The sequence below is a fragment of the Humidesulfovibrio sp. genome (genome assembly GCF_031082295.1).
Taxonomy (GTDB): Bacteria; Desulfobacterota; Desulfovibrionia; order Desulfovibrionales; family Desulfovibrionaceae; genus Humidesulfovibrio.
The window spans coordinates 1-57,671 of record NZ_JAVHLD010000014.1 but is presented as its reverse complement, the minus strand read 5'-3'; the positions used below and the strand labels follow the sequence as shown (position 1 = coordinate 57,671).

The window sequence follows — 57,671 nt, the reverse complement described above, 5'->3', positions numbered from 1 at the left end:
CAAGCTTCGCAGCACCAACGACTGGGGCCGCGGCGTGGTGACCTACGACATCGACAAGACTTCAGGCCTGACCCTGAACATGATGCACGGGCACTTCCTGAACCAGGGCATGTACAATTTCATGCATGAGTTCACGGCGTTCGAAATGGCCAAGAAACAGGCCGACCTGAGCTACGCCAAGAAATTCACGGGAGGCGAAGTTCTGGCCTACGCCTCCGCCGCCTACCAGTATTCCACCTACGACGGCAGCAGCAGCAGCGCCCCGTACAACAACATGGCCAAGACGGGCGAATCATCGGCCTACCAGCGCGACTACCAGGGCGGCCTCAAGGCCACCATGGACGTGGGCCTGGGCAACACCTTGAGCGCTGGCCTGGACCTCAAGCGCACCAGCTACGACCGCCGCTACGACAACTACGGCATGGCGGGCAGCAACTACGGCTCAGCCGGAGGCGACGCCCAGGTCTGGGGCGCGTTCCTGCAGGACGAGCTGAACCTGTTTGACGGCCGCCTCCTGATCACCCCGGGCGTGCGCTACGAGAACACCAGCCTGTTCAACGGTTACGCCGAGCAGCTGCCCACGGTGACCCGGCGCGAGATGGCCCGCTCGCTGCTGCGCTCCTTCACCGGACGCGTGGGGGCGCGGCTGAACGTCGTGGATTGGCTGTCCTTCCGCTCGGCCTTCGGCGAGGCCTTCCGCGCGCCCACCTTGAACGAGCTCTACGGCGCCAGCCGCATTGGCACCAGCACCTACTACGGCAACACCGACCTCAAGCCCGAACGTTTGCGCTCCATTGAAGGCGGCGTGGACATCACCCCGCTGGACGACCTGCGCATCTCGCTCACGGTCTACCGGAACCACGCGGTGGACTACATCGACAACGTGCTGGTGGCGGCGGGCACTTACAACAAGAAGAACATCGGCACCGTGGACACCGGCGGCTTCGAGGGCGAGATATCCTATACCTTCCTGGAGCACTGGCGCAGTTTCCTGAATCACCAGCAGTGCGACCCCAAGCTCATGACCGGAACCTACGTGGGCCAGCGCATCACCGGCACGCCCACCATGACAACCTCCATCGGGCTGGCCTTCAGCGACCCCAAGCTGTTCAACGCCTCCGTGGTGAACCGCCGCGTGGGACGCATCTACAACAACTCGGCCAACAGCCAAGTCTACGGCAACTACGACGTGGTGGATGCCAAGCTGTCCAAAGCCTTTGCGCTTGAAGCCTCAAAGCTGGAACTCTCGCTTGAGGTGTCCAACCTGTTCGACGTGCGCGTGCGCGAGACCTCCGGCACCCAGGCCCCCGGCAGCCTCTACACCGCTGGCGTTGCCTGGATATTCTAACAGCCCGAGAGGGGGAGGCCCGGACCATGAAAATCACCGCCATTGTCTGGAACAGCCACGCAGAGGGGCTGGCCAGAGCCGCCGAGAGCCTGCCCTGGCTCACCCTGCGCCTGTACCCGGCCAAGAGCCTGGAGGACAGCCCGGAGCGCCAGGCCCAGGCCATGGCCGACCTGCGCAGCTCGGATGCGGCCTTCCTGTACCGGGCCACGGAGCCGTTCTGGGACGAGATGGAGGCGGGACTGAAGGAAGTGGGCAAGAGCGTGCCCACGGTCTGCCTGAGCTACGACCCCTCGCTCTGGGGCCTCTCCACCGCCCGGCCGGAGCTGGTGCAGGACGCGCACCGGTACATGACCTTCGGCGGCTTGCATAATGTGGCGAACATGCTCAAGGCCTTGGCACGGGAGTTCGGCGGACCGGAGCACGCCACCCTGGACGCCCCCCCTCCGGCCCCGGTGCCGTGGGAAGGCCTGTGGCACCCGGCCATGCCCACCTCCGGCGGCACGCGCAGGCACTTCTCCAGCCTGCCGGAATACCTGGCCTGGTACTCCACCCACTGTGCCGGACGGCCCATGGCCGACGGTCCCTGGGTGGGGCTGGTGGTGGGCCGCCACTACTGGGTGGGCGAGACGCTTGAGGTGGAGGAACTGCTCATCAGCGACCTGGAGGAACTGGGCCTGCGCGCCATTCCCATCTTCACCAACACCATCAAGGACGACGGCCTGGGCAACAAGGGCGCGCTGGCCTGGCTGCGCGAGGTGTTCCTGGCTCCGGACGCGCCCAGACTGTCCGCCGTGGTCAAGCTGGTGAGCTTTTTCCTGGGCCACACGCGTAGCGGCGCTGGCAATCAGGAAGACGCCGCAGCTAGTGGCGTGGCAGCGCTCAAGGAGCTTGGCGTGCCGGTGTTCCAGCCCGTGTTTTCGTCGAGCAAATCCGTGGAGCAGTGGCGGGACGACCCCCAGGGCCTGGGCAGCGAGGTAGCCTGGAGCGTGGCCATGCCGGAATTCGAGGGCGTCATCGAGCCCATCTACCTGGGCGGCGGCAGCAGGTACGAGAGCGCCTCCACCGGGGCCAGCCTGGAGCGCCGCGTGCCTGTGGCCGAGCGCAGTCAGCGTTTGGCCCGGCGCGTGGCGGCGTACATCCGCCTGGCCGAGAAACCCGTTGCCGAACGCAAGGTCGCCTTCATCCTGCACAACGACCCCTGCGCCTCGGTGGAGGCCACCGTGGGCGGCGCGGCTAAGCTGGACAGCCTGGAGAGCGTGGCGCGGATTCTCGCCGCCATGAAAGCGCAAGGCTACAGCGTGGAGCCGCCGGAAAGCGGGGCCGAACTCATCGAGACCATCATGGAGCGCAAGGCCATCAGCGAATTCCGCTGGACCACGGTGGACGAGATCGTGAAGAAGGGCGGGGCGCTGGCCCGGCTCTCGCTGGGCACGTACCTTGGCTGGTGGCGGCACTACCCGGAGAAGGTGCGTGCGCGCATAGCCGAGGCCTGGGGCGAGCCTCCGGGGGCCGAGGTGGACGGCGTGCCCCCGGCCATGCTGCACGAGGGCAAGATCGTCATTACCGGCGTCACCTACGGCAACGCGGCCATCTGCGTGCAGCCCAAGCGCGGATGCGCCGGGCCGCGCTGCGACGGCCGAGTGTGCAAGATTCTCCACGACCCGGACATCCCGCCACCGCACCAGTACCTGGCCACCTACCGCTGGCTGCAGGACGAGGCCGAAGGGTTCGGGGCCGATGTGCTCATCCATGTGGGCACCCACGGCAACCTGGAGTTCCTGCCTGGCAAGAGCGTGGGCCTGTCCGCCTCCTGCCTGCCGGACCTGGCCCTCTTCGAGGTGCCGCACCTGTACATCTACAACGCCGACAACCCGCCCGAGGGCACCATCGCCAAGCGCCGCAGCTACGCGGCCCTGGTGGACCACATGACCACGGCGCTGACGCACACCGAGCTGTACGAGGAACTGGACGAGCTGGGCAGGCACTTGGCCGAATGGGAACAGGCCAAGGACTCCGACAAGACCCGCGCGCACATGCTGGAGCACCTGGTGCGCGACGTGGCCGAGAAGGCCAACCTGCTCGGCTCCATCAAGGGAGAAGGGGGCAAGGGCGCGGCGGACATGGACTTCCCCCGGCTGGCCACGGCCCTGCACGAGTCCCTGGACCTCATCCGCGGAACCCAGCACGACGACGGCATGCACGTGTTCGGCAGCGCGCCGGAGGGCGAGCGCCTGAACGCCTTCCTCTGGTCCATCCTGCGCTACGACGCGGACGACCCGCGCTCCCTGCGCCGCACCCTCTGCGGCCTCATGGGGCTGGACCTGGACACCCTGCTGGCCGAGCCGGGGGCCGTGGACCAGCGCCTGAAAGTCAGCAACTCTGAGTTGTTGGCGGACGTGGAGCGCCTGGGCCGGGAAGCCTGCGGCACGGCGTTGGCCAATTCAGACGCGGAGGGCTTCGCACAGGCCGTTCTGGTTCTGGCGGGCGAACGCCTGGTGGATGGCTCCGCCACCACCAACCTGCCCGGCATCCATCGCCGCATCCGGGACGTGAAACGCCGCGTGGACGATTCAAAGGAGATCGACGCGCTGCTCGGCGGCTGTGCGGGGCGCTACATCGAGCCGGGGCCGTCGGGCATCATCACCCGGGGGCGCGAGGACATCCTGCCCACGGGCCGAAACTTCTACTCCCTGGACCCCAGGCGGTTGCCCACACGGGCCGCGCACATGGTGGGCATGCGTCTGGCGGACGCCATCATCGCCAAGCACCAGGCCGAGGAGAGCCGCGTGCCCGAGAACGTGGCCATGTTCTGGATGTGCAACGACATGATGTGGGCCGACGGCGAGGGCATGGGCCAGATATTCCACCTCATCGGCGTGCGGCCCCTTTGGAAGGCGGGCGGCCACGTGAAGGGCTTCGAGGTCATCCCCATCGCAGAACTGGGCCGCGCCCGCGTGGACGTGACCATTCGGGTCTCGGGCCTGCTGCGCGACAGCTTCCCGGAGCAGATGGCGCTGGTGGACGAGGCCATCCATCACGTGGCCTCCCTGGATGAGGCCGACGAGGACAACTTTGTGCGCAAGCACGCCCGCTCCACCTTGGAGAAGTTCGGCGAGAGCGGCGACGCGGCCTGGCGCAAATCGACCCTGCGCCTGTTCTCCTCCAAGCCCGGCACCTACCAGGCCGGGGTCAACCTGGCCGTGTACGCCTCGGCCTGGCAGACGGAAGCCGACCTGGCGGACATCTTCGTCTACTGGAACTCCTACGCCTACGGCAAAGACGTGTTCGGCGAACAGCGGCCCCGGCAGCTTGAGGCGGCGCTTTCCACCGTGGACGTGAGCTACAACAAGGTGGTGAGCGACGAGCACGACCTGTTCAACTGCTGCGGCTACTACGGCACCCACGGCGGCATGACGGCGGCGGCCCGCCAGTTCGGCGGCGGCGAGGTGAAGGGCTACTACGGCGACACCCGCGAGCCGGGCCGGGTCCAGGTGCGCGACCTGGCCGACGAAATACGCCGCGTGGTGCGCACCCGCCTGCTGAACCCAGCCTGGGTCGAAGGCATGAAGCGCCACGGCTACAAGGGCGCGGGCGACATCAGCAAACGCGTGGGCCGCGTGTATGGCTGGGAGGCCACCACCCGCGAGGTGGACGACTGGATCTTCGACGACATCGCCAAGACCTTTGTCATGGACGAGGAGAACCGCGAGTTCTTCCGCCAGCACAATCCCTGGGCGCTGGAGGAAATCGGCCGCAGGCTGCTGGAGGCGCAGTCGCGCGGCCTCTGGCAGGCCGACCCCGAAGTGCTGGACGCCCTCAAGGAGTCCTACCTGGAGATGGAAGGCTGGCTGGAGGAGAACATGGGCGAAGTCACGGGCGACTTCCAGGGCGGCAGCGTGGACATCATGCGGCCCGAGGATGTGGAGCAGTGGCAGGAAATGATGCGGGCCATGAAGGCCAAGCCCGCCTAACATACCGGAGCGAGAGACCTTGAAGAACCATACCTTCGCCTACCCCTTCTCGGCCATCGTGGGCCAGGACCTCATGAAAGAGGCCCTGCTGCTCAACGTGGTGAACCCGAAGCTCGGCGGCGTGCTCATCCGCGGCGAAAAGGGCACGGCCAAGTCCACGGCGGTGCGCGCCCTGGCCAGCTTGCTGCCGGAAATCGATGTGGCCGAGGGCTGCCCCTTTGCCTGCAAACCGGATGGAACCGATTTGTGTGCAGCCTGTATGGCCAAGGCCCAGGCCGGGACGCTCATTCCCACGCGCCGCCGCACCCGCGTGGTGGACCTGCCCGTGGGCGCGACGGAAGACCGCGTGCTCGGCACCCTGGACCTTGAGGCCGCCATCAAGAAGGGCGAGAAGCACTTCGAGCCGGGCATCCTGGCCGAGGCGCACCGGGGCATCCTGTACGTGGACGAGGTGAACCTGCTGGACGACCACATCGTGGACGTACTGCTGGACGCTGCGGCCATGGGGGTCAACACCGTGGAGCGCGAGGGGGTGAGCTTTAGCCACCCGGCGCGCTTCGTGCTCGTGGGCACCATGAACCCGGAGGAAGGCGAGCTGCGGCCCCAATTGCTCGACCGCTTCGGCCTGTGCGTGCAGGTGGAGGGCATCCTGGACATCGACAGCCGCGTGGAGGTGGTCAAGCGCCGCGCAGCCTATGAGGAAAACCCGGCTGGCTTCGCCGAAGCCTGGGCGGACAAGGAGTTGGTCGTGGCCCAGCGTGTGGAGCGCGCCCGTGCCCTTCTGCCCCGCGTGGGCTTCTCGGACGAGCTCTTGCGCCTGGTGGCCCAGATAGCCGTGGACATGGGCGTGGACGGCCACAGGGCGGACCTGGTGATGATGAAGACCGCCAAGACCCTGGCCGCGCTGGACGGACGCGACATAGCCACCCGCGAGGACGTGGGCCGCGCCGCCGAGTTGGCCCTGCCACACCGCATGCGCAAGAAACCCTTTCAAGACATCGGCCTGGACAAGGAGGCACTGGCGGGCAGCATGGAGAAGGGCCTTGCCCGCTGACCCGCTCGCCCGTGGTGTCTTCTATCCGTTCACTGCCCTGGTGGGGCAGGAGCGGCTCAAGCGCGCTTTGACCGCCTGCGCCGTGTGCCCGCAAATCGGCGGCGTGTTGGCGCGCGGGCAGAAAGGCACGGCCAAGTCCACGGCTGTGCGCGCCCTAGCCGCACTCCTACCGCACATCGAGGTGATGCGCGGCTGCCCGTTTTCCTGCGCGCCCGAAGGCCCGCACTGCCCGGCCTGTGCGACGCGCATCGCAGAGGGCGAGACGCCCGCCACGAACTGGCGGCCCGCCCGGCTGGTGGATCTGCCCCTTGGAGCCACCGAGGACCGCGTGTCCGGTTCCCTGGACCTGGAAACGGCCATCCGCTTCGGCCGCAAGCAGCTTGAACCGGGTCTCTTGGCCCGCGCCCACCAAGGCGTGCTCTACGTGGACGAGGTGAACCTGCTCTCGGACCACTTGGTGGACATTTTGCTCGACGCCGCCAGCATGGGAGAGAACGTGGTGGAGCGCGAGGGCATCAGCTTCCGGCACCCGGCCCAGGTCATCCTGGTCGGGACCATGAACCCGGAGGAGGGCGAACTCAGGCCCCAGCTTCTGGACCGCTTCGGCCTGTGCGTGGAGGTGGCAGCCCCGCTGGACCTGGACGAGCGCATGGAAGTGCTGCGCCGCCGCGAGGCTTTCGACGCCGATCCAGCCAGCTTCGCTGCGCAATGGGCTGAAGAGGAACGCCGAATGGCGCGCGCCATCGTGGAGGCCCGTCGCGCACTGCCGCAGGTGCGCATCCCGGCTACGCTTCTGCGGCAAGCCACGGAGCGCTGCCTGGAGGCCTGCGTGGCCGGGCACCGGGCGGACATCGCCCTGCGCCTGACAGCCCGCACCCTTGCCGCCCTTGCCGGACGCGAGGACGTGCGCGCCGCCGACCTGGACGAGGCCGCCGGCCTGGTGCTGCTGCACCGCCGGCGCATGCCGCCGCCCCCCGCTCCGCCAGAGCAGGAGAAGGAGCAGAAGCAGGAGGACCACGAACACCAGCACGAGCATGAGCCAGAGCAGCAACAGGAGCAGCAGCCCGAGCCGAAACAAGCGGAACAGCAGCCAGAGGACGCCCGCACCAACGAGGACGAAGGCGAGATGGAGGAGTCGCCGCCGAAAGACGAGACAAAAGACGAGCCGGGAGACGGCGAATCCGAGGCCAAGGGCAGCCCCGCAGCCCTGGAGACCATCTTCCCCGTGGGTGCGGCGTTTCGCGTCAAACCCATCGTGTACAAGAAGGACCGCGTGGTGCGCACCGGCTCTGGCCGACGCACGCGCTCGCGCACCAGCCAGAAGTCCGGGCGCTACGTCAAGGCGCGCCACAACCCGGCGCCCACGGACCTGGCCCTGGACGCCACCCTGCGCGCTGCCGCCCCGCACCAGTTCCGGCGTAGGCAAGAACTCTCCTCGCCGCAGGACATCGCCGTGCTCGTACGCGCTTCGGACCTGCGCCAGCGCGTGCGCGAGAAGCGCATGGGGCACTTCATCGTCTTCGTGGTGGACGCCAGCGGCAGCATGGGCGCGGGCAAACGCATGGTGGAAACCAAGGGCGCCGTGCTCTCCCTCCTGCTCGACGCCTATCAGAAGCGCGACAAGGTGGGGCTGGTGGCCTTCCGGGGCCAGGGCGCATCCGTGCTGCTGCCTCCCACCTCAAGCGTGGACCTGGCCTACAAGCTGCTGGAGGAGCTACCCACGGGCGGCAAGACCCCGCTGGTGCACGGCCTGTCCCTGGCCCACGAACTGCTGGAACGCCAGCTTCGCCGCGACCCGGCCAGCTTCCCAGTGTTGGTGCTTATTTCCGACGGCAAGGCCAACGTGAGCCTGGCGGGAGGAAAGCCGCTGGCCGAGGCGAAGCTGGCGGCCCGAACCATCGCCGAAGACCCGCGCATTCGAACGCTCGTGGTGGACGTGGAAAAGGCCGGGCTCATCCGCTTCGGCCTAGCCGAGGGTCTGGCTGCCGAAATGGGCGCGCAGTACTTCCGCATCGAGGACTTGAAGGCCCGCGACCTGGTGGACGTGCTGCGGCGCGAGGTGCTGAATCCAGGCGGATGAACTCTTGCGTAAGGATCACATTGCCGGTAGAGAATGACACAAATCCAATGGAGGCTTTCCATGCGCATTCTCAACCGTCTTCTCCTCGTCGTGGCCCTCGTGCTCCTGGCGTGCCCGGCCTTTGCCGGGGCCAAAGACCCCCTGTTCATCAATCTCACCAGCGACGACTCGCACCGGGCGCTCATGGCCATCAGCTTCGGCCAGGGGCAAATGGAGCGGGGCCACCCCCTCACTGTGTACCTGAACGACAAGGCCGTGCTGGTGGCGAGCAAGAAGAACGCCGCGCAGTTCGCAGAGGAGCAGAAGCTCCTGTCCGGCATCGCCGCCAAGGGCGGCACCGTGCTGGTCTGCCCCATGTGCAGCAAGAAGTTCGGCGTGGCCGAGGCGGACTTCATCACCGGGGCCAAGCTCACCAGCCCGGACATCACCGGGCCGGCGCTCTTCAAGGACAACACAAAGACCCTGTCCTGGTAACAGGAACGACATGACAGCTTGGGCGGCCCCGTCACAGGGAGACGCCCTTTCCTTTGACGCGTTGGGCCTAGTGCTCGTGCTCGTGCAACTCGTGGTCGTGGCCCGTGTGCTCGTGGTCATGCGGGCCGTGCTCATGGGCATGGTCATGCCCGTGGCCAGCGCTGTCCCCGTGCTCGTGCGGGTGCTTGTGCTCATGCTTGTGCCCGTGGGCATGGGCGTGCTCGTGCGGGTGGGAATGCTCGCCCTGGCCCGGATGCGTGTGCGGATGCTCGTGGCTGTGGGTGTGCTCGTGCGCGTGGTCGTGGGAATGCTCGTGGTCGCCCTTCATGGCCGCCTCCTTGTAGTGTCGAGGTTTACCGCTACTGGCTTCCATATAATGCCGAGCGTGGCCCTGGTACATCCCGCACGCAAATTTTCTTCGTGTGCGCGGCATCGTCGGATTCCGCCAAGCGTCACATGCTGTGCACCGCCCGCCTAGTTTCGTACGACCAGCTTCCCGTTCCTCCCGAAGACCCTTCGCAACGAGACCACCAACCTCTCCGGCACAGGCAGGCACTCCTTGGCCGCCAGCTCAGCATTGGCGCAGCCCTCTGGCTGGAAGGCCTGGAACGCCCAAGAGGGGGGCCCTGCGGCGGCAATCTCTTCGGCCAACTCCAGGATCTCGGCCTCGGACAACAGCGACGGATGCCAGGTGGTGCGCAGCTCGAAGACCACGCCGGATTCCCGGAGCATCCCGAGGCTCTCCCAGGCGGCGTGCCCCGCGGCCGCAACGCCGGTGATGCGCTCGTAGGCAGCGCGCGGCGCCTTCAGGTCCAGCCCTACCCAGTTGCACAGGGGCAGCACGCGCGCCAGGGCCTGCGGGTCCATGCCGCTGGTGTGCAGGCCTATCTCGAAGCCCAGGCCGCGCACGTGCCGCATGGCGCCATTCAGCCCTGGCTGAAGCAAGGGCTCCCCGCCGGAGAACACCACGGCCTCCAGGAGCCCTTGCCGCGTTTCGAGCCAGGCCAGAACCTCGGCCCAGGGCCTCTCCCCGGCACCAAAGGGGCGCAGGGCCGCGTTGTGGCAATACGGGCAGTTCCAGGCGCAGCCCTGGCAAAACACCGTGGCCGCCAGCATTCCCGGCCAGTCCGTGGTGCTCAAGGGTGTGAGGCCGCCCACCACGATGGCGGCGGCCCCATCCTCATGCGCGAAGGGTCTCACGCGGTGAGCTCGCCCGAGCTGCGCATGGGCTCGCGGAAGCACAGGCGCTCGTCATACTCGCCCTTCTTGCCGATGTTGAAGGCCGAGCGCGGGCGGTAGTAGCCCATGACCCGGGTCCAGATCTCGCAGTCCTGCTGGCGGCCTTCGCCTGCGCAGGTGGGGCACTGCTTGTGCTCGCCCTCCAGGTAGCCGTGGGATGGGCACACGGAGAAGGTGGGCGTGATGGTGATGTACGGCAGGGCGAAACGCGTCAGCGCCCGGCGCACCAGCTCGCGGCAGGCGCGGGCGTCGGACACGCGTTCGCCCATGTACAGGTGCAGCACCGTGCCGCCGGTGTACTTGCGCTGGAGTTCCTCCTGCCGGGAGAGGGCCTCGAAGGGGTCGTCGGTGAAGCCCACGGGCAGCTGGCTGGAATTGGTGTAGTAGGGCTGCTCGTCGGTGCCGGCCTGGAGGATGTCCGGGAAGCGCTTGCGGTCCTCCTTGGCGAAGCGGTACGTGGTGCCCTCTGCCGGGGTGGCCTCCAGGTTGTACAGGTGCCCGGTCTCTTCCTGGAACCCGGTCATGCGCGCGCGCACATGGTCCAGAAAGCGCACAGCCAGGGCATACCCGGCCTCTGTGGTCACGTCCTCGGTCCCGCCTGTGAAGTTGCGGAGCATCTCATTGATGCCGTTGACGCCGATGGTGGAGAAGTGGTTGCGCAGGCTGCCCAGATAACGCTTGGTGTAGGGGAACAGCCCGCCGTCCATGCGCGCCTGGATTTCCTTGCGCTTGATCTCCAGGCTGGTGCGCGAGACTTCCAGCAGGGCGTCCAGCCGGGCCAAGAGGTCGCGCTCGTCGCCCTTGGCCAGGTAGCCCAGGCGGGCGCAGTTGATGGTGACCACGCCCAGCGACCCGGTCTGCTCCGCGCTGCCGAAAAGCCCGTTGCCGCGCTTGAGCAGTTCGCGCAGGTCCAGCTGCAAGCGGCAGCACATGGAGCGCGCCATGTTCGGGGTGAGGTCGGAGTTCAGGAAGTTCTGGAAGTACGGCAGACCGTACTTGGCGGTCATCTCGAAGAGCAGGTCCACGTTGGGGCCGTCCCAGGGAAAGTCCTTGGTGATGTTGTACGTGGGGATGGGGAAGGTGAACACCCGGCCCTTGGCGTCGCCTGCGGTCATGACCTCGATGTAGGCCCGGTTGATCATGTCCATTTCAGCCTGCAGCTCGCCGTAGGTGAAGGCCATTTCCTCCCCGCCGATGACCGGATGCTGGCCGCGCAGGTCCTCCGGGCAGGTCCAGTCGAAGGTCAGATTGGTGAAGGGAGTCTGGGTGCCCCAGCGCGAGGGCACGTTCAGGTTGTAGATGAGCTCCTGGATGCACTGGCGCACCTCGTCGTAGCCGAGGCTGTCCTTGCGCAGGAAGGGGGCCATGTAGGTGTCGAACGAGCTGAAGGCCTGCGCGCCCGCCCACTCGTTCTGCAGCGTGCCCAGGAAGTTCACGATCTGGCCCACGGCGCTGGAGAGATGCCTGGGCGGCTTGGCCTCCACCTTGCCGGGCACGCCGTTCAGGCCCTCGGTGAGCAGCATGCGCAGGGACCAGCCCGCGCAGTAACCGGAAAGCATGTCCAGGTCGTGGACGTGCAGATCGCCCTCGCGGTGCGCCCGGCCCACCTCGGGCGGGTACACGTGGTTCAGCCAGTAGTTGGCCGTCACCTTGCCGGAGACGTTCAGGATGAGCCCGCCGAGGGAATAGCCCTGGTTGGCGTTGGCATTCACGCGCCAGTCTTGGCGGTCCAGATACTCGTTGACGCTGGCCGCCACGTCCACCACGGTTTTTCTGTCCTGGCGCAGCTTGGCGCGCTGCTCGCGGTACACGCTGTAGGCGCGCATGGTCTGAAAGTGGTTGGCCGAGATGAGGGCCTGCTCCACCGCATCCTGGATGTTCTCGATGTCCGGCAGGCGCCCGCCGAAGCGGTGGGACAGCACCTTGACCACCTGCGCAGTGATGAGCCGCGCCTCATCGCCGTCGAACTCTCCCGTGGCGGCCCCTGCGCGCTGGATGGCCGAGCGGATCTTGCCCGCGTCGAAGGCGATGGTTTCTCCGCTTCTTTTGCGAACCTGGGCGGGCGGCGCAATGGGCCGCAACGGAGTAAGGACGGCGGCTGGGACGCTGGGGATGGAATCTGCGGGAACGGGTTCGGCGAGGTGCTGGGCGGTCTGGGGCATTGGCGGTCTCCGGCTGCATTGGGTTTCGATGACGCGGGGGCCGAAACCAGCAGCCGAAGGGAACACGCCCGTCAGAACTGCCGCATCGCCCTCCCACGAGGCGCACGCGTCACACCGTCCGCGCATGGTGCGCAGACGGGAGCAGGCAGGTCTTCGGACTTGCGGGCATTGCGGCATTCGCCGTCTTCCTCGCCCCCGGACTTCCCGGCTGACGCCAGTGTCTCGTTGTGGGGGCTCGTTCCCGTTCACCGCTGCGGGGCAGTTCTGGGCTTGCACCAGATTCCCTTTTCACCCGGTCGAAACCGGGCACCAGCTCACGTAGAGCTATGAGGCTGACGGCTCACAAAGTCAAATCCTTGCGCCAAGGGTAGCCCATTGATATTATTCGGCCATATATGCCGCGAGCTAGAGCCGTCCCCCGTCAACCTGCCGTAATTGCGGAAGAACACACTGCTGCTCGCAGCAGGAAAATTTCCTAGAAATTTTCTTGAGTCCACCGCGTACGGCACCGTCCTTGACAGCAACCGCCCAACCGGGCAAGCAAATTTGACTGTGCCCAAAAGAGGTGCAGTGTTGTTGCTTTCAGGTCGTCCATCGCTGGACGTGAAAAGGGAAGTTCGGTGCAAGACCGACGCTGACCCGCAACCGTGAGAGGGGACGAACCCCGCAAATGCCACTGGCTCTGTGAAGGGCTGGGAAGGTGCGGCAAGTAGGACGATCCTCAAGCCGGGAGACCTGCCTGATAGCTTGTGCTACGGCTTCGAGGTATAAGCCGGGGTAGGTATGCTTTCGCCTGTCGCGTTTGCTTGCGCCCATTTCCCTCCTCGAAGCCTCCACTTCAATTCTTGAAGCAGGAGGTTTTTTTGTGCGTATTTTCCTTTGCGTTCTGCTCCTATTGACCATCTTCCCCCTTGCGGCCCTGGCCAAGGATGACTCCGGTGGCCAAGCCAACTCCACTTCTCCCGGCTACGTCATGGACGAGGTGGTGGTCTCGGCCAGCCGCGCCCAGGAGCCAATCCGGCAGGTGCCGCGCAACGTCACGGTCATCACCCGTGAGGAAATCGAGCGCTCCGGCGGCAACAGCATCACGGATCTGCTCGCCCGCCAGGTGGGCGTGAGCCAGCAGAACTACTTCGGCACGGACCGCAACTCGCTGGTGGATTTGCGCGGCCAGGGCAACCTCGCCGCCCAGAACGTGCTGGTCATGGTGGACGGCCAGCGCATCACCCCGGTGGACATGGCCGCCGCCCCGCTGAACACGGTGCCCTTGAGCGAAGTGGAGCGCATCGAGATCGTGCGCGGCCCGGGCGGGGTCATCTATGGCGACCGCGCCGTGGGCGGCGTCATCAACATCATCACCCGCAAGGGCGACGCCGTGAACGGGTTCTCTGGCAGCGTGGGGGCGGGCTACGGCTCCTTTGATTCCACCAAGTACAATGCAGCTGTGCGCGGGCGGGATGGCTCAGTGTACGGCAGCGTGGGGGCGTCCACCAGCGACACCACAGGCTACCGCGCCAACGGCGCGCTCTGGCAGCAGGATGCCCTGGGCAGCGTGGGCTGGGAGGCGAACAAGGCGCTCACGCTCTCACTCTCCAGCGCCTACCACGAGGACCGCTACGGCCAGCCCGGAGGCGTCTCACGCGCGGCCGCGCTCTCGCGCGACGCCAGGCGCATGACCAGCAGCCCCAACGACTGGGGCCAGACCACCGACGGCCGCATCCAAGGCGGGGCCAAGCTCGATCTCGATGCATTTGGCAGCCTGGACTACCACCTGGGCTACCGCACGCGCGAGAACCCCTACGCCTACGGCGCGACCAAGTACAAAATCAACGACGAGACCGCCAACTCGGACCTCACCTATACCGTGGGCGTCGAGCTGCTTGGCCTAAAGCATATGCTGCGCCTGGGCGGCGACGGCTGGACCTCGCACTACACCTCCGGTTCCATTGCGGCGAACCGCAACACAAGTGACGTGTGGAGCGCCGGAGGCTTCGCGCATGACGCCATCACCCTGGTGCCAGACCTCACCCTGCAGCTGGGCTACCGCTACAACCGCTACGACGCCCACGGCGAGGACATCCCGGACAAGACCTGGAACAACAACGCCTACGAGCTGGGCCTAGTCTACGACCTGACAAAGAAGGCCAGCCTGTACGCCAGCTATGCCAGCACCTTCCGCACGCCCACGGTGGACGAGCTGAACTTCCAGACCGGAACCCTCAAGCCGCAGACGAGCAAGAGCCTGGAGGCCGGGGTGCGCGCCGGACTGCTGGACAATCTGGAGGGCAACCTCTCCGTCTTCCGCTCCGCGACAAGTGATGAGATCTGGTACGACGGCAGCAAGGGCGCCTGGGGCCTGAACTCGAACTACGAAAACGATGTCATCCGCAAGGGCATCGAAGCCGAGCTGCGCTACCGCCCGTTCAAAGTGCTGGGGCTCAAGGCCAACTACGCGTACGTCGAGGCCAAGTTCGACCAGACCGGGACCATTGTGCCGCTGGTGCCCAAGCACACGGCCAAGCTCAGCGCGGACTGGGACATCCTGTCCTCGCTCTTGTTCAACGTCAGCGGCACCTACGTGAGCTCCAAGCAGGTGAACGCGGGCAACACCCTGCCGCCCATCTGGTCCTACACTGTGGTGGACACCAAGCTCACCTGGACCATCGACACATTCAAGGTCTACGCCGGGGTGAACAACCTCTTCGACTCCTGCTACACCACCATGGCCTTCGGCAACACGTCCTACTACGTCATGCCCACGCGCAACTTCTACAGCGGCGTGGAGTGGAGCTTCTAGCCAAACCAACACACGGGGGCCGAACTCTCGGCCCCCGCCGGAGCATTTCCATGGATCGAATCCGACTGGACGCCACGGACCAACGCCTGCACCTGGACCTGGGACGCCCCTGTCCGGTGCTGGGCTCCTGCGTGCTTGGCGGGGGCTTCGGCCTGGCGCGGCATGTGTTGAACCTGCGCGTGGACGCCAACCTCGCGGGCGCAAGCCTGCGCTTCCCCGTACCCGAGGCGACCCTGCGCGCATACTGCGCAGCCAGCGGCTGGGATGGCCCGGTGGTCGGCATGATGACCGCCGCGTCCATGAAGTCCCTGCGCACGGCAAGGCTTGAGGAAAACGGCCTGGCCGTGCTGGCCGCCGTCACCGCCGGGCTGACCAACGCCCGCCGCGCCGGAGACCCTGCCGAGTGCCGCGGCTTCCCGGAGGCCACGCCGCCGCCGGGCACCATCAACATCATCGTGGCCCTGGGCGCGAGTCTGCCTCCGGCGGCAATGGTGGAGGCGGTGATCACCATCACCGAGGCCAAGGCGGCGGTGATGCAGGGCTTGGGCATAACCAGCCGGACCACGGGCTTGCCGGCCACGGGCACCGGTACTGACGCCGTGGCTGTGGTGGCCCTGGGCGGGCGCGAGACCGCGTACTGCGGCAAGCACGTGCTTGCGGGCGAACTGGCCGCCCGGGCGGTGATGCAGGCCCTGGCCGCCTCGCTGGAGTGGTACGCCAAAGAAGGGCCGTGGGCGTGAACAACCTCCTCGCGCTCCTCATGGCCTTGCTGCTGGCCGCCTGCTCGTCCGCCGACTCATCAGACACAGCCCAGCGCCCAGCGGCATCAAATGCGCTACCCAAACGCGTGGTCTGCCTGGCGCCCAGCGCCGCAGAGCTGCTCTTTGCCCTGGACGCGGGCGGGCTTGTGGTGGGCACGGCTGAGCACAGCGATGAACCGGCCGAGGTGCGCAGCCTGCCATGCGTCGGGTCTTACGCCCGACCGGACCTGGAACGAGTCCTGGTGCTGCGCCCGAACCTCTGCATCGCGGTACAGGACGGAACGCCGCCCCAGACCCTGGCCCGGCTCGGCGAACTCAGCATTCCCGTGGCGCTCATGGCCACCGGAAACCTTGAGGAGCTGCTGGGCTCCATGCTCGTGGTCGGCCGCGCAGTGGGGCGGCAGGCCAAGGCCGAGGCGCTGGTGAAGGGCCTGCGGGAGCGCATGGAGGCCGTGCGCGTGCGCGCTGCCCAGGCCCAGCGCCGTCCCCGTGTGCTGTTCCAGGTGAGTGGGCCGCACATCATGGCCGCCGGTCCGCAAAGCCTGCTGGGGCAGCTCGTCGCGCTCGCCGGGGGCGACAGTGCCGCCCCGGCGGAGCCCGCCTATCCGCAACTCTCCGCCGAGCAGGTGCTGGCAATGGCCCCGGAGGTGGTGGTGGCCTTCGACATGCTGGGCCAGGACCAGGGCATGGCCGGCTGGCCAGCCGACCCACGCATCCCTGCCGTGCGCCAGCGCCGCCTGTACACAGTAGACCCGGCGCTCTTCGCCCGGCCCGGCCCGCGCCTGGCGGAGGCCTTGGAAGCCCTGGCGCGCATCATCCACCCCGAGATTTTCGGAGCGTACCGGCCATGAGGCAGCGTTTGTCCTACCGTTTTGCGATTCTTCTGGCCGTTCTGCTCCCGGCCCTGGCGCTCTGCTGTCTGGCCGCCCTGTGCCTGGGCTCGACAACCTTCGGCCCGGCCGAGGTTCTGCATGCGCTCTGGGGCGACGGCGACCCCATGACCCTGGCGCTGGTGCGCTCCTTGCGCCTGCCGCGCCTGCTGCTGGCGCTCGCCGCCGGGGCCAGCCTTTCCGTGGGTGGGCTCGTGTTCCAGGCGCTGCTGCGCAATCCCCTGGCCGAGCCGTACATCCTGGGCGTGTCCGGTGGGGCGGCAATCGGCACCATCGCCGCGCTAGTGCTTGGCCTGGGGAGTCTGGCCCTGCGGCTGCCTGCGGCTTTCGCCGGGGGGCTGGCCACGCTGAGCATAGTCCTGGCCTTGGGCCGCTCTCTGCGCGCCTCGGGGCGGGACACGCTGCTGCTCGCCGGGGTGATGGTCAACGCCTTTTGCGGCGCGGTGATTCTCTTTCTCGTGTCCCTGTCGCCCCACCATCTTATCGCCTCGGTGGTGTTCTGGCTCATGGGCGACCTGGGCTCACACGCGCCCGCAGACGCGCTGCTCCTGGCCTGCGCCGTGCTGCCCTGCCTGGCCGTGGTCCTGGTCCTGGCGCACGGCATGAACGTGCTCCAACTGGGCGAGGAGACCGCCTCCACCATGGGCATGCCGGTTGGGACCGTGCGCAACGCCCTGCTCTGGTCTTCCACCGTCATGGTCAGCGCCACTGTGGCCGTGTGCGGCCCGCTTGGCTTCATCGGGCTGGTTACGCCGCACGCCCTGCGCCGTCTCATCGGCGCGGACCACCGCCTGCTTGTGCCAGCCTGCGTGCTCGGCGGCGGCGCATACCTCGCCCTGTGCGACGCGCTTGCCCGCGCGCTGCCCGCTTCGGGCGAACTGCCGGTGGGCGTGGTGACAGCCATGCTCGGCGCACCGGCCTTCGTGGCTTTGCTTGCCGGGAGGCGCACATGAACGCCGTCCATGCCGTCGAAGCACGCGGCCTGGATTTCACTCGCGGCAGCACTGCCGTCTTGAAGGGGGTAGTCCTTACTGCACGGCAGGGCGCCATCCATGGCATCGTCGGTCCCAACGGCTCAGGCAAGACCACATTGCTGCGTCTGCTGGCCGGCCTCCTGCGGCCGAGCGCAGGAACCGTGGAACTCCTCGGGCGCCCTCTCGCCGCGTATTCCCACCGCCAGCGGGCAAGGACCATGGCCTATCTGCCCCAGAACCTGCCAGAGCCGTTGTCCCTCACGGTGCGCGAACTCGTGCTCCTCGGACGCACCGCGCACCAGGGCCTGCTGGGTCTGGAAACCCGCGCTGACCAGGAGGCCGTGGACTGCGCCCTGGACCTCGCGCGGGTCGCCCACCTAGCGGGCGTCCGGCTGGAGCACCTGAGCGGAGGTGAGATGCAGCGCGCGTTCATCGCCAAGGCACTGTGCCAGGAGCCGTCCATCCTGCTCCTGGACGAGCCCACCGCCAGCCTGGACCCGGCGCACGGTCTCCAGGTCATGGAGCTGCTGGCCGGGCTGCGCAGCACGCAAGCGGTCTGCACGGTCATGGCCTCGCACGACTTGAACCTCGCCGCCCGCTACGCTGACGAGGCCACGCTGCTGCAGGGAGGGCGGGTCGCCTGCCAGGGCAACCCCTCAATGGTGTTCGCGCCGGAGCGACTTGAACCCGTGTACGGCTGCGGCTTCGAGCGCTGTCCATCCAGCGCTGGCCCAGGCGTGCTCCTGCCATTTCCATGCGGCGCCAAGCCCCAGCAAGGATGAGCCATGCCCGGCCGGTCAACGGAAGCGCCGCCTGTCAGCAATCGCCAGCCTTCAAGCGGTGGCGGCATGGGCTTGTTCATTTCCGCAGGGTTGCATCTGCTGCTGTGCTGCGCCCTTGCGGCGACACTTCCCGCTATACCTTCGCCATTGCCTTCGCCGCTCATGGAGGTGGACCTCAGAGAAAGACCCGGAGCGCGTGGCGGAAGCAACTCCTTTGTCACACAACACTCTCGACAGGGAGCCAAGGCGGTCACATCAACGTCTTCGCTTCAGCCGACGGCCCGGCCTGACCTCGCCCCGCGCGCTCTTGAAGCCAGCCAAACGGATCTGCGCGCGACGCTTGCCGCCGTTACGCCAGAAAGCAATGCAAGAGGGGCGGTTGGTGAACCGGGAACTGGAGGTGGAACAAATGCAGGTGATGGACGGTCTTCGGGCACCGGTGCGGGCCAAGGCGGCGTGGCTGTGGATCGCATGCCCGAGGCCGTGAAGTGCGAGAAGCCAGTCTACCCTGCGGAGGCCCGGCGGCGAGGCATCACAGGGCGAGTGCTCCTGCGGGTCCATGTCGACGCGGTTGGGAGCGTGCGCGAAGTGCTCGTCCTGTCCGCCGAGCCGGTCGGCGTCTTCGAGGCGCAGGCCGTCGAGGCCGTGCGGAAGTGGCGCTTCACGCCAGCCGTGTCCAAAGGCGTTGCAGTGGGGGTACGGGTGGCCCTACCGGTACGATTCGAATTGGATGACCAATGAAGATCGGCCTGGCTTCGAGTTTGAGGAAAGGTGACTAGACGCGCCTTGCGTCGACGGAATAATCTTCTTTTAGCCTCCTTGCGGGTAGCGGACAGAAATGCTTCCAGCCGTGTTTTTGCGCAAAGATATCTTTACATGGATTCTCCCATTTCGTCCCAGATGATGGCAGCTCAAATACGTACAGCGTGTCCCGTACGTATCCCTAAATGTCAGAAGGCACAACTCAATTATAAATGCAACACAACAGAATAAAGAGTAATTATCTGTTCATTGCGAGTATTCATGGGGGGAATCATTCTCCCCATGCACTCATGTGCAAAAAGAAGAGGCGGCTCAAAAGAGCCGCCTCACTGACATCATCCTCTTTGGCCCTTCTTGGGCTAGTCCTGGTGGTCACCGGTCATGGAAAAGATGAGCTCCGCTTCGTCAGCCGGAATCACCCTGGGGGCGGACAGCAGGAACGGGAGGCGCTTCGCTCCAGAGCGTGCTTGCTGTGCTTCTGCGCGAAGCTTGCGCGCGAGTTCAATACGCGCGCTGAAGCTGTCAAACCCTTCGGAGCAAGCGGCCAGCAGGATGTGGATGTCTGCTTCGTCTTGGGCCGGGTAGACGTCCTGCGCGCCAAGCGGGAGGTCCCCACGCAAGAACACCGGCGTAAAGAGGTCCGCCAGACCGGACCGGATCACCCCATCGTCAGGAGCATGCTTGCTGGCCAGCCTCCACCAGTGCCCGCCAATGTGTTCCGCCTGGATTCCGTCAGCCCCCGCCAGCTCAATCTGCCTAAGCAGACGGATCCTGACGGCTTCGATGTCCGATGCGTCCTTTGCTGCGAAAAAAACTCGTTCTTCTGGGGTCATGCTCATTCCTCGTGGTGTTTGTACCCGTCCAACCAACATCACGTGGCAGCTGAGAACACAGCCACGCGGAAGACCCTTCCCGGGTAGTAGAACATCTTCTAATGTTGGAATGGATGACCACGAGAGTGTTCACGGTAATTTGTGTGCGCATATGAAAAATCGTATAGCAAAAGCGTTCACGAATGTCAATTAATATTTTAACATGCCTCATCAAATCAAAAACAGCAAGAGATTTTTCGTGGGCCTGCATAATGCCTTTCCTTGAACCTTGGCGTAATAGTCCCAATCGGTTCTACGTTGAGTTCTTCCGAAAAGTTGCCGGTGTTGATTCCCTGGCCGAAATCACGTAGCAAAATTTTACGCTATAGAATTCCATTTATACGCCACAATGCTCCAACCTGTACAACCATCCGCCGGAGACCCCATGTTTCTGAACGATCAGGAAACTGCCACGGACCTTCTCCACTATGAGGCGATTGCTCAAACGATTGTCAGCCTAATTCTCAATACCCCCAAGGCTCCAATGACCATTGGCGTGCACGGCGACTGGGGAGCGGGCAAGTCGAGCGTCCTCAAAATGATTGAGGGCTCATTTGCGGGGAAGGACCGTGTTTTGTGCCTCTGGTTCAACGGCTGGGCATTCGAGGGCTTCGAGGACGCGAAAATCGTCGTCATTGAAACTATCGTCGAAGAACTCAAGCGCGCTCGTCCGACCACCGCCAAGGTCGCCGAAGCCGCCAAGAAGGTGCTGAAGCGGATTGATTGGCTCAAGCTTGTCCAGAAAGCTGGAGGGTATGCGTTCACCGTTGCCACTGGCATCCCCACCTTCGACCAGATGAGTGGATTTTGTGACCTCGTCACGTCCTTCGTGTCCAAAGCGCAGGCAGGCGCCACTGCGAGCGATTTTGAGGAGGCAGCCAAGAAAGCCAGCGAGTTCATCAAAGAGGCGCCGGGCGACAGCGGCAATCTCTCCGAGCACATCCATGCCTTTCGTGGTGAGTTCAAGGAACTTCTCGCCGCCGCTGACATTGACCAGCTCGTGGTCATCGTGGACGACCTTGACCGCTGCCTCCCCAAAACAGCCATCTCGACGCTTGAAGCAATCCGCCTGTTCCTCTTTGTCGACCACACCGCCTTTGTAATCGGTGCCGACGAAATGATGATTGAGTATGCGGTACGCGAGCATTTCCCTGACTTGCCGCCCAGCTCTGGCCCAGTCAGTTACGCAAGAAACTACCTTGAAAAGTTGATCCAGGTACCGTTCCGTATACCTGCTCTTGGGGCGGCCGAAACGCGGGTCTATGTGACGCTCCTGATTGCCGAGAGCGTTTTGGGCCCAACTGATGAGCGTTTTGTCCGGCTCCTTCGTGCAGCCCGCGAGGACATGAAGCAGCCCTGGAAAAGCCGGGGGCTCGACCGGCTGGCTGTCGAGACGGCGATGCAGGGTGAAGTGCCGCAAGAAATCAAGCTTGCGCTTACGATGAGCGCGCATGTCACAGGCATCTTGAGCGAAGGGACACGCGGCAACCCGCGCCAGATCAAGCGTTTCCTCAATTCGATGATGCTCCGGCACGCCATCGCGGACGCACGTGGGTTCGGTGCGGAGATCAAGCGGCCTGTGCTCGCGAAAATCATGCTGGCGGAACGCTTCAAGCCCGAGTTCTACGAGCAAGTCGCCCGCCTTGCCGCAAGCCACCCTGAGGGCAAGCCGGATACTGTGCGCGCGTTCGAAGCGCATGTGCGGCCCATCCCGCCCTCGGGGGAAGGCAAGAGCAACAAGCCTGCTGCCAAGGGGGAGCGCAAGGCGGTGGCAGCCCCCGCTCCATCGCTCCCGCCCGAGGTGGTTGAATGGGAGAAAAGTGACTGGGTGAGGGGCTGGGCGATGATCGACCCGCCACTCGGTGATGTTGACCTGCGCCCGTATGTCTTTGTCACCCGTGACAAACGCATTTCGCTTGGCGGGCTCGTGGCGAGCAGCCACCTGGAGAGGCTTGTCGATGTGCTGATGGGGCCACAGATGGCCGTCAGCGGGGCCGCCCAGGAGGTTGGAAAGCTCACTGGTCCCGACCAGGAAGAAGTGTTCGAAGCGATCAGGGGCCGCATCCTCCAGGAAGACAATTTCGGGACGAAGCCCAGAGGAGTCGATGGCCTTGTGCAGATGGTAAAAACGCACCCGGCGCTTCAGCGACGCCTCCTCACTTTCATTCGTGAACTGCAGGCGGACAAATCCGGGACCTGGGCTGCATCGAGCTGGGGAAGTTGCTTCTCCGATCCCGGCATGGTTGCTGAATACCGGGCAATCCTAAAGGGATGGAGTGAGCTGGGCGACAACAAGGCGCTTCAAATTGCTGCACAAGGGATACTTAAGTTCGAGGGGAGGACGTAAGCAATGGGAACGTCAAAATGCTACGGCGGGCCATCGAATGGCCTTGTGCCTCCCTTTGTCGATGACCCGCAGCCCCAACAGTCTCCCCTGGCGCCCCAGGCTCCGCCTGAACTGCCGACCTTGCCCGGCGCGCCCGCCTTGCCTGCATCCCGTCCGCAGCCGCCACAAGCTCCAGAGACGAATCCTCAGCCCTCGCCGCCACGCCCGGATGCCGTCGGCGCCGGCAGCCTGCGCGGGCCACGCGGCGTCTTTTCACGCTTTTGCCGATCTGGCGACCGGAACACACTCGGGCGAGCCCTCTCGGGTTATGTTCGAAAAGGAACTGGCGGCGCACGAAATGCCGCTCATCGGATGTCGTCACCCCGCACGACCGCTCGGGCCATACTTCAGGTCGTCCGGGATTTCGAGCGTCACGGACCAGCGGAAACGCTGCGCCAACTCAACATTCCTGAGCTCATTGGACGCCCCGCGGCGGATGTGTTTCTTGCGATTTTCGAGGTTCTCTGTCCTCCCGGTGGTACTGTTGATCAGTCCATCACACGCGAGGCCATGCAAGAGGCCATTGGAGATATGGCCGAGGCGGGCGTGGGGGGCTTTGACACCATCACCCCGGAGCAACTGAAGGATTTCTTCCTTGATTTCGTTGCACGGTCGATTGAGGGACGCGTCATGGCCGACATCGGCGGTCGAGCGATTTCATTCCCCGATGATGTCTCGGCGGTGGAGTATGCGCAAGAACAGCTCCATGACTTTGTCACCGGGGCAACGAGGGGGCAACTGTCGGGACGCCTCGACTCCCTCGATCGGCTGTCGGACCGAGACATAGCGGCCGTCGTTGATGAAATCTATGTGGTGGCGTTCGAACTTGTCGCCGCCGCTGGGGAGGCTCAGGCATGAGACACCATAACATCATAGTTCGGCTCGGGGCAGGCGATACGGAAACAATTGAGCTGCCAAATGCGGACATGCACACGACGGAGATTCAGTTCCTCGATGACTCGGGCCTGCGTTTTGGGCTGGGCCAGGTGTTGAGCCAACTCCGGGAGATTGGGTTACGGCCTTCCGAGACATCCGTGGATCTCGCGTTGCTTGCTGCCGCCATCACCGCCGCTGACACTCGCATCTCTCGGTCGGCAGATGCGCAGGATGCGTGGACGAGAAAAATCGATCTCCATGTGCCAGTCCATACCCCAGACCGATGGATTGCGTTGGCGCCGCTCATAGCCAAAATGCTTAAGTTTCTGACAGGGGATCAGTGGAGCGTCCACTTTCGCCCACGCCCATCTGGGATTGGTACGCTGGCAGCCGCCCCAAGCGTACTCCCTTTGGCAAACCCGACCTCGGTCTGCCTCTTCTCTGGAGGACTCGACAGCTTCATAGGCGCAATCGACCTCCTTGCCGAAAGACAAACCCCAATTTTGGTGAGCCACTACGGGGACAATCTTACTCCTGGATACCAGGAACATTGTGCACACGTCTTGAGGCAGCACCACCCCAGTAAAACATTGCACCACATCCAAGCCAGGGTCACATTTCCAGCCAACACCGTCGAAGTTGGATCTGTTGAGGACACCTTACGCGGCCGCTCGTTTCTGTTTTTCGCACTCGCCTCGCTGACTGCCGATGCCGTCGGCGGCGACATGACCGTATACGTACCCGAGAATGGCCTGATTTCCCTCAACGTGCCGCTTGACCCTTTGCGGCTTGGCGCCCTCAGCACCCGCACGACCCACCCCTATTACATGGCCAGGTTCGGCGAGCTTCTGTATGGGCTTGGCCTCCAGGTTCGCCTTGAGAACCCATATGCTTTTCTCACCAAGGGCCAAATGGCCAGGGCCTGTGCCGACCTTCCGTTCCTTCAAAGAGAAGCCCGGCACACCATGTCCTGCTCATCGCCAGGTAGCCGCAGGTACGATCCAGACCCTGAGCAGCGCGCCCCCAAGCACTGCGGTCGCTGTGTGCCTTGCCTGATCCGGCGTGCTGCCATCCTTGAAGCCTGGAGAACTGACGACACTCCCTATCGCATTTCCGACCTGCGGGGGCAAACGCTCAACAGTAAAAAAGCCGAAGGGGAACATGTGCGCTCCTTCCAGTTCATGTTGTCCAGGCTCTCTCGGAAACCTGGGCTGGCTCGTCTTGACATTCACCGGCCAGGTCCTTTGACAGATCACCCTGACAAACTCGGTGCCTACGAAGCCGTCTACGTTGCAGGAATGCAGGAGGTTGGTCGACTGCTGGAAGGTGTAGTAGCGAGACCGCTGTGAACGAACGAGCCCACCAAACGCCTCACTGGGTTGATTTCCACTGTCACCTCGACCTTTATCGAGACCACGTGGATTTAATTGCAGAATGTGATCGAGAGCGAGTGGCTACGCTTGCTGTCACGACCACGCCGAAGGCATGGCCTCGGAACCGCGAACTGGCAGCACATGCCACACATGTTCGTGTCGCACTGGGGCTCCACCCGCAACTCGTTGCCGAACGTGCAAGCGAGGTGGCTCTGTTTGAGCACTACCTGGCAGATGCTCGGTATGTGGGTGAGATCGGACTTGATGCTGGCCCACGGTTCTATCGTAGCTTGCCCGAACAAGAGCGCGTTTTCGAGAGAATCCTCCGTGCCTGTGCGGAACAGGGGGGGAAGATTCTCTCCGTGCATAGCATCCGAGCTGTCGGGAAGGTGCTCGGCCACATCGAACGCGCACTGCCAGCAAGCAGGGGACATGTTGTCCTGCACTGGTTCACCGGCACTACAGCCGAGGCCAGACGAGCCGTTGCCCTGGGGTGCTATTTCTCGATCAACAAGGAAATGCTCAACTCCCCAAAGCACCGTCAACTCATCGCCGAGCTGCCAGAGGACCGCCTTCTCACCGAGACTGATGGTCCATTCGTTCTCATTCAAGGAAAGCCAATCCGCCCGCGCGAAGTCGCCGACACCGTTTCGCAGCTTGCCGCCCTTCGAGCAATCCCGATGGAGGGAATGAGGAGGGCCATCCTTGACAACCTCCGTGCGGTAGTCAGCAGCAACGTTAGTTGAGGTCGCGGCGTAGTGGAACCTACCTGTTCAAGGAGAACTGCAGCGTGCTTCGGTTTACGACTGCCGAGTTCAAGGACTTAAGACCCACATGGTTCTGAAAATGGCATGAAGAACACCCCTGGCGCCCCACGATGAGCCGCTCGGAGTGGTCGCAAAATTTGTGACCTCAATAATATTTCTTCACCATAAAATTACAGACTTTTTATTAAATCCTCTAAGCGGGGTCCAGGGGCGGAGCCCCTGCTTACGCCGACAACCCCTAGCCGCCGATGAGCTGCATGGCGAGCCGGCCGAGGCCGTTGGCCTGGGACAGCATGGCCACAGCTGACTGGGTCAGTATCTGCTGGCGGGTGAACTCTGTCATTTCCGTGGCCACGTCCACATCCGAGACCTGGGACTCCGCGGCCTGGGTGTTCTCGGCCTGGATGGACAGGTTGGTGATGGTGTTCTGCAGGCGGTTCTGCATGGCTCCCAGGTTGGCGCGTATCTTGTCCTTGGAGATGATGGCGTTTGAGATGGTGGCCAGCGCCTGCTGGGCCAGCTGCTGTGTGGAAATAGAAGGACCTGAACTCGAACCTGAACTTGAACCTGAACTTGGCGGCCCTGCCACCGTAATATTACTAACATAATTTACTAAAGTAGTGCCCCATGTTATGGCTCGTAAATTCCCACTCCTGTCTACGGCAAAGTCATACTCTGTAAGATTATCCTGAGTGCGGTACCCTGTCACCGTAGCGGTTGGGTCAAATTCATTGTATACGTTTGCAGGCATTTGAGTGCCAGCAATTAATAGGTTATTTTGCAAGAAAGATATTGTGTTGCTGAAACCATTTGCAGTCAGGTTGTTTGCCGTAGCGTATTGCGTCGTTTGTTGCGCATAATAAGTTGCACTATCCACACTCCCGCCACCACTTCCACCACTACTTCCACTCAGCCCTAACGCGCTGGCTGTCACGTTCCCAATCTGAACGTAATAATAGTCCTCGGCGGAGTCGTTGCCGGTGCCGAAGTGGACCTTCATGGGACCGGTGGCCTGGAGGCCAGCGCCGTTGTGGGTGCTGGTGGCGCCGGAGAGGTTGCCGTTCAACAGGTGGATGCCGTTGAAGTCGGTGGACTTGGCGATTCGGGTGATTTCCGAGGCCATGGCCTGGTACTCGGAGTCGATGATGAGGCGCTGGTCCGACGAATAGGTGCCGGTGGCGGCCTGCATGGCCAGTTCCTTCATGCGGATGAGCTTCTCGTCGATGACGCCGAGCGCTCCGTCAGCGGTCTGGATCATGGAGATGGCGTCGTTGGCGTTGCGGATGCCCTGCTGCAGGCTCCTGATCTCCGAGCGCAGGATTTCGCGAACGGCCAAGCCCGCAGAGTCGTCGCCCGCGGTCTGAATGCGCAAGCCGGATGACAGACGGCGGGTCGAGACGGCCAGCTTCCCGTAGGAGTCCGCCAACAGGCGGGCCGTCTTCGTGGCCATCAAGTTATGGTTGATCGTCAGCGGCATGGTGACGCTCACTCCTCATGCTGTTGAGCTAATTCCGCAGCGGCTTCCATTCATCAAGTCGGCGCGGTGAAGATACGCCCAGATCACAGCTGCCGCAGCCTATTGGCAAGCTCACGCTTCGCACAGGAGCAGGCTCTGACCTCACGAATTTCTTCGGCAGATACGGGAAAGGACTATAGGTCGGGAAGGCTTTTCGTTTACAATTTCTTTGCCCAATAATATGCTGGCATAATTCACAAAAAATAAGGCGAAAGGGCTTCCCCAGGATTCTCCTGGAGCAGCCCTTTCGGCGTGAAGGATGGGAGGGGGCAGCGCCCCCGGGGGCACGTTTTAGCGGATGCCCTTGCTGTTCAGGAACGCGCTGTACTTCTTGTCGGTGCCCTGGATGTGGCCGATGAGCCAGTCCTTCAGGAAGCGCATGATCTCCATGGTCACCTTGGCCTTGCCGCTCTTCAAGCCAGCCTCGAACTCCAGCACCTGCTGCACCAGCTTGCGGTGGTATTCCTTGTGCTGAGCCGTTTCCGGGTAGCCGTAGCGGTCGAAGTATTCCTCTTCCTGGCCGAAGTGCTTCACGGTGTATTCCTTGAGGCGTTCCACCACGCCCACGAGGACGGCGTCGGACTTGCGCGAGCGCATGGCCGCGTGCAGCTCGTTGATGAGGCCCAGGAGCACCTTGTGCTGCTCGTCGATGAGGCGGATGCCCACGGACAGGTCGTCGCTCCAGGTCATGAGCTTGTCCGAGGCCACGGCGGCGAGCTTGCCGCTGGCCATGCCCTGGATGATGGAGTCCAGCTCCTCGGTGAGGCCGGAGATCTCGACCACCACGCGGGTGGAGCGCTCGACGCTGTCGGCGGTCTGGCGGGCCACCTGGTTCACCTCGGCCACGGAGCGGTTGATCTCCTCGCTGGTGGCGGACTGCTCCTCGCTGGCGGTGGCGATGGAGGCCACCTCCATGGCGGTCTCCTGCACGATGTTGACGATCTCCTCCATGTAGTGGCCGGATTCCTCGGCCACGCGGGCGCTCTCGATGATGTCGGAGGCGGCGGCGTCCACGGCCACCACGTTCTCCCGCGCGCGTTCCTGGATGCTGCGCACGGAGTCGCCCACCTGCTTGGTGGCGGTCATGGTCTTCTCGGCGAGCTTGCGGACCTCGTCGGCCACGACGGCGAAGCCGCGCCCGGCGTCGCCCGCGCGGGCGGCCTCAATGGCGGCGTTCAGCGCCAGCAGGTTGGTCTGGTCGGCGATGTCGGAAATGACCCCCAGCACCTGGCCGATGCCCTCGGCCTGTTTGCCCAGGGTGGTCATGGTCTCCTTGAGGGCCAGGATGCGGTCCTTGACGCGCTCGATGGAGCCCACGGCCTCGCGCACGCCCTTGGCGCCGGTCTGGGCGTTGCCTTTTGCGCGGTCGGCGCTCTGGGCGGCGTCGCCGGTGTTGCGGGCGATGTCCAGAATGGCCTCGTTCATCTGCTCCATGGCCAGGGTGGTGGCGTCCACGCGCTCGGTCTGCACGTGCACGTCGCTGCCCACCTGCTCCATGTTCGAATTCAGTTCGCGCACGGCCCCGAAGATGCGGTCGGCGGATTCCTTGGCCTTGGCCGAGGCGGCGCGCATGTTTTCCAGCAGCTCGGCCAAGGCCGTCTCTTTTTCACGGCTCTCGGCCAGGGCGGTCATGGTGGCGGCGGCCTCGCGCTCGGCGTGGGCCTCTTTCTCCCGCGCGACCTCGGCGGCCTTATTCAGGTTCTCCACCAGGTTGCACAGGGCCTCGCGCAGGATGGCGAACTCGGCGGGCATGGGCAGAACCGGACAGGCGGCGGGCTTGCCCACGGCGATGCCCTGGGCGTAAGCGCGCAAGGCATTGAGCGGCAGCACCAGCTGGCTGTGGACGGTCAGCAGCAGCGCCCCGGCGCCGAGCATGGCCAGAGCAAACAGCCCGCACCGCAGGGCAAACGAGCTGTCCGGCCAGAAGCCGGTGACGAACAGGGCGCTGGCCGCGCCCACGAGAACCAAACCGGAAACGGCAAGCCTGGTCTTGATGCTGGACGAACTTTGCTGAGGCATATTGGCTCCTTGCCGATAATGGTAGCGGCGCGCGCCGTGGAGGTCGAGTGATGCAGGCACGGTCGGAATCCCGCGCATGATTATCATATCCTATCGTCCATCAGCAGACAACGCTTAAGGTGGAGGTGTTGGTACCGGAAAGATTCTGCACGGCGCGGGGCGAGCGCCCGGCCAGACGCATTGACGGGCCGGAGCGCCTTGCCATATTCTCCATAAATGGTTGAACTGCCGCATGCAAACGACGCCCTGGCCGCGAAGGAAAAAAACAGCGCCGCCCTGTCCTCGGTGTTCGCCGCGCTATTGCTCACGGGCATGAAGCTCGGCGCGGGCCTGTACACCGGCAGCCTGGGCATCCTGTCCGAGGCCGCGCACAGCGGGCTCGACCTTGTGGCCGCCGGGGTCACGCTGTTCGCGGTGCGCCTCTCGGCCGTGCCGCCCGACGCCAAGCACCCCTACGGCCACGGCAAGGTGGAGAACCTCTCCGCCCTGGCCGAGACGGCGCTTTTGCTGCTTACCTGCGTCTGGATCATCTACGAAGCCGTGGACCGGCTGTTCTTCCACCCGCGCGAGGTCGACGCCTCGCTCTGGGCCGTGGGCGTCATGGTGGTGTCCATCGTGGTGGACTTCTCGCGCTCGCGCATGCTCCTGGCCGCGGCGAAAAAGCACAACAGCCAGGCCCTTGAGGCCGACGCCCTGCACTTCTCCACCGACATCTGGTCGTCCCTGGTGGTGCTTGCCGGGCTGGGCGCGCTGGCCCTGGCGGACCATGTGGCCCCGGACTCCGCGCTCAAGCCCTGGCTGCTGCGGTCCGACTCCCTGGCCGCCCTGGCCGTCAGCGGCATCGTGCTCTGGGTCAGCTGGAGGCTCGGCGCCCAGGCCATCGACGTGCTGCTCGACGCCGGGGTGCACGAGGCCTCCGGCCGCATCGAGCGCGCCATGCTGGCCCTGCCCGGCGTCACCGGTGTGCGGCGGGTGCGCGTGCGCGCAAGCGGGCCGGCGAGCTTCGTGGACATGCGCCTGCTTGTGCAGCCGGGGCTCGACGCCGACGAGGCCCACCAGGTGGCGCGGGAGGCGCGGGAGGCCGTGCGCGAGCTTTTGCCCGGCGCGGACGTGATGGTCGAGGTGAAGCCGCAGGAGGAAGGGGCCAGCGGCCTGCTTGAACGCGTGCGGGCGGTGGCAGGGCTCTCTGGCCTGGGCGCCCACGACATCCAGGTGCGCCAGCTCGACGAGGGGCTGAGCCTGGACCTGCACGCCGAGGTGCCGGGCAGCTTGAGCCTGGCCCAGGCCCACGCGCGCGTCACGGACATGGAAAAGGCGCTGCGCCGCGAGCTCGGGCCCGTGCTCAGCGTGGTCACGCACATCGAGCCCGAGGGCGCGCACCCCGCGCCCATGCCGGAGCATGGCGAGGCGGCCCAGGAGCTGCGGCAGGCCATCGCGGACATCGTGGAGGAGACGGACGGGGTGTGCGACATGCACCAGCTGACGCTGCACCGCTCCGGCGCGCGCTTCGGGGCGTCGTTCCACTGCCGCATGCACCCGGAAACGCCCATCACCCGCGCCCACGACCTGACCGTGGAGCTGGAAGCCTCGCTGCGCGCCCGCCTGCCGGAACTGGTCCGCGTGACCATCCACATGGAGCCGGACGTGATGACCCCGGACCTGCCGCCGGTGGTCTAGAACCAGCCCTACCTTCCCAGCCGCCTCTGCAGCAGCACGAAATCCGCCAGGGTCAGCATGGCCATGGCCTTCAGCACCGGCACGATGCGCGGAATGGCGCAGATGTCGTGACGTCCGCCGACGTTCAGGCGCACGGCCTCGCCCTGGCGGTTCACGGTCTGCTGCTCCTTGGCGATGGACGGGATGGGCTTGACGTAGGCGCGCACCACGATGTCCTGGCCGCTGGAGATGCCGCCCAGGATGCCCCCGGCGTGGTTGGAGACGAAGCCCTCCGGCGTGATCTGGTCGTTGTTCTCGCTGCCGAGGCGGCAGGCCGCGTCCGCGCCCGCGCCGATCTCCACGCACTTCACCGCGCCCACGCCCATCAGCGCATAGGCCAGCCGCGCGTCCAGCTTGTCGAACACCGGCTCGCCCAGGCCCGCGGGCACGCCCGTGGCGCGGATCTCCACCACGCCGCCCAGCGTGTCGCCCTCGGCCTTGACGAGGCGCACCCGGTCCTCCCAGGCCGCCACCACGTGCTGGTCCGCGCTGAAAAAGGGCCGCGACAGCGCCCCGCCGAAGTCGCGCAGGGTGGCCGGAATGCCGCCCAGCTCCACCGTGGCAGCCTGGACGTGGATGCCGAGCGCCCCGAGCAGCTCCTGGGCGATGGCGCCGCCGGCGACCCGGGAGACCGTCTCGCGCCCGGAGGAACGCCCGCCGCCCCGGTAGTCGCGCAGGCCGAACTTGGCGTCGAAGGTCAGGTCCGCGTGGCCGGGCCGGTACACGTCCTTGATTTTCGAGTAGTCGCGCGAGCGCTGGTCCTGGTTCTCCACCAGAAAGCCGATGGGCGTGCCGGTGGTGACGCCCTCGAACACGCCGGAGAGCAGGCGCACGGCGTCGTCCTCCTGGCGCGCGGTGGCGGCGATGCCGCCCTGGCCGGGCTTGCGCCGGTCCAGCTCGGTCTGGATGACGGCCTCGGACAGCGGGATGCCGGGGGGACAGCCGTCCACAACGCCGCCCACTGCCGGGCCGTGGGATTCGCCGAAGGTGGTCAGTTGAAACAGGGTGCCGAAGGTGTTGCCGCTCATGTGGTACCGTCCTTATGCTTGCTGGCGCCTCAGGCGCTCAGAAATTCCTCGCAGGCGACTACCGCCGCCTCGAAATCCGACCCGCCGGTGAGCTCCAGCGCGGGAACCCCGCCAAGGGCTTCCAGGCACTGGGCGCCGGTCAGGGGGGCGGCGGCGATGGCCCGCGGCAGATAGAACACCCCCGGCGGCTTGCGCAGGGCCTCCAGCAGGTCCAGCCGCTCGGCCAGGTCCACCCGCCGGGCGCGGACAGTCCCGCCGCCGTGCCTCCAGTTCAGCACCACCACCCCGCCCAGGGGCGCGGCCAGCCGGAACCTCCCCGGCCCGAAGCACGTGTCGATGCTCGCGTCGTACTTGTCCTCCACCGCGCGCAGGGCCTCGGGCGAGAGGTCGGCGTAGGCGGTGCGGGCGGACTCGGGCAGGGCACAGGACAACGATGCCGCCAGGGCCGGGTTGCCGAGCGCCGTGCCGGGGTTCAGGCGCGGGTGCTTGGGGATGCCGTGCAGCACCGGCCCGCGGCCCTCACCGGCGGGCTGTCCGCCTGGCTGGAAGAGCGCCCGGTCGTTGCTGACGAAATCCAGCCCGCGCGCCACCAGGTGCAGGGCCAGGGTGGACTTGCCCATGCCCGCGAACCCGCACAGGGCCAGCCCCCGGCCAAGCGCCCCCGGCTGCGCCACGCCCGCCGCGTGGCCGAGCATCCAGCCCTGGGCCAGCCGGCGCTCCATGTACCGCGCGCAGAGGAAATTCACCAGCTGGTTGCGGTTGGCCGCGCAAGGGCCGACTGCGATATTGGCGGCGATGTTGTCCGCGACTGCGCCAAAGAGAAAGAGCATGCCCGTGGCCTGCTTGCGCACCACGCGGCCCCCGCCCCCGGCCCCCGGAACGTCGGCGAAGCGCTCCTTGTCCGGGCGCTTGCCCGGCGCGGCGGGCTTGATGGCCAGGGCCACGGGAGGCTCCTGCACCGGGGCCTCCAGCAGCAGGAACTCCAAGTCTGCCGGGCCGTCCGCCGGGGCGGCCTCGGCGAAGCCTCCGAAATAGCCGCGCAGGTCGTCCACCACGGCCTGGTCGTTGCTGCGCACGTCAAGGGTCAGCTCCTCCAGGCGCAGGCGCAGGCCGTGGCGCGCCGGATAGCGCCCGGCAAAGCCCCTCGCCAGCTCCGCGAAGTCCCTCTGAACCGGCGGCAGGCTCACGCCGGGCGCTCCTGGCCCAGCAGCTTCAGACGGCGCAGCGCGTGGGCGGTGAACAGCTCGGCCACGTCGATGCCGCAAGCCTCCTTGAGTCCCTTGAACCCGCCAAAGGCCGACACCTCGAAGACGTAGGGGCCGCTGTCGGTCAGGGCCACGTCCACGCAGGTGAAGTCCAGGCCGAAGGGTTGCCGGGCGCGGTCGGCCAGGGCGATGATCTCCGCTGGCGGGTCGAAGGCGGCGTAGCGGCCGCCGCTCTCGGTGCTGGTGCTCCACGACTCCCCCGCCCCCGGCTGCTTGCGCCGGGCGTAGGTGCCCAGGTACTCCGCGCCCAGGAAGCACACGCCCAGGTCCTGGCCGCGCAGGTCCAGCGCCTGCTGGATGTACATGACCCTGTTGGAGGCGTGGAAGCGCTCCAGCACCACCCGCGCCGCGTCCCGGCCCTGGGCGGCGGCGTCCAGCAGGACCATGCCGCGCGCCTTGGACGTGAACAAGGGCTTCAGCACGGCGCGGCCATAGCCCAGCACCGCGTCCAGGGCGCAGTCCACGTCCTCGGCGATGGTGGTGGGCGGCAGGGGCAGCCCCGCCAGCGACAGGGTCACGGAGCAGGACAGGCGGTCCACCAGGCGCAGGATGAGCGAGGGATCGGAAAAGCAGGGCACGCCGCGCCCGGCCACGAAGCGCAGCAGCTCCAGGCGGTCGAGCATGTCCGGCGAATACTGGGGCGCGGCCTTCTTGATGAACACGGCGTCGAGCCGACAGAGGTCCACGGGCTCCTGCCCGGGCCCGGCGCAGAACACGCTGCCCGAGGCCATATCCAGCCGGGCCGAGCCCAGGTCCAGCAACAGGCGTCGGCCCGTGGCGCGGGCCACGGCGTCGGCCAGCGCTTCCGACGACCAGCCTCCGGGTATGCCGATGACAGCGATGCGCATCCCCGGCCCCCTAGGCGAACAGCACCGGCCTGGGCAGACGGTAGTCCTCCCAGGGCTTGCCCGTTTGCGCGTGCTCCGCCAGCCCCTCCATGAGGTAGTGGGCGCGCAGGTTCATCTCCCGGGCGAAGTCGTAGTTGAGCTCGAAGCGCGTGCTGGTGAACAGCGAGCGCACCAGCCCAAGCGACAGCCGGGCCTGCCAGGTGCCGTCGCCGATGTCGTCGGCGAAGACGTGCGCGTGCGCGTGGAACGAGGAGATCATGTGGTTGATGCGCCCGCGCAGGGCCGGTTCGAAGATGGGCATGCGGAAGAAGGACACCAGGAACACGGCCACGTCCTCCACCCAGTCGCCCCGGTGGGAGCGGTGCAGGTCCACGTAGTGCACGCGCGGGGCCGAGTGGTCGTAGACGATGTTGTTGGCGTTGAAGTCGCCGTGCAGAAGCACCGTCATGGGCGCGGAGAGCGCGGGCTCGATGTCCCGGCAGGCCTGGAACAGCTCCTCCGTGGACGGCAGGCGGACCTGGCCCAGGGCTTGCCGCTTGCGGAAGAAGTCCGGGTGCACGTGGCGCACGGCCGCGAGCCGCCCGTCCAGCTGGCTCATGAAGCCCACGGGCTGCGGGCCGCGCTCCAGGGTGGCGCGCCAGATGTCGCCCACGGTCTGCTCGAAGACGAAGATGGCGTCCTCCAGCACGTCCCAGGCCGCCGTGAGCACCACCTCGTTCCAGGTGCAGCCGGGCAGGAACTCCACCAGCATGGAGGCGCCGTCGCCGTCCTCGTTGTAGCTGAAGATGCGCGGCCCGGTGCCGGGCGAAACCTTGGCCCAGAACTCGATGTTCTCGCGCTCGCGCCGCATCTTCTTCAGGTTGCCTTCCTTGAAGATGCCGCTCTGGGCAGGGTCCGGGGCGGCGTCACGCGGGCTCACCCGGCCGATGCGGCAGCCCGAGCGCGTGCCCCAGATGGACCGGAAGTCGATGTCGCCCACGTCGCCCTCGAAGCCGGACTGGGACAGGTTCTGCTGCAGGGCCTGGAACTGCTCGATCTTGATCTTCTCGCCGATGACCGAGAACAGCAGCGCCTCGCCGATGTTCAGCAGCGAGTCGCCGATGCGCTCCAGGTAGCGGAAGATGAAGATGGCGGTGATGCTGTTCTCCACCTCGCGCCCGCGCCGCAGCTCGTTCATGAAGTGGTCGAAGGCGTCCTTGTAGAGCCGGTCCAGCTCGAACTCCGCGCGGCAGATGCCGAGCGCCCCGGCCACCTCGGCCCGGGAGCGCACCTCGAGGATGCGCGAGAGGCTCTCCTCGATGATGTCGAACAGCGGGCCGGGATCGCGGCGGGCGAGCAGGTTCTTGTCGTGCAGGTAGCGCACCTGCCCGGCGATGTTCACGCAGTAGTCGGCGATGCGCTCCAGGTTGCCGGAGATGATCTGCAGGCCGCGGATGCGGTCGATGTCGCGCTTGGACAGCCCGCGCTCAAGGTGGATCTTGGAGAAGCACTTCTCCTCCACGATGTTCTTCAGGTTGTCGATGTAGTCGTCGCGGGAGACGACCTTGTCGTAGCCCTCGTGGCTGGGGGCGTGCAAAAAGGCGCGCGTCTCGCTGACCTGGTTTGTGACCTCAAGCACCAGGAAGCGGAAGTTCTCCTCGATACCCTCGAGCGTGAACATGGCGGCTAGGCCTTGATGCTCAGGGTCTCGCCGGACCTGGGCGCCTCGTCTTCGGGGCACTTCCAGGTGATGGCCAGGGAAAGCCTCCCCTCGCCGCCCCGGCGACGCGCCTTCACCGTGAAGTTCAGAAGCCCGGCGGGCTCCAGCACGAACTCCTCGGCCCCGGTGGTCACCACCAGGCGGCCCTTGTCCAGGCCCTCCATGACGGCCTCAAGGTATTTGCGGATGCTCGCAGCATCCTGCACGGATTCAAAGACAAACCTCTGGTCGTGGCCCATGTGGTCCCCCCGATATGGCTGCGCTAGCCGTCGAGCCGCGCGGTGTACTCTTCGATGACGCGAACCCTGTCCATGTCGGCCACGATAAGCTTCTTGCCGATGGACAGGTCGTCCCAGGCGGGCTGCAGGCCGATCTCGCGCCTGGTCTTGGACGAATTGCCGTTGCCCGGGGCCAGGGTCTTCTCGCCCATGTGGGTGTCGTCGCCCATGAACACCAGCATGCGCCGGGCGGACGGGCCGCGGCGCCGGTTCTTCTCGTGCAGCACGTTGATAAGGAACTCGGTGTAGCGCTGTGACTGCGGATTCCAGACCTCGTAGCCGTCCACGTCGTATTCGGCCAGCAGGATGGGCCAGAACTGCTCCGGGTGCGGGATGACCACCCCGCCGCCGAGCGCGCGCGCCTCCTCGATGAACTCCGTGGTGCGATAGAAATAGGTCAGCGGGAACTGGGCCTTGACGAGCTGCTTCACGGCCTTGAGGAAGACCTGGGCGCGGTTCACCAGGCGGTCGTCCAAAAGCGTCCGGTAGCCGTCCACGAAGTTGCGCACCAGCTTGTTCTTGAAGGCGTCCTTGGGCAGCGCGCCGCCATGCTTTTCCACCAGGGCCGAGAGCTTGCGGCAGAGCAGCCGGGCCAGGGCCACGATCTCCTCCTCGGTGCCGGTCTCGCGCGCGCTGGCGGCCAGGATGGCGTCGTCCTCGCCGGTGACGGCCTTCAGGTAGTCGTGAAGCTGGGTGGAGCGGTAGTCCAGGGTGTGCGCCAGCATGCTCTTGAGCACCCCGGCGTTCTTCAGGCGCTCGGTGCGGAAGTGCAGCAGGATCTGCACCTTCTGGTTGAACCCGCGGGAGTAGCAGTCCGCCTCGACCCCGGTGTACTGGCCGTACTCCATGAGCTCGTTGTGCTGGGTGGGGATGATGAGCTGGGTGCGCATGGCCGGGTAGGTGGCCTCGATGCGCGTGCGGATGAGCTCCATGGGCACGAACTCCGGGTGCCAGTGCACGGCCAGCACGGCCTCCTGATTGGGCTGCACCACTGCGGGCGTGACGATGCGGGCAACCGCCGCCTCGTCCATCCTGGTGGAGGTGATGGCCGCGAACAGCCGCTCGTCGGCCTCGGTGACCTCCGGGGTCAGGCTGTGCGCCGCAGCGGGGCTTGCGCCGTGTCCGCAGTCGTCTGGCTGCATGTGCTCTCGCTCCTTTTTGACGGAACCGCTTGAAATCAACGGAACTGGGCGTGGCAGGCGGACTTGCGCCGGCTCAGCCGCTCCAGGGCCGCGGCCAGGGCGTCCGCGTCGCGCGCGGAGATGGCCCTGCGCAGGGCCTGGCAATCGGCCAGGAACGCCGCGTTGGCCGGAGCCAGCTCGGTCAGGACAGCGCCGCTCACCGGCTGCTCGCCCTGGGCCATGAGCTCGGCCAGGCTCAGAAAACTCTCCACGACCTCCGGCCCCGGCAGGCGGCCCTCCCGCGCCAGCGCCTGCATGGCCTTGAAGTCGGCCTGCATGCTCTTCTTGAGCTGGCGGTACTTCTCGCGCGAGGCCAAGACCTTGGCCTTGTCCCTGCCCGCGGGCTCCTGCGCGGGCGCGGCCTTGGGCCGGGTGGGCACGCGGACCTCGTGGGCGCGCTTGGCCTTGAGCTTCAGGCTGAGACCCTTGTCGTGGCGCTCGGCCACGAGCACCAGCTTGCGCAGCTCGGCCACGGGCAGGCCGTCGAGAGCCCCGGTGGCCTGGCCGGTCTCAAGAGCCTGGGCCAGCTCGCGCAGGAATTCCGGCAGGCCTGCGGTCAGGTCCTCAGGGCCGAACTCGTGCCCCTTCTTCCATGAACCCATCGAGACTCCTTCGCCCTGCCAGGCTTGCGGGCCTGGCGGCGCTCTCCACCAGATGCCATGCTACGGGATTCGCACGGCCCTGGCAACGGCGCTAGCGCGTTTCGTCCGCGCGGCCCCAGGTCCGCCCTAGGTCCGGCCCTCCAGCCTGTCGATCTCGGCCAGGGCCTCGGTCACCAGTGCCTCCAGGGGCTGATCCGCCCGGAGCACCACCCGCGCGCAGCCCAGGTACAGGGGCTCGCGCTCGGCCAACACCTGGCGCACCTCGGCCGCGATGCCCGCGCCGGTGAGCGAGGGCCGCTGGTCGTGGCCCGGCGCGCGCTCCAGGCGCTCGGCCAGCACCTCGGCCGGGGCCTGGAGGTAGAACGCGCGGCCCGTGAGGAGCATCTCGCGGTTCTCCTGGCGCAGCACAATGCCGCCGCCGCAGGACACCACCTGGCCCGTGAACACCGCCACCTCGGACAGGACGAGGCTCTCGGCCTCGCGGAAGGCCTCCCAGCCGCCCTCGGCCACGATCTCGGCCACGGTCTTGCCCGTGCGCAGGAGCACTCGCTGGTCCGTGTCCACGAAGGGCCGCTTGAGCCTGGCCGAGAGCCTGCGGCCCAGGGTGGTCTTGCCGCTGGCCCGCGCCCCGATGAGAAAAATGTTCGCCTCGCCCGACATGGGTGTCCCCCTCGCTGTTTCGTGGGTGGATACTACGGCAATTCGCGCCGGTATTCAAACGCGCAGCCGCCCCCAGGCCGGGCTTGCATCCATTCCGGTTCCTGCCTAGAGTGACGCCCCTGCGGCCCCCAGCGCCAAGCAACGCGCCGCAGACCGCGCCAGAAATCGCGCCGAACATCGACAACACAAGGATCACTCATGAAAACCGCCATCTTCGGCTTTTCCGGCTCGGGAAAGACCGACATGTTCGCCGCCCTCTCGGGCGAAAAGGCCGCAGCCGCTGGCAACCGCGCCATGGTCAAGGTCCCGGAGCCGCGCCTGGAGCCGCTCATCAAGCTCTTCAACCCGAAAAAGGTCACCTTGAGCGAGATCGAATATCTCGACGTGCCCGGCGGCGGCGGCAAGGGCCACGGCCTCGGCGAAAAGGTGCTGAACGACATCCGCCCCTACGACTGCCTGCTGTGCGTGCTCGACGCCTACTCCGGCCTGGCTGACCCCAAGCAGCAGTACGGCGCGGTGGAGGCCGACCTGCTGGTGAGCGATCTGGCGGTCATCGAGAAGCGCATGGACCGCATGGCCAGCGACAAGAAGAAGAACAAGGACCTGGTGGACACCAAGGAAGAGGAATGCCTGGCCAAGGCCCGCGCCCTTCTGGAGGACGAGAAGCCCCTGCGCGTGGACCCGGCTCTCTGCAACGAGCCCTGCATGCGCGGCTACCGCTTCCTCTCCGCCAAGCCCATCCTCTACACCTGGAACATCGCCGAGAAGGACATGGGCAACTACCCCCTGCCCGCCGACGGCCTGAGCCAGATGCACATGGCCGTCAGCGCCCGCCTGGAGCGCGAGCTCGCCGCCATCGAGGACCCCGAGGAACGCGCCATGTTCCTGACCGACCTCGGCCTCACCGAGAGCGCCCTGTCCATGGTCATCTCCCGCACCTACAAGCTCCTCGGCCTCATGAGCTTCCTCACCGCCGGGCCGCCTGAGGTCCGCTCCTGGCCGGTGCGCGTTGGCGCCACCGCCCCCGAGGCGGCAGGCGTCATCCACACCGACTTCCAGAAAGGCTTCATCCGCGCCGAGGTCATCGGCTACGAGGACTTCCTCAAGGCCGGCGATTTCAAGAAAGCCAAGGAGCTGGGTCTTGCCAGACTTGAGGGTAAAGATTACTATGTGCAGGACGGCGACATCATAGAGTTCCGTTTCAACGTCTGATGCTTCCGGCCTGCGCCGCCCCGGAAGTGTCGCAAGACCTTCGGAGGCCAGGCCATGCAACAGTCAGCCACACAGCAAAACGCCCCGCAGCAGACTCCGACCGATGAGGCCGCGACGCTTCACGAGGTCCTTGTGGACCGTTCGGAGTGCAACGCCTGTTCCGGTTGCTGCGACATTTGCCCGGACATCTTCGAGTGGGACGACGACATGGGCAGGCCCAGCCTGAAGCGCCAGTTCGCCACCCACGACGAGGTCCGTGAGGCCATCAGCCTGTGCCCGCGCCGCTGCATCACCGCCGAGGGCTGGACCGAAGAGTTCTACTAGCTCGATCCCCTTGTCTGCGACGGGCGGGCGATGTCCAAGCCCCCTCGCCTGCCCGTCGCATGCCCCCCGATCCCCCATAGCGCCGAACGGGCTGTCTCAGTTTTCCGCTGAAACAGCCCGTTCGGCTTTGGCCTGACCACGTAAGATCGCCCCGCTTCTTCATCTCTCACTTGAATTCTTCCCAAAAGGAGGCCACCGCGCCCAGGCGTGAGGGATCCTCTACAGGGTGGTGGTGACGATTTCCTTGTTTTGCACGTCCCAGGAAAAGACGCAGTTGGTCAGCGGCCTGTCAACGTAGAGCGAGCGGCCGCCCATCTTGATGCCCACGCCGGGGTAGGCGGTGCCGTGCACGATGATGCGCGCCGAGGACACGCGCTCGAGATGTTCCTGGGCCAGTTCGGCCAGCCTGCGCTGGATCTGCTTGATGCGCGACTCGATGCCGTCGCGTCGGGCCAGCAGGTCTTCGGCCTCGGCCCGGCGCTCCGCGCGCAGCCGGGACAGGGCCGTGGCGCCGTCGCCCTCGCCCACCACGAACATGGCGCGGTCCTTGAGCGCCTTAAGCTCGCGCAGCTCCTTGATGAGCGCCGATATTTCAGGGGTCTCGTGGCTTAAGGCCAGGGTGGTGACCATGCCGCGCTCGTTCCCGGCGTCGAACACCTCCACGCCCCTGGCGCTGACCACCGTGCCACCCATGATGCGGCCCTTGGGGTCGCTCACGCGGAGGAACCCGCCAGCGGTGACGCGGGAGCCCTTGTTGGTCTTGCTGCCCACCATGGACAGGGCGATGGTGACGTCGCCGCCCGCCTGGACCATGGCGTTGTGGGTGAAGGCGGCGCTGACGTTGCCCCCGGCCTCCACATAGGCGGCCTCCTCCCCGGACATGAAGATGCCGCCGCGCACGATGACATCGCCCCCGGCGATGACGCGCGCGCTTTCCACCATGCCTTCCACCAGCACCTGGCCCGGCACCTCGACGGTGAAGCCAGTGCGCACGGTTCCGCCAACGCACAGGGAGCCCTGCTTCAGCTCGATGTTGCCTGTGCCGTAGTCCACGTCGCCGGGGATGCTCAACAGCTCGGAGACGTCCAGGCTGCCCTTGCCCGCCAGCACAACGCCGGGGATCTTGGCGCGGAATAGCGCGCCGTTCTCCAGCGCCTCCACGTTCTTGCCGGTCTGGATGCGCAGGGCCGCGCCATCGCGCGCCGGGACCACCGCGCCGGTGACATCCCGGCCAGGCACGCCCTTGGTGGGCTGGTGCAGGCGGCCGATGTCCTGGCCCTGCTCCACCACCTGGAACAGGCTGCGGTGCCGATAGTCGATGCGCGCGTGCTCGTCCGGGGGCTCTGCGCAGGCCCGCTCGCCGCAGGTGAGCTCCAGGCGCGCGTCCTTGCCGTGGACCGGGGCCTGGCCCCGCGCCACCACCACGTCCTGCACCGGGGCGTAGGCCTTCTGTGCCTGGGCCAGCCCGTCTGTGAGCGCGTCCATCAGGATGCCGAAGTTCACGCCCTGCCCGGCCAGGGCCTGGACCATGGCCTCGGGCGTGACCGTGCGTCCCTGGGCGTCCCTGGCGTACAGCGAGGCCGTGGCCTCCAGCTTGTCGGGGGAGAGGCGAACCAGGGGCGAAAGCTCTATGCGGTCTTCCGTGACGCGCACCACGCCAGCCAGTTGCGCGATGAGCATGCCCTCGCGGTCCTTGGTCATGCCGGACGACACGGCGAGCACGCGCGGCGGACGCGGGTCGGGCGGCGGCACCACGTTGCCGGCCACGTCCAGGCCCCGCTTGGCGGGCACGGCCTCGTGCAGCCTGCCGATGACCTGGCCGGGAAATGTCGGCAGGCCCGGCGCGCCGGAAAGCTCGATCCAGGCGTCCTGGGCGTTGCGGGGGCGCTCACCGCGCGCGATGACGATGTGGCTGGCGTCCTTGCCGGACAAGAGCAGCCTCACCACCTCCTCCGCGTGCTCCACGTCCAGGGGGGCCGTGATGCCCGTGTCGCGCAGGGCCTTGCGCAACAGCTCGACGCTCAGGGGCTGCCCCGCGCCTTTTGCGGGAACGTAACGGCTCACGCCCACCTTCATGCGGTCCGGCGAGCCACCGAAGCGCAGGGTTGCGTCAGCGTCGGCCTCGGCCGGTTTGTCGCCGGTCCTGAGGTGTAGCTTGTCGAGGAAACTCTCGCTTGCCATGGCGGCTATTTCGCGCTGCCCTTGGGCGGAACGCGGCAGGATTCGCTGCAGCAGGTGCCGTAGAGGAAGCCGTTGTAAGCGTGCAGGATGCGCTCCTCCTTGCGGCGGCGCTCCTCGGACAGGGGGACGCGGCCAGTGGCGGCCTCGATGGCGGCGTCGATGGCGCGCACCGCGTCCCAGGTGGGGATGGCGCGCACGCCGGTGGCGGTGCAGTCCCCGGTGGCGGTGTCGAGGATGCTCGCGCCGATGGAGTCCGAGGCGATGGCCACGGGCACCGGCCCGCCCGGAAACAGCCTGGCGCAGCTCACGGTCTCGCGCTCGAAGCTGCCCACGTCGCCCGCGCAGAAGATCACCAGCAGGAGCGGGCGTCCGGCCTCATCATACGCAACCAAATCGATGTGCCTGCCCGTGTCCTCGCCATCGATCTGGAACACCAGCGGGACCTTGGCCTTCAGCGACTGCTTCGGGTAGCCCTTCTCCTCAACAAGGAACTTCGCCAGGGCCTGACGAAACTCCTCGTAGGTGGTTTCCTCGATGCTCTCGCCGCTCAGGTAGTCGGTAAGCATGCCGCCGAGGCTGACTTCGTGCATAACGCCTCCAGGGTTCTTGAATCACGCTAACGGCTTGGGGCGGGAAGTCAAGAGGCGCAACAAAAAAGGCCCGCGTGTGCGGGCCTTTCGTTTGGTCGAAGCGATGCGTGGTTACGGGATGAGCTGCTTGCCAGCCATGATGGCGAAGTCGAACACGCGGCCGGGCACCATGCCGAGCACCAGCACCAGCAGGGCCAGCAGGCTCGCGCCGCAGATGCTGAAGGCGCTGTTGTCGGGCGTGGGCACGTCCTCGCCCGCCTCGTGGGTGTAGGCGTGGCGCACCAGGCTCAGGTAGTAGTAGATGGCGATGGCGCTGTTCAGCACCAGGGTGATGACCAGCCAGTTGTAGCCATGGTCCCAGGCCGAGGTGATGAGGAAGAACTTGCCCATGAAGCCCATGGTGGGCGGCAGGCCGACCAGGGCGAAGGCGCCCACGCCAAGCGCAAAGGCCAGGGCCGGGGCGCGCTTGTACAGGCCGTTCAGGTCGTCCATCTGCAGGTTGCGGCCGTCGGAGGCGATGCGGCTGACGACCCAGAACACGAGCAGGTTCATGACCAGGTAGGCCAGGGCGTAGAACACCGCGGCGGACAGGCCCATGGCCGTGCCGGAAACCAGGCCGACCATGATGTAGCCCGCGTGGGCGACGGAGGAGAAGCCGAGCAGGCGCTTCAGGTCCTTCTGGGCCAGGGCGCACAGGTTGCCGTAGGTCATGGAGCAGGCGCCAAGGATCGCCAGCAGGGTGGTGATCTCAAGGCCGGGCTTGAGCAGCGTGGCCAGGCGCACCAGCACCACAACCGCGCCCAGCTTGGGCAGGGTGGCCACGAATCCGGCGGTCTCGTTGCTCGCGCCCTGGTAGACGTCCGGGCACCAGAAGTGGAAGGGGAAGAGCGCCAGCTTGTAGAACATGCCGCCAAGGAACAGCGACAGGCCGACAACAGCCATGGGCGCGCCGTCCCAGGTCCAGGTGCGCAGGGCCAACTGCGAGATGTAGCTCGTGTGCTGGCTGGCCAGGATGTAGGAGAAGCCGTACAGCGCCAGGGCCGTGGCGACAGCTCCGAAGAGGATGTACTTGATGCCCGCCTCGGCCGCGCGGGGGTCGCCCTTGGAGCCGGTGTTGCGCAGGGGGATGACGGCGTACAGGCTGTACGACGAGATCTCAAGCGCCAGGTAGATGGTGATGAGCTCAACGGCGGAGGACAGGATCATCAAGCCCCAGGCCGAGATGGCCAGGAACATGAAGTAGTCCGGGCGCTTGCGCTCCTCAAGGGAGGGCTGGCGCGAGGCGTTCAGCACGGTCACGTAGAAGCCGAAGGAAATGGCGAGCTTCATGAACTGCGAAAGCGCGTCGAGCTTGTAGGCCCCGCCGAAGATAAGCCCCTCCGCCCCCCAGGACACGATGCACACGAAGATGCCGAAGCCCGCGAAGAACGGAAGCCAGCGCTCCGCGGGAGGGGTCTCCGAGCCATCGCCCAGGCTCTGGAAGAACAGGGCGAGAATCAGCAACAGTTGGTATAATTCCGGGACAATCTGGATGGGATTGAAAACCACGGCCGCCACTCCCTAATTGTTGACCGGTTCGGCAGGGACAACAACGGCGGCCACCGCAGCAGGCGCGGGCGTTGCCGCCACCTTCTGCTCCACCGTGTTGCGCTGCTTCAAATCGCCCACGAGCTTCTCAACGGAAGGATCGATGAGCTTGAAGAAAAGCCCGGGGGCCAGGCCGATGTAGAACACGAAGACCGCGGGGATCAAAAGGTACGTCCACTCGCGGGTGTTCAGATCGCGCCAGGTCTTGGCACATGCGGGCTGGCCCCAGGCCATCTTGAGAGAAACGCGGAACATGTAAGCCGCCCCGAGGAGCGCGCCGGGCACAAGGCAGGCGCCGATGTACGGGCTGACCTGGAAGGCGCCGGTGAACACCAGCATCTCGCCCACGAACCCGTTGGTGCCGGGGAAGCCGAAGCTCGCCAGCGCATACAGGCCCCAGAAGCCCATGAACGCGGGCAGATACTTGCCCAGGCCCATGTTGTCGGCGATCTGCCGACTGTGGCTTCTTTCATACACCGCGCCGATCATCATAAACAGCGCGCCGGTGATGATGCCGTGATTGAGCATCTGGAACAGGGCGCCCTCGATCCCGCGCAGGTTGAACAGGAAGATGCCCAGCGTCACGAAGCCCATGTGGCCCACGGACGAGTAGGCGACCAGCTTCTTGATGTCCTCCTGGCCGAGGGCGATGGCCCCGCCGTAAAGGATGCTGGCGATGGAGATGGCGATCATCATGGGCGCGAAGTAGACGCTGGCCTCAGGCGTCAGCGGCAGGCAGAAGCGCAGGAAACCATACGTGCCCATCTTGAGCAGCACCGCCGCCAGGATGACCGAGCCGGCGCTCGGCGCCTGCACGTGGGCTGCCGGAAGCCAGGTGTGGAACGGGAACATGGGCACCTTGATGGCGAAGGCGAGCGCCATTGCCAGGAAGGCCCAGAACTGGAACTTGAAGGTGAAGGGGAAGAGCATCAGCTCCGGGATGGAGAAGGTGCCGCCCGTGATGCGGAAGGCCACGATGGCCGCCAGAAGCAGCGTGGAGCCCGCCAGCGTGAACAGGAAGAACTTGAGCGAGGCGTACCGGCGCTGGTCGCCGCCCCAGACCGCGATGAGCAGGTACATGGGGATGAGCATGGCCTCCCAGAACACGTAGAAGAGCACGAAGTCCAGCGCCGAGAACACGCCCACGCAGGCCGCGGTCATGAACAGCAGGCAGAAGTGGAACTCCTTCACGCGCTTGGAGATGTACGTCCACGAGCACATGACGCACAGCGGCAGGATGGCGAGCGTCAGCATGACCATGAGGTAGCTGATGCCGTCCACAGCGAGATGGTATTCCAGCCCCCACTGCGGCACCCAATGCGCGCGCTCCACAAACTGCCATTCGGCGTTGTGTTTGAAGGTGAGGAGCGGGATGGCCAGGATCAGCTCCAGGATGGACGCTCCCATGGTATAGGCGCGGGCAACCTGCGGGCTTTTGATGAGGAAAAGCCCCGCTGCGGCCAGAAGCGGAAAGACGATCAGTGTCGTTAAAACTGGGTATCCGAATTCCAAGGCTCGCTCTCCGTCTCGTTGCGAGGTTTAGGCGAAATACCAGACCGCCGCGAACACGCACAGGGCCAAAGTTGCCGCCAGCCCCAGGTAATCCTGGAGCCTGCCGGTCTGCACCTTGGCGCCAAGCACGCCCACGTTCTGGACCGTGTACGCCGAGCCGTCCACCACGGTGTCGATTCCCTTCGTGTCGAACCAGACCGTGCCGCGTGCCAGGGTCAGCAGGCCGCGCAGACCGGCGGCGCGATAGGCCTCGGTCCAGCGGTCGTCGATCCAGGCCAGGGGCTTGCAGACCAGGGCAAAGATGCCCCGGCCGATGAGCCGATAGAAGAAGTCGAAGTCCAGGTTGGTCTTGGCGTGCGGGGTGATGATGTCCCGCGTGATGTAGAAGGCCAGCCCGGAGAAGCCGAGAAGCATCAGCGCCTGCAACACATGCCATACGGTCCACGGATGGTACGCGTGTTCCATTTCAAAGGGCAGGTAGCGGTAGAGCATGTCGGGATAGAGCCCCTGCGCGATGCACAGCGCCGCGCCCATGGCCATGCCCACGTACATGTTCACCGGGATGGGCTTCAGCTCGAGCTTGTCGTTGGCCGGCTTGGCCCAGAAGGCGAAGTACGGCAGCTTGATGCCCACAGAGAGGAACGTACCGACCGCCGCCACTTCCATGCCGATGGCCAGCCAGGTGCGGTGCGCCTCGGCGGCGCCGACGATGGTCATGGTCTTGGAGATGAAGCCGTTGAACAGGGGCATGCCCGAGATCGAGAGGGCCGCCACCATGTAGAACACCATGACCCAAGGCATGCGGTGCACCAGGCCGCCCAGCTTGTCGAGCTTGGTGGTGCCCGCGGCGTAGAGGAGGCAGCCCGTGCCCATGAAGAGCAGGCCCTTGTAAAGGATGTGCGCGTAGGCGTGGGCCGTGGCGCCGTTCAGCGTCATGGCCGTGCCGATGCCGATGCCGGCCACCATGTAACCGACCTGGGAGACGATGTGGTAGGACAAGATGCGCCGGGCGTTGTTCTCGATGCACGCGTAGAGCACACCGTAGACGCACATCACCGTTCCGGCGATGGCCAGGAGCTCCACCCCGGCGAAGCCGCGCATGAGCACGTACACCGCCGTCTTGGTGGTGAAGGCGCACATGAACACCGAGCCGGTGACGGTGCCCTCGGGGTAGGCGTCGGGCAGCCAGGCGTGCATGGGCACCACCGCAGCGTTGACGCAGAACCCGAGCAGGATCATCCAGTCGTAGGCCATCATGTGCGTCGGCGCGACCGCGTCGAAGCTGAAGTTGCCCACGGCCTTGTAGCGCAGCAGCAGGCCGATCAGGAGGAACAGGCCGCCGATGGTGTGGTACATGAAGTAGCGGAAGCCCGCCTTGGTCGAGACCGGGTTCCTGGCCAGCCAGATCAGGAAGGTGGAGCCGATGCTCATGAACTCCCAGAAGATGAACAGCGTCAGGAAGTCCGCCGCGAAGGTGCAGCCGAAGGCGCCGCCCACATACACGCAGGCCATGATGTGCTGGAGCTTGTCCTCCACGTGCATGGCGTAGACCATGCCGATGAGGCTCATGACGGCGAAGACCTGGGCGAAGACCAGCGAGAGCTTGTCCACGCGGCCGAACTGCAGGGTCTGGCCGAGGTACGAAAGCTCGCCGTAGTTCCCGGGGACCACGGTCATGACGCTCCAGATGGCGATGATCGAGGGCACGAGCAGGAGCCATTTCCAGCCCTTGCCGCCGATGAACGGCAAGACCAGCGCCAGGGCGAAGAAGCCCACGCTCGGGTGGACGAAGAAGTTAGCTGTTTCGCTCATAATAGTCATCTCCGCGGCTGATCATGGGCTGAACGATCTTTTTCATGACGATGACCAGGGCCAGGCCCACAATCAGGCCGAACACGGGCCAGAACCCGGCGTAGGCGTCGTAGACGAACTCGGCCTCGTGCGGGCGGATGAACACATTGAACCCGACCAGCACAGCCAGGCCCAGGAAGAACAGGACGCCGAACACGCCGCGCCTGGCCCTCAGTTCCGTAAGCAACATCCCGAACAAGCTCATATCAGGCCCCCTAGAACTTGCCAAAGATTCTGACGAAATCCATGAACAGGGCGGGATACAGGCCCAGGATCACGGAGATGGCACCGGTGGTGCACAGCGGGATCACCATGGTCAGCGGCGCTTCCTTGAAGTGGTGGAAGTGCGGATCAGGCAGCGGCTCCTTGAAGAAGGCCCGGTAGATCACCGGCAGGAAGTAGCCCGCGTTCAGTGCGGTGGAGAGCATGAAGGCCAGGAAGATGATGATCTGGCCTGCCTGCAGCGCGCCGTTGACGATGTACCATTTGCTGACGAAGCCGCAGACCGGCGGCATGCCGATCATGGACAAGGAGGCGATGGCGAAGGCTCCGAAGGTCCAGGGCATCTTGCGGCCCAGGCCGTCCATCTTGCTGATCTGTTTCAGGTGCGTGGCGACGTAGATGGCGCCTGCCGCGAAGAACAGCGTGATCTTGGAGAAGGCGTGGTGCGCGATGTGGGCCATGCCGCCCTGCACCGCCATGGGGGTCAACAGCGCCACGCCGCACACGACGTAGGAGAGCTGGGCCACGGTGGAGTAAGCCAGCCGCGCCTTCAGGTCGTCCTTGGTCAGGGCGATGAAGCTGGCCACAGTGAGCGTGAAGGCCGCCACCGCCGCCGTGGGGATGCCCAGGCCGAGCTGGTGCATCACGTCCACGCCGAAGCCGGAGAGGATGATGCGGCAGACGCAGAACACGCCCGCCTTCACGACCGCCACCGCGTGCAGCAAGGCCGAGACCGGCGTGGGCGCGACCATGGCCGAGGGCAGCCAGTTGTGGAAGGGCATGAGCGCCGCCTTGCCGATGCCCGCGATGTACAGCACGTAGGTGATGGTCACGGCCAGCGGGTGCGCGGCGACCACATCAGGCGGGAACATGCCCTTGGCGACGTCGCCCAGGTGGAAGTCCAGCGTGCCGAGCAGCACGTAGGTCATGACCATGGCGGGCAGCAGGAACAGCTTCGAGGTGCCCATGAGGTAGACGATGTACTTGCGCGCGCCGGTGAAGCTGGTCTCGTCCTGGTGGTGGGCGACCAGCGGGTACGTGAACACCGTGATGACCTCGTAGAAGAGGTAGAGGGTGAACACGTTGGCGGAAAGGGCCACGCCCTCGGCGCCGAAGATGGCCACCGCGAAGCAGACGTAGTAGCGCGTCTGGGCGTGCTCGTTCAGGCTGCGCATGTAGCCGATGTTGTAGCTGGTGGCGAACATCCACAGGAAGCTCGCGACCAGGCCGAAGATGAGCGAGAGCCCGTCGGCGCAGAACGTCACCGTGATGCCGGGCATGATGTCGAACAGGGTGTACTTCCAGATGTTGCCCGCCAGCACCTGGGGCGCAAGGGTCAACACGGAGATGAAGGTGAGCCCGCCAGCCGCGAAGGAGACGCCCTCGCGCTTGTTCTGATCATTCCGGCAGAGCCAGATGAACAGCGGCGCCACCAGGGTGATCGCGATGGGCAGGAGCACGCGTGCGCTTTCAATGATCCCGGTCGTCATAGCGCTATCCCTTCAGAGTCGAAACGACGCTGGTTTTGGTGGTGCCGAAACGCCTGGCGATGACCACGATGATGGCCAGGACCAGGGTCGCCTCCGCTGCCGCAAGACCCATGACGAACAGGGTGCCGAGCTGCCCCAGCATGGCGTTGGCCGGGGTGAGCTGGCTGGCCGCCACGATGGAGAGTCCGGCGCCGTTGAGCATGAGTTCCACGCTGATGAGCATGCCCACCAGGCTTCTGCGCTGGGAGATTCCAAAAAGCCCCGCCATGAGCAGGATCAGGGCCACCAGTTGATAGAGCGTAAGCGGGCTCATTTGCCGTTCCTCCTCTCCCAGGCCAGGAGCACAGCCCCGGCCATGGACACCAAAAGCACCACCGAGATCAGCTCAAAGGCAAGGCCGTAGGGGCCAAGCAGGCCCAGGCCGAGATTTTCGATGGACACCTCGACAGGCGTGCCCGTTGTGGCCAGCGGCCGGGTCAGCACCAGCCAGCCCAGGATGCCGCCCACGGACAGCACCGCCGTCAGGGCCAGGAGGTTCTGGCGCAGGGGCGCGCTGTCGGCCTCCTCGCCGCCGGCGTCGGCGCGGGTGAGCATGATGGCGAAGAAGATGAGCACGCAGACCGCGCCCACGTAGATGAGGATCTGCATCAGCGCCATGAACTGGGCGTTTAAGAGCATGTACATGCCCGCGACGCCCATGAGCGTGGCGATGAGGCCCACCATGGCCCGCACCAGGCTCTTGGCCCCCACGGCCACGAGGCTGCCGCCCAGGATGATGAGCGTGTAGAAGCCGAACACGATTTTCGCGATGTTTTCCATGCTAGGCCTCGCTCTGCCCGGTCTCGGGGGCGGCGGACGCGTCCATGCCCTCAAGCCCGGCCTGGTTCTTCAAAAGCTGCACCAGGTCGAAGTGGAAGTCCTCGCGGCTGTAGCCCGCCAGGTACGCGCTGCCGGTGAAGTCCAGCGCGCCCACCGGGCAGTTCTCCATGCAGGTGCCGCACAGGCTGCACAAGGTGAAGTCGTAGATGAACTTCTCAGGATCCTTGGGGGTCTTGTCCTTGGGCTTTTCGCCCTTGGCCTTGGCCTCGGCCAGGGCCTGCTCCTCTTCGGGAGTGGGCTTGGGAGGCTTGCGCTTGACCACCGTCAGGCAGTTGCTGGGGCAGGCCAGGGCGCACATGCCGCAGGAGATGCACTTGGGCTTGCCGGTCTTGCCGCCGACGAGTTCCAGGTGTCCCTTGTAGGTGGCGATGTTCGACACCGCCTTCCACGGGTAGCGCACGGTCACCTGGGGAGCGCGGAAGTAATCCTTGGTGACCCGCAGGCCGACCATGAGGCTCCACAGGTCGGACACGGTATTCAGGGCTTCTTTTATCATACCTTACACCACCGTCTTAGGCGAACTGGGCCAGCTTCACGAAGAAGGCCGTCAGCAGCAGGTTGGCCACGGCCAGGGGCAAGAGCCACTTCCAGTTGATCACCAGGAGCTGGTCGAAGCGCACGCGGGGATACGTCCAGCGCACGAAGACCATGAGCAGCATGAGAGCCGAAACCTTGAGCACGAACCACACCGGTCCGGGCAATACCGGCCCGTGCCAGCCGCCCAGGAACAGCGCCGTGGCCACGGAGCAGACCACGACCATGTTGGCGTATTCCGCCAGGAAGAAGAGGCCGAAGCCCATGCCCGAGTATTCCGTGTGGAAACCGGCGGTGAGCTCGCTCTCTGCCTCGGGCAGGTCGAAGGGGGCGCGGTTGGTCTCGCCCAGGGCGCTTACAATATAGATGAGGAAGGCCAGGGGCTGGGTCATGATGTTCCAGTTCCAGGGCCAGGTGCCCTGTCCCTTGACCACCTGGGCCAGATCCAGGCTGCCGGCCACGAAGCTCACCGCCAGCACCGACAGGAGCAGCGGGATCTCATAGGCCACGGCCTGGGCCACGCCGCGCGCGGCGCCGAGCAGGCCGTACTTGTTGTTGGAGGCCCAGCCCGCCAGCAGCACCGAGAGCACCGCCAGGCCGGAGAAGGCCAGGATCAAGAGCACGCCGAGGTTCACGTCGAGGGCCTGGAGGCCATCGCCCACGGGCAGCGGCAGGAACAGCAGCAGCACGGGCAGGAAGGCCAGGACCGGCGCCAGCCAGAACAGGATGGGGTCCGCGCCCAGGGGCATGAACAGCTGCTTGCCCACCAGCTTCAGCGCGTCGCACAGGGGCTGCAGCGCGCCGCTCGGGCCGACCTCATAGGGGCCGGGACGGCGCTGGATGTGGCCCGCGACTTTGCGTTCCACCCAGACCATGACCAGGCCGATCAATCCCACGCTGGCGGCCACGGCCACCAAACCGATAAGGATGTTCAACAACTCTGCAGGTATGGCGTTCATTACTTCTCCTACCTGTCGATTTCCGGAATGATCAGGTCAAGGCTGCCAAGGATGGCCACCGCGTCGGCCAGGATGGTTCCCTGGGAGACTTCGGCGAAGAGGCTTAAGTTGCAGTAGCCCGGCGCGCGGAGCTTGGTGCGGTAGATGTTCTTCCCGCCGTCGCTGACCACGTAGGCGCCGATCTTGCCGCGCGCGCCCTCCACGGCGAAGTAGCCTTCGCCCTTGGGCACCTTCCACGAAGGCTTGGGCGCGCCCTTCACCAGCACCTCGCCCTCGGGCATCATCTCCAGGGCCTGCTCGATGATGCGCAGGCTCTGCTCCATCTCGGCCATGCGCACGTCGTAGCGGCCGCGCGCGCACTTGAGGTTCGAGGTGGGGATTTCGAAGTCGAGCTTCGGGTAGACCGAGTAGGGCTGGGCGCGGCGCACGTCGTACTTGATGCCGGAGCCCCTGGCCACCGGGCCGGTGGCGCCGAAGCGGCGGCAGACTTCCTGCTCGATGACGCCGATGTCCTCGATGCGCTTTCTGAGGATGATGTTGTCGGAGACGAGATCCTTGTACATGGGCAGGCGCGAGCGGAACCAGGGGATGAACTCCTGGATGCGGCGGATGCAGTCGGCGCTCAGGTCCTTGGCCACGCCGCCGATGCGGTAGTAGCTGTAGGTCAGGCGCGAACCCGTGGGGTCCTGCAGGATGTCGAGGATTTTTTCGCGGTCGTCGAAGGCGTACATGATGGGGGTGAAGGCGCCGAGGTCCAGCAGGTACGCGCCCCACCAGAGCAGGTGGGAGGCGATGCGGTTCAGCTCGCAGGTGATGACGCGGATGTACTCGGCGCGTTCCGGCACCTCGATGCCGCCCACCAGTTCCGCAGCGCCCACGAAGGCCCAGTTCCAGCCCAGGGCGTGGCCGTAGTCGACTCTGCCCATGTTGGGGATGAACTGCGCCGCGGTCTTCACCTCGGCCATCTTCTCGTGCATGCGGTGCAGGTAGCCGAGCACCGGCTCCGCGCGCATGATGTATTCGCCGTCGAGCTCGACCACCACGCGCAAAACGCCGTGGGTGGACGGGTGCTGCGGCCCGAGGTTCAGGATGAGGTTGCCCTCGCCAGCCGTCTTGGCGAAATTCTGGGTGTAGAAATCGCCCGCCAGGTGATCGTTGTTTTGATAGGTTGTCATAGGCGTGCCGCTGTCCTGGTTTATGCCGTGGCCGGCTTGTCGCCGCCAGACTCTTTGGCCTCGGCTGGCGCGTCAGGCGTCATGAGGGTGAAGGACGGGTGGCAGTACACGACCTCGCCCGCCTCCAGCATGTCCTTGGCCTTGGCCCGGGCCTTGTCCTCCTTGCGCAGGGGGAAGCAGTCGGCCATGTCGGGGTCCATGAGCAGGGGAATCAGGTTCGGGTTGCCCTCGAACACAACGCCGTGGAAGTCCCTGGTCTCGCGCTCGTGCCATTCGGCGCCGTGGAACACGTTCGCGATGGACGGAACGACCGGGCTTGCGTGGGGGGCCAGCACCCGCAGGGTCACGCGGCCGGGAGCCTCGAAGTGGTCGAAGTGGTAGACCACCACGTACCCCTCGGCGCAGTCCACGGCGCAGATGTCTTCAATATAGTAGTCGGCCGCGAGCAGCCGTTCTGCCGCGCGCACCAGGGTGCTTGCCGGCAGGAAGGCCTGGAAGACCTGCCCGGTCTTGGCGGCGTCGCACTTGGCCAGATACAGGGCGGAAAGTCCGCTGAAGAGCGCTTCCATGCTACTTGCCCTCCACGTCGAACGGCCCCTCCAGCGGGGGATTGGGCCAGAAACGTTTTCCGGAGATCTTCTCCTGGAGCTTGAACAAGCCTTCCAGGAGCGCCTCCGGGCGGGGCGGGCAGCCGGGCACGAACACGTCGACGGGGATCAGGTTGTCCACGCCCTCGACGATGCCGTACTGGTTCTTGAACTTGAAGGGACCGCCGGAGATGGCGCAGTTGCCCATGGCGATGACCCAGCGCGGGGCGGGCATCTGCTCGTAGAGGCGGACAACGGCGGGAGCCATCTTCTTGGTCACCGTTCCGGCCACGATCATGATGTCGCTCTGGCGCGGCGAGGGGCGGAAAACCTCCGCGCCGAAGCGCGCGATGTCCCACCTGGCCATGCCGACCGACATCATCTCAATGGCGCAGCAGGCCAGACCGAAGGTCATGGGCCACAGGGACATGGAGCGGCAGATGTCGACGATCTGCTTGGCGGGCCCTATGTTCAGGATCGGGTCGGCGACGACGACATCGGGTTTCTGCGCTAGGAGATTTTGCGCGGCCATGTGAACACCCCTTTCGCCCAGAAGTAGATAATGGCTAAGACCAGCACAAACAGGAAGATGAACATCTCCAGGAAGGGCAGCCAACCCTCGGTTGCGCGGTACACGGTGGACACCGGGAACAGGTAGAGCACGTCCACGTCGAACGCCAGGAACAGCAAGGCGTAAACGTAGTAGTTAATCCCAAACCTTGTCCAAGAGCCTCCATACGGCCGCATGCCGCACTCGTACGGCATGCCCATGTCGCCCCCGCGCGCCCGGGGCGCCACCAGGTACGACAGGATGAGCGGACCGCCTGCGAACAGCAGGCCTCCGATCAGGAACAGGATGATGGCCAAATGCAGCCAGCTAAAGACCATAGCCCTCCCCCTTCCACAAATTCGGCCCGAAAAACCGGGCCTTGGACCAAACTTTAGAAAATGATGCCCTCTTTTGCCCGGACTTGCCAACGACGTCAACCCCTGTTGTGAATTTTCGAGTCTTTCTTGCCCCGGAATGCCTCCCAATTATTGGTATATAACATTGGAATAATAGTGTTTTTTATTTCGCAAATTGGCTTCCTGCGAGCCCGCGCCAACAGGCCGAGGAGCCCCGAATACTCGCTGCGCGGCCTTGTGCTGAGCCCGATTTTTGCTTACATCTTCGCTGTGATGCAGACACCTCTAGCCACAGGAGAGTCCATGGCCCAGAACAAGCGCATCCTCATCACCGGCGGATCCGGCTTTTTGGGCTCGCACCTGTGCGCGCGCCTGCTCGATGCCGGGCACGACGTGCTCTGCGTCGACAACTACTTCACCGGCCGCAAGGAGAACATCCGCCACCTTTTGCACCACCCCTGCTTCGAGGTGCTGCGCCACGACGTGACCTTCCCGCTCTACGTGGAGGTCGACGAGATCTACAACCTGGCCTGCCCGGCCTCGCCCATCCACTACCAGCACGACCCGGTGCAGACCACCAAGACCAGCGTGCACGGCGCCATCAACATGCTGGGCCTGGCCAAGCGCATCAAGGCCAAGATCATGCAGGCCAGCACAAGCGAGGTCTACGGCGACCCGAGCATCCACCCCCAGGTGGAGAGCTACTGGGGCAACGTCAACCCCATCGGCCCGCGGGCCTGCTACGACGAGGGCAAGCGCTGCGCCGAGACGCTGTTCTTCGACTACCACCGCCAGCACAAGCTGCGCATCAAGGTGGCGCGCATCTTCAACACCTACGGCCCGAACATGGCCATCAACGACGGCCGCGTGGTCAGCAACTTCATCGTCCAGGCCCTGAAGGGCGAGGACATCACCGTCTACGGCGAGGGCAGCCAGACCCGCTCCTTCTGCTACGTGGACGACCTGGTGGAGGGCTTCATCCGGCTCATGGCCACCCCGGACGACTTCACCGGGCCCATGAACCTGGGCAATCCCGGCGAGTTCACCATCCTCGAGCTGGCCGAGACCGTCATCCGCATGACCAAGTCCAAGTCGCGCATCGTGCACAATCCCCTGCCCCAGGACGACCCCACCCAGCGCCAGCCGGACATCACACTGGCCCGGCAGGTCATCGGCTGGGAGCCCAAGACCAAGCTGGAGGACGGTCTGGTCAAGACCATCGACTTCTTCCGCAAGGCTTTGGAGCTCTAGGCGCGGCAGGGCCCTGCATGTGCGGCATCTGCGGACACGTCCGCCCGACCCCGGCCTCCGGCGGCCCCGGCCAGGCCGACCTCGCGGCCCTGGCGCCCCTGCTGGGCCTTTTGGCCCACCGCGGCCCGGACCAGACCGACTCCTGGCTTGAGCCGGGCGGAGCCGTGGCGCTCGGGCACACGCGCCTGTCCATCCTTGACCTGGACCCGCGCGCGGGCCAGCCCATGCACGACCCGCACACCGGCAACGTCATCGTCTTCAACGGCGAGATCTACAACTTCCGCGCCCTGCGCACGGCCCTGGAAGAACAGGGCGAGGTCTTCCGCACCACCGGCGACACCGAGGTGCTGCTGGCCCTCTACCGCCTGCACGGGCGCGACTGCCTGCCCCTGCTGCGCGGCATGTTCGCCTTCGCCCTCTGGGACGCGGGCCGGCGCGAGCTGTTCCTGGCGCGCGACCGCCTGGGCAAGAAGCCGCTGGTCTACTTCGACGGGCCGCCCTCAGCAAATGGGGGGGGGCTTGTCTTCGCCTCCGAGCTGCGCGCCCTGCGCGCGCACCCGCTCTGCCCCGCCGGGGGCTCCGTCCACGGCCTCGACCCCGAAGCCCTGGACCTGTACCTGAGCCTTGGCTACGTGCCCGCGCCGCGCACCATCCTGAAGGGCGTGCGCAAGCTGCCGCCCGCCCACTGCGCGGTCTACGGCCAGGACGGCCTGCGCGTCTGGCGCTGGTGGGACGTGGACTACCGCGAAAAGCTCGACGTGAGCGAGGCCGAGGCCCTCGACCTGGCCTGGGACTGCCTGCGCGAAAGCGTGCGCCTGCGCCTGGAGTCCGACGTGCCGCTGGGCCTGCTGCTCTCCGGCGGCGTGGACTCGAGCCTCGTGGCCGCCGTGCTGGCCGACTTGAGCCCCGGGCAGGCCCGGGCCTTCAGCATCGGCTTCGACGAAAAGAAATACAACGAGCTGCCCCACGCCCAGACCGTGGCCAGCCACCTGGGGCTGAACCTCACCCACGAGATCATGCCCGCCGCCACCCTGGAGGCCCTGCCCGAGGTGGCCCTGCGCTACGGCGAACCCTACGCCGACGACTCGGCGCTGCCCTCGCTGTTCCTCTCGCGCATGGCCAGAAAGCACATCACCGTGGCCCTCGGCGGCGACGGCGGCGACGAGCTGGCCCTGGGCTACCCCACCTACCGCCACGCCAAGGTGGCCTCGGCCATACACTCGCTGCTGCCGCTTTCGCGCCCCAAGGACGAGAGCCTGCGCAGGCTCGCCTCCACACACACCGACATCGCCCGCGCCCGCCGGGAATTCCTGGCAGCCAACCTCTGGCCCGAGACCAAGCCGCTCTTGCGCACCGAGCCGCGCCTGTGGCCCCTCAAGGCACGCCTCTACACGCCAGAGGCCCGGCAACGCCTGGCCGCAACCTACGCCGACTGGTTCCTGCCCTGGCTGGACCGCTCCTTCGAGCACGCGGCCAACCCCGTGGAGCGCATGCTCTACATCGACAACGCCACCTGCCTGCCCGACGACCTGCTGGTCAAAATGGACATCGCCAGCATGGCCGCCAGCCTGGAGGTGCGCTCGCCCCTGCTCGACCACAAGCTCATCGAACTCTTCGCCGCGCTGCCCGTCGGGCTCAAGGTGCACAGAGGCGAAACCAAGCACCTCCTGAAAAAAATGGCCGAGCGCGTGCTGCCGAAACACGTCCTCTACCGCCGCAAGCAGGGCTTCGACCTGCCCATCCGCGAATGGATGGCCGGACCCATGCACGGCTTCGTCATGGACGCGCTGGCCTCCGCCGACCCGGGCCTGGCCGAGCACCTCAACATGGACGCGGCAAAAGCCATCGCCCGCGAACACGCGGAAGGCAAAAACCGCAAGAACATGCTCTGGCGCCTGCTCGTGCTCGCCCTGTGGAGCCGGGCCAGGTAGACGGGAAGCCTCCGGCGGCCTGGGGCGCTGCCCCTGGACCCCGCCGGGGACCTGAGGCCCATCTATGCTGTCGACAGCCGTAAGATTCGCGGAAGACCGC

At 65.7% G+C, this 57,671-nt stretch carries 49 protein-coding genes and 2 riboswitches (1 of these 51 running past the window's edge); of the genes, 20 read left to right on the top strand and 29 right to left on the bottom strand.

The genetic code is table 11. The features are described from left to right. The 5 genes in view from RDU24_RS09315 to RDU24_RS09295 are tightly spaced (at most 60 nt apart) and all read left to right on the top strand, a layout consistent with a single transcriptional unit that may run on beyond the window. Nucleotides 1–1,348 carry the 3' portion of a TonB-dependent receptor gene (locus RDU24_RS09315; RefSeq protein ID WP_308735472.1) on the top strand. 725 nt of this gene lie to the left of the window's left edge, so the window shows 1,348 of its 2,073 coding nt (coding positions 726–2,073); the start codon falls outside the window, past its left edge; it ends in the stop codon at nt 1,346–1,348. A 26-nt stretch (nt 1,349–1,374) separates the two neighbouring features. Continuing rightward, nucleotides 1,375–5,319: a cobaltochelatase subunit CobN gene (gene cobN, locus RDU24_RS09310; RefSeq protein WP_308735471.1), complete on the top strand. Its 3,945-nt coding sequence runs from the start codon at nt 1,375–1,377 to the stop codon at nt 5,317–5,319. A gap of 19 nt (nt 5,320–5,338) precedes the next feature. Continuing rightward, nucleotides 5,339–6,373: an ATP-binding protein gene (locus tag RDU24_RS09305; protein WP_308735470.1), complete on the top strand. Its 1,035-nt coding sequence runs from the start codon at nt 5,339–5,341 to the stop codon at nt 6,371–6,373. Continuing rightward, nucleotides 6,363–8,453, top strand: a complete 2,091-nt coding sequence (locus RDU24_RS09300) for a putative cobaltochelatase (RefSeq protein WP_308735469.1) — start codon at nt 6,363–6,365, stop codon at nt 8,451–8,453. The genes RDU24_RS09305 and RDU24_RS09300 overlap by 11 nt, the downstream gene beginning before the upstream one ends. 60 nt (nt 8,454–8,513) lie before the next feature. Beyond that, the gene (locus RDU24_RS09295) at nt 8,514–8,927 is read left to right on the top strand and encodes a DsrE family protein (RefSeq protein ID WP_308735468.1); all 414 of its coding nucleotides are present in this window, start codon (nt 8,514–8,516) and stop codon (nt 8,925–8,927) included. A gap of 67 nt (nt 8,928–8,994) precedes the next feature. On the opposite strand, the gene RDU24_RS09290 is transcribed toward RDU24_RS09295, so the two are convergent. The 3 genes from RDU24_RS09290 to RDU24_RS09280 form a co-directional block, all read right to left on the bottom strand. Then, the gene (locus RDU24_RS09290; protein WP_308735467.1) at nt 8,995–9,255 is read right to left on the bottom strand and encodes a hypothetical protein; all 261 of its coding nucleotides are present in this window, start codon (nt 9,253–9,255) and stop codon (nt 8,995–8,997) included. 146 nt (nt 9,256–9,401) lie between these two features. Then, nucleotides 9,402–10,127, bottom strand: a complete 726-nt coding sequence (locus RDU24_RS09285) for an anaerobic ribonucleoside-triphosphate reductase activating protein (protein ID WP_308735466.1) — start codon at nt 10,125–10,127, stop codon at nt 9,402–9,404. Next, the gene (locus RDU24_RS09280) at nt 10,124–12,328 is read right to left on the bottom strand and encodes a ribonucleoside triphosphate reductase (RefSeq protein WP_308735465.1); all 2,205 of its coding nucleotides are present in this window, start codon (nt 12,326–12,328) and stop codon (nt 10,124–10,126) included. The genes RDU24_RS09285 and RDU24_RS09280 overlap by 4 nt, the downstream gene beginning before the upstream one ends. A 127-nt stretch (nt 12,329–12,455) precedes the next feature. Next, nucleotides 12,456–12,657: riboswitch (cobalamin riboswitch) on the bottom strand. 238 nt (nt 12,658–12,895) lie between these two features. Further along, a riboswitch (cobalamin riboswitch) is annotated at nt 12,896–13,085 on the top strand. A gap of 108 nt (nt 13,086–13,193) precedes the next feature. On the opposite strand from RDU24_RS09280, the gene RDU24_RS09275 reads away from it, so the two are divergent. From RDU24_RS09275 to RDU24_RS09250, 6 genes are read left to right on the top strand one after another with little or no spacing between them, the layout of a single operon-like run. Further along, nucleotides 13,194–15,125, top strand: a complete 1,932-nt coding sequence (locus RDU24_RS09275) for a TonB-dependent receptor (RefSeq protein WP_308735464.1) — start codon at nt 13,194–13,196, stop codon at nt 15,123–15,125. 50 nt (nt 15,126–15,175) lie between these two features. Then, entirely contained in the window at nt 15,176–15,865 is a 690-nt protein-coding gene (locus tag RDU24_RS09270) for an adenosylcobinamide amidohydrolase (RefSeq protein ID WP_308735463.1), read from the top strand. Further along, on the top strand, nt 15,862–16,737 hold the full coding sequence (locus RDU24_RS09265; protein ID WP_308735462.1) for an ABC transporter substrate-binding protein: 876 nt from the start codon (nt 15,862–15,864) through the stop codon (nt 16,735–16,737). Before RDU24_RS09270 ends, RDU24_RS09265 begins: the two co-directional genes overlap by 4 nt. Then, entirely contained in the window at nt 16,734–17,729 is a 996-nt protein-coding gene (locus RDU24_RS09260) for a FecCD family ABC transporter permease (RefSeq protein WP_308735461.1), read from the top strand. The genes RDU24_RS09265 and RDU24_RS09260 overlap by 4 nt, the downstream gene beginning before the upstream one ends. Beyond that, entirely contained in the window at nt 17,726–18,532 is an 807-nt protein-coding gene (locus tag RDU24_RS09255) for an ABC transporter ATP-binding protein (protein WP_308735460.1), read from the top strand. The genes RDU24_RS09260 and RDU24_RS09255 overlap by 4 nt, the downstream gene beginning before the upstream one ends. Nucleotides 18,533–18,535: 3 nt before the next feature. Further along, on the top strand, nt 18,536–19,273 hold the full coding sequence (locus RDU24_RS09250) for an energy transducer TonB (protein WP_308735459.1): 738 nt from the start codon (nt 18,536–18,538) through the stop codon (nt 19,271–19,273). Nucleotides 19,274–19,653: 380 nt separating this feature from the next. Here the strand turns inward: RDU24_RS09250 and RDU24_RS09245 are convergent, their stop codons facing one another. After that, nucleotides 19,654–20,127: a hypothetical protein gene (locus RDU24_RS09245; RefSeq protein WP_308735458.1), complete on the bottom strand. Its 474-nt coding sequence runs from the start codon at nt 20,125–20,127 to the stop codon at nt 19,654–19,656. A 424-nt stretch (nt 20,128–20,551) separates the two neighbouring features. Here RDU24_RS09245 and qatA point away from each other — a divergent pair, with 424 nt between their 5' ends. Genes qatA through qatD form a run of 4 tightly spaced genes read left to right on the top strand, consistent with a single transcriptional unit; the run spans nt 20,552 to nt 25,547 of the window. Continuing rightward, nucleotides 20,552–22,513: a Qat anti-phage system ATPase QatA gene (qatA, locus tag RDU24_RS09240; RefSeq protein WP_308735457.1), complete on the top strand. Its 1,962-nt coding sequence runs from the start codon at nt 20,552–20,554 to the stop codon at nt 22,511–22,513. Between the two features lie 3 nt (nt 22,514–22,516). After that, complete coding sequence (qatB, locus tag RDU24_RS09235; RefSeq protein WP_308735456.1) at nt 22,517–23,410, top strand: Qat anti-phage system associated protein QatB; 894 nt, start codon at nt 22,517–22,519, stop codon at nt 23,408–23,410. Further along, on the top strand, nt 23,407–24,777 hold the full coding sequence (qatC, locus tag RDU24_RS09230; protein WP_308735455.1) for a Qat anti-phage system QueC-like protein QatC: 1,371 nt from the start codon (nt 23,407–23,409) through the stop codon (nt 24,775–24,777). The genes qatB and qatC overlap by 4 nt, the downstream gene beginning before the upstream one ends. After that, nucleotides 24,774–25,547: a Qat anti-phage system TatD family nuclease QatD gene (gene qatD / locus RDU24_RS09225; RefSeq protein ID WP_308735454.1), complete on the top strand. Its 774-nt coding sequence runs from the start codon at nt 24,774–24,776 to the stop codon at nt 25,545–25,547. The genes qatC and qatD overlap by 4 nt, the downstream gene beginning before the upstream one ends. A 259-nt stretch (nt 25,548–25,806) precedes the next feature. Here the strand turns inward: qatD and RDU24_RS15990 are convergent, their stop codons facing one another. Together RDU24_RS15990 and RDU24_RS09210 are read right to left on the bottom strand one after the other, a co-directional pair. After that, a complete protein-coding gene (locus tag RDU24_RS15990) occupies nt 25,807–27,045 on the bottom strand; it encodes a flagellin N-terminal helical domain-containing protein (RefSeq protein ID WP_374989754.1) in 1,239 nt (412 codons plus the stop codon). Between the two features lie 330 nt (nt 27,046–27,375). Further along, nucleotides 27,376–29,103: a bacteriohemerythrin gene (locus RDU24_RS09210; RefSeq protein WP_308735453.1), complete on the bottom strand. Its 1,728-nt coding sequence runs from the start codon at nt 29,101–29,103 to the stop codon at nt 27,376–27,378. Between the two features lie 216 nt (nt 29,104–29,319). Here RDU24_RS09210 and RDU24_RS09205 point away from each other — a divergent pair, with 216 nt between their 5' ends. Next, complete coding sequence (locus tag RDU24_RS09205) at nt 29,320–30,780, top strand: cation-efflux pump (RefSeq protein WP_308735452.1); 1,461 nt, start codon at nt 29,320–29,322, stop codon at nt 30,778–30,780. 8 nt (nt 30,781–30,788) lie between these two features. Here RDU24_RS09205 and aroC read toward each other — a convergent pair whose 3' ends face one another. The 8 genes from aroC to aroL form a co-directional block, all read right to left on the bottom strand. Next, nucleotides 30,789–31,847, bottom strand: coding sequence for a chorismate synthase (gene aroC, locus RDU24_RS09200; protein ID WP_308735451.1), 1,059 nt, complete (start codon nt 31,845–31,847; stop codon nt 30,789–30,791). Nucleotides 31,848–31,876: 29 nt separating this feature from the next. Next, entirely contained in the window at nt 31,877–33,034 is a 1,158-nt protein-coding gene (locus RDU24_RS09195; RefSeq protein WP_308735450.1) for an HprK-related kinase B, read from the bottom strand. Further along, nucleotides 33,031–33,960 (bottom strand): GAK system ATP-grasp enzyme, encoded by a 930-nt coding sequence (locus tag RDU24_RS09190; RefSeq protein ID WP_308735449.1) that lies wholly within the window; start codon nt 33,958–33,960, stop codon nt 33,031–33,033. The genes RDU24_RS09195 and RDU24_RS09190 overlap by 4 nt, the downstream gene beginning before the upstream one ends. Before the next feature lie 10 nt (nt 33,961–33,970). Then, a complete protein-coding gene (locus tag RDU24_RS09185; protein WP_308735448.1) occupies nt 33,971–35,620 on the bottom strand; it encodes a PhoU domain-containing protein in 1,650 nt (549 codons plus the stop codon). Between the two features lie 5 nt (nt 35,621–35,625). Then, nucleotides 35,626–35,898 (bottom strand): amphi-Trp domain-containing protein, encoded by a 273-nt coding sequence (locus RDU24_RS09180; protein WP_308735447.1) that lies wholly within the window; start codon nt 35,896–35,898, stop codon nt 35,626–35,628. A gap of 23 nt (nt 35,899–35,921) precedes the next feature. Then, a complete protein-coding gene (locus RDU24_RS09175) occupies nt 35,922–37,079 on the bottom strand; it encodes a hypothetical protein (protein WP_308735446.1) in 1,158 nt (385 codons plus the stop codon). Nucleotides 37,080–37,114: 35 nt separating this feature from the next. Continuing rightward, nucleotides 37,115–37,720, bottom strand: coding sequence for a GAK system XXXCH domain-containing protein (locus RDU24_RS09170; RefSeq protein ID WP_308735445.1), 606 nt, complete (start codon nt 37,718–37,720; stop codon nt 37,115–37,117). A 126-nt stretch (nt 37,721–37,846) separates the two neighbouring features. Continuing rightward, the gene (gene aroL, locus RDU24_RS09165; RefSeq protein ID WP_308735444.1) at nt 37,847–38,380 is read right to left on the bottom strand and encodes a shikimate kinase AroL; all 534 of its coding nucleotides are present in this window, start codon (nt 38,378–38,380) and stop codon (nt 37,847–37,849) included. A gap of 198 nt (nt 38,381–38,578) precedes the next feature. On the opposite strand from aroL, the gene RDU24_RS09160 reads away from it, so the two are divergent. Continuing rightward, nucleotides 38,579–39,592: a DUF933 domain-containing protein gene (locus tag RDU24_RS09160; protein ID WP_308735443.1), complete on the top strand. Its 1,014-nt coding sequence runs from the start codon at nt 38,579–38,581 to the stop codon at nt 39,590–39,592. Between the two features lie 54 nt (nt 39,593–39,646). Then, nucleotides 39,647–39,916: a ferredoxin gene (locus tag RDU24_RS09155; protein WP_308735442.1), complete on the top strand. Its 270-nt coding sequence runs from the start codon at nt 39,647–39,649 to the stop codon at nt 39,914–39,916. A gap of 219 nt (nt 39,917–40,135) precedes the next feature. Here RDU24_RS09155 and RDU24_RS09150 read toward each other — a convergent pair whose 3' ends face one another. The 15 genes from RDU24_RS09150 to RDU24_RS09080 form a co-directional block, all read right to left on the bottom strand. After that, the gene (locus tag RDU24_RS09150) at nt 40,136–42,097 is read right to left on the bottom strand and encodes a FapA family protein (protein WP_308735441.1); all 1,962 of its coding nucleotides are present in this window, start codon (nt 42,095–42,097) and stop codon (nt 40,136–40,138) included. 5 nt (nt 42,098–42,102) lie between these two features. Then, complete coding sequence (locus RDU24_RS09145) at nt 42,103–42,687, bottom strand: type I restriction enzyme HsdR N-terminal domain-containing protein (RefSeq protein WP_308735440.1); 585 nt, start codon at nt 42,685–42,687, stop codon at nt 42,103–42,105. A 111-nt stretch (nt 42,688–42,798) separates the two neighbouring features. Then, a complete protein-coding gene (locus RDU24_RS09140) occupies nt 42,799–44,235 on the bottom strand; it encodes an NADH-quinone oxidoreductase subunit N (RefSeq protein ID WP_308735439.1) in 1,437 nt (478 codons plus the stop codon). A gap of 12 nt (nt 44,236–44,247) precedes the next feature. Then, nucleotides 44,248–45,786, bottom strand: a complete 1,539-nt coding sequence (locus RDU24_RS09135) for a complex I subunit 4 family protein (RefSeq protein WP_308735438.1) — start codon at nt 45,784–45,786, stop codon at nt 44,248–44,250. A gap of 27 nt (nt 45,787–45,813) precedes the next feature. Next, complete coding sequence (locus RDU24_RS09130) at nt 45,814–47,607, bottom strand: Na(+)/H(+) antiporter subunit D (RefSeq protein WP_374989753.1); 1,794 nt, start codon at nt 47,605–47,607, stop codon at nt 45,814–45,816. Further along, nucleotides 47,582–47,842, bottom strand: coding sequence for a hypothetical protein (locus RDU24_RS09125; RefSeq protein ID WP_308735436.1), 261 nt, complete (start codon nt 47,840–47,842; stop codon nt 47,582–47,584). The genes RDU24_RS09130 and RDU24_RS09125 overlap by 26 nt, the downstream gene beginning before the upstream one ends. Before the next feature lie 10 nt (nt 47,843–47,852). Then, nucleotides 47,853–49,349 (bottom strand): monovalent cation/H+ antiporter subunit D family protein, encoded by a 1,497-nt coding sequence (locus tag RDU24_RS09120; RefSeq protein ID WP_308735435.1) that lies wholly within the window; start codon nt 49,347–49,349, stop codon nt 47,853–47,855. A gap of 4 nt (nt 49,350–49,353) precedes the next feature. After that, entirely contained in the window at nt 49,354–49,662 is a 309-nt protein-coding gene (nuoK, locus tag RDU24_RS09115; protein WP_308735434.1) for an NADH-quinone oxidoreductase subunit NuoK, read from the bottom strand. Continuing rightward, nucleotides 49,659–50,168, bottom strand: a complete 510-nt coding sequence (locus tag RDU24_RS09110) for an NADH-quinone oxidoreductase subunit J family protein (RefSeq protein WP_308735433.1) — start codon at nt 50,166–50,168, stop codon at nt 49,659–49,661. Before RDU24_RS09110 ends, nuoK begins: the two co-directional genes overlap by 4 nt. 1 nt (nt 50,169) lies before the next feature. Next, on the bottom strand, nt 50,170–50,724 hold the full coding sequence (locus RDU24_RS09105; RefSeq protein WP_308735432.1) for a 4Fe-4S binding protein: 555 nt from the start codon (nt 50,722–50,724) through the stop codon (nt 50,170–50,172). A gap of 16 nt (nt 50,725–50,740) precedes the next feature. Then, complete coding sequence (gene nuoH / locus RDU24_RS09100) at nt 50,741–51,721, bottom strand: NADH-quinone oxidoreductase subunit NuoH (protein ID WP_308735431.1); 981 nt, start codon at nt 51,719–51,721, stop codon at nt 50,741–50,743. Between the two features lie 8 nt (nt 51,722–51,729). Continuing rightward, the gene (locus RDU24_RS09095; protein ID WP_308735430.1) at nt 51,730–52,896 is read right to left on the bottom strand and encodes an NADH-quinone oxidoreductase subunit D; all 1,167 of its coding nucleotides are present in this window, start codon (nt 52,894–52,896) and stop codon (nt 51,730–51,732) included. Nucleotides 52,897–52,916: 20 nt separating this feature from the next. Continuing rightward, nucleotides 52,917–53,465, bottom strand: coding sequence for an NADH-quinone oxidoreductase subunit C (locus RDU24_RS09090; RefSeq protein ID WP_308735429.1), 549 nt, complete (start codon nt 53,463–53,465; stop codon nt 52,917–52,919). A 1-nt stretch (nt 53,466) separates the two neighbouring features. Beyond that, nucleotides 53,467–54,015, bottom strand: coding sequence for an NADH-quinone oxidoreductase subunit B (locus tag RDU24_RS09085; protein ID WP_308735428.1), 549 nt, complete (start codon nt 54,013–54,015; stop codon nt 53,467–53,469). Further along, entirely contained in the window at nt 53,994–54,371 is a 378-nt protein-coding gene (locus tag RDU24_RS09080) for an NADH-quinone oxidoreductase subunit A (protein WP_308735427.1), read from the bottom strand. The genes RDU24_RS09085 and RDU24_RS09080 overlap by 22 nt, the downstream gene beginning before the upstream one ends. Before the next feature lie 321 nt (nt 54,372–54,692). Here RDU24_RS09080 and RDU24_RS09075 point away from each other — a divergent pair, with 321 nt between their 5' ends. Together RDU24_RS09075 and asnB are read left to right on the top strand one after the other, a co-directional pair. After that, complete coding sequence (locus RDU24_RS09075) at nt 54,693–55,640, top strand: UDP-glucuronic acid decarboxylase family protein (RefSeq protein WP_308735426.1); 948 nt, start codon at nt 54,693–54,695, stop codon at nt 55,638–55,640. A 17-nt stretch (nt 55,641–55,657) separates the two neighbouring features. Next, entirely contained in the window at nt 55,658–57,571 is a 1,914-nt protein-coding gene (gene asnB / locus RDU24_RS09070; RefSeq protein ID WP_308735425.1) for an asparagine synthase (glutamine-hydrolyzing), read from the top strand. Nucleotides 57,572–57,671: the final 100 nt, after the last annotated feature.

Coding starts and splice junctions, on each gene's coding strand:
- RDU24_RS09280 (WP_308735465.1), bottom strand. CDS start 12,328: ATGCCCCAGACCGCCCAGCACCTCGCCGAACCCGTTCCCGCAGATTCC.
- RDU24_RS09150 (WP_308735441.1), bottom strand. CDS start 42,097: ATGGCAAGCGAGAGTTTCCTCGACAAGCTACACCTCAGGACCGGCGAC.
- RDU24_RS09210 (WP_308735453.1), bottom strand. CDS start 29,103: ATGCCTCAGCAAAGTTCGTCCAGCATCAAGACCAGGCTTGCCGTTTCC.
- RDU24_RS09190 (WP_308735449.1), bottom strand. CDS start 33,960: ATGCGCATCGCTGTCATCGGCATACCCGGAGGCTGGTCGTCGGAAGCG.
- RDU24_RS09145 (WP_308735440.1), bottom strand. CDS start 42,687: ATGCACGAAGTCAGCCTCGGCGGCATGCTTACCGACTACCTGAGCGGC.
- aroC (WP_308735451.1), bottom strand. CDS start 31,847: ATGAGCGGCAACACCTTCGGCACCCTGTTTCAACTGACCACCTTCGGC.
- RDU24_RS09290 (WP_308735467.1), bottom strand. CDS start 9,255: ATGAAGGGCGACCACGAGCATTCCCACGACCACGCGCACGAGCACACC.
- RDU24_RS09180 (WP_308735447.1), bottom strand. CDS start 35,898: ATGGGCCACGACCAGAGGTTTGTCTTTGAATCCGTGCAGGATGCTGCG.
- RDU24_RS09080 (WP_308735427.1), bottom strand. CDS start 54,371: ATGGTCTTTAGCTGGCTGCATTTGGCCATCATCCTGTTCCTGATCGGA.
- qatA (WP_308735457.1), top strand. CDS start 20,552: ATGTTTCTGAACGATCAGGAAACTGCCACGGACCTTCTCCACTATGAG.
- RDU24_RS09160 (WP_308735443.1), top strand. CDS start 38,579: ATGAAAACCGCCATCTTCGGCTTTTCCGGCTCGGGAAAGACCGACATG.
- RDU24_RS09155 (WP_308735442.1), top strand. CDS start 39,647: ATGCAACAGTCAGCCACACAGCAAAACGCCCCGCAGCAGACTCCGACC.
- RDU24_RS09075 (WP_308735426.1), top strand. CDS start 54,693: ATGGCCCAGAACAAGCGCATCCTCATCACCGGCGGATCCGGCTTTTTG.
- RDU24_RS09260 (WP_308735461.1), top strand. CDS start 16,734: ATGAGGCAGCGTTTGTCCTACCGTTTTGCGATTCTTCTGGCCGTTCTG.
- RDU24_RS09125 (WP_308735436.1), bottom strand. CDS start 47,842: ATGAGCTTGTTCGGGATGTTGCTTACGGAACTGAGGGCCAGGCGCGGC.
- asnB (WP_308735425.1), top strand. CDS start 55,658: ATGTGCGGCATCTGCGGACACGTCCGCCCGACCCCGGCCTCCGGCGGC.
- qatB (WP_308735456.1), top strand. CDS start 22,517: ATGGGAACGTCAAAATGCTACGGCGGGCCATCGAATGGCCTTGTGCCT.
- RDU24_RS09120 (WP_308735435.1), bottom strand. CDS start 49,349: ATGACGACCGGGATCATTGAAAGCGCACGCGTGCTCCTGCCCATCGCG.
- RDU24_RS09085 (WP_308735428.1), bottom strand. CDS start 54,015: ATGGCCGCGCAAAATCTCCTAGCGCAGAAACCCGATGTCGTCGTCGCC.
- RDU24_RS09130 (WP_374989753.1), bottom strand. CDS start 47,607: ATGACTATTATGAGCGAAACAGCTAACTTCTTCGTCCACCCGAGCGTG.
- qatC (WP_308735455.1), top strand. CDS start 23,407: ATGAGACACCATAACATCATAGTTCGGCTCGGGGCAGGCGATACGGAA.
- aroL (WP_308735444.1), bottom strand. CDS start 38,380: ATGTCGGGCGAGGCGAACATTTTTCTCATCGGGGCGCGGGCCAGCGGC.
- RDU24_RS09090 (WP_308735429.1), bottom strand. CDS start 53,465: ATGGAAGCGCTCTTCAGCGGACTTTCCGCCCTGTATCTGGCCAAGTGC.
- RDU24_RS09250 (WP_308735459.1), top strand. CDS start 18,536: ATGCCCGGCCGGTCAACGGAAGCGCCGCCTGTCAGCAATCGCCAGCCT.
- RDU24_RS09175 (WP_308735446.1), bottom strand. CDS start 37,079: ATGCAGCCAGACGACTGCGGACACGGCGCAAGCCCCGCTGCGGCGCAC.
- nuoK (WP_308735434.1), bottom strand. CDS start 49,662: ATGAGCCCGCTTACGCTCTATCAACTGGTGGCCCTGATCCTGCTCATG.
- RDU24_RS09185 (WP_308735448.1), bottom strand. CDS start 35,620: ATGTTCACGCTCGAGGGTATCGAGGAGAACTTCCGCTTCCTGGTGCTT.
- RDU24_RS09095 (WP_308735430.1), bottom strand. CDS start 52,896: ATGACAACCTATCAAAACAACGATCACCTGGCGGGCGATTTCTACACC.
- cobN (WP_308735471.1), top strand. CDS start 1,375: ATGAAAATCACCGCCATTGTCTGGAACAGCCACGCAGAGGGGCTGGCC.
- RDU24_RS09105 (WP_308735432.1), bottom strand. CDS start 50,724: ATGATAAAAGAAGCCCTGAATACCGTGTCCGACCTGTGGAGCCTCATG.
- RDU24_RS09205 (WP_308735452.1), top strand. CDS start 29,320: ATGGTTGAACTGCCGCATGCAAACGACGCCCTGGCCGCGAAGGAAAAA.
- nuoH (WP_308735431.1), bottom strand. CDS start 51,721: ATGAACGCCATACCTGCAGAGTTGTTGAACATCCTTATCGGTTTGGTG.
- RDU24_RS09110 (WP_308735433.1), bottom strand. CDS start 50,168: ATGGAAAACATCGCGAAAATCGTGTTCGGCTTCTACACGCTCATCATC.
- RDU24_RS15990 (WP_374989754.1), bottom strand. CDS start 27,045: ATGCCGCTGACGATCAACCATAACTTGATGGCCACGAAGACGGCCCGC.
- RDU24_RS09255 (WP_308735460.1), top strand. CDS start 17,726: ATGAACGCCGTCCATGCCGTCGAAGCACGCGGCCTGGATTTCACTCGC.
- RDU24_RS09170 (WP_308735445.1), bottom strand. CDS start 37,720: ATGGGTTCATGGAAGAAGGGGCACGAGTTCGGCCCTGAGGACCTGACC.
- RDU24_RS09245 (WP_308735458.1), bottom strand. CDS start 20,127: ATGACCCCAGAAGAACGAGTTTTTTTCGCAGCAAAGGACGCATCGGAC.
- RDU24_RS09270 (WP_308735463.1), top strand. CDS start 15,176: ATGGATCGAATCCGACTGGACGCCACGGACCAACGCCTGCACCTGGAC.
- RDU24_RS09295 (WP_308735468.1), top strand. CDS start 8,514: ATGCGCATTCTCAACCGTCTTCTCCTCGTCGTGGCCCTCGTGCTCCTG.